This is a genomic window from Kosakonia sp. YIM B13588 (assembly GCF_042788165.1).
Taxonomy (GTDB): domain Bacteria; phylum Pseudomonadota; class Gammaproteobacteria; order Enterobacterales; family Enterobacteriaceae; genus Kosakonia; species Kosakonia sacchari.
The window spans coordinates 688,774-746,444 of the sequence record NZ_JBHZPO010000001.1; the positions used below are offsets into that span (position 1 = coordinate 688,774).

Consider the following 57,671-nt stretch of genomic DNA (forward strand, 5'->3'; position numbering starts at 1 on the left):
GGTGTGAGAGTCAGTGCCGACAAGTGTGTCCGGATAGGCAACCCACTCTTTGTCCTGCAATTCGCTCCAGACCGCTTTGCCGAGATATTCGAGGTTCACCTGGTGGCATATTCCTGTCCCCGGCGGCACCACGCTGAAACGGCTAAACGCTTGCTGCCCCCAGCGCAGGAAAACATAACGCTCATGGTTACGTTCCATTTCAAGGCGGACGTTCTCTTCGAAGGCATCATCGTCCCCGAAGTGGTCAACGGTAACAGAGTGGTCAATCACCAGATCAACCGGGGATAGCGGATTCACTTTGGCGGTATCGCCCCCAAGGCGTTTCACCGCTTCACGCATCGCCGCTAAGTCAACGACGGCAGGAACACCGGTAAAGTCCTGCATCAGGACCCTTGCAGGGCGATAAGCGATTTCGCGATCGGCGTGCGCACTGTCGAGCCAACCGGCCAGGGCACGGATATCTTCTTCAGTGACGGATTCCTCGTCCTGCCAGCGCAGGAGATTTTCCAGTAAAACTTTTAGCGACTTGGGTAGTCGTGAGATATCCCCAAGTTGTTTAGCGGCCAGCGGCAAGCTGTAGTAGTGATAAGTTTTGTTCTCTGCCTGCAACGTGTCCTTACTGGCTTCACGTAGGGTTGACGACATGTGCTCCTCCTTAATTACAGGGATTGCTTACCCTGATGCTCTTCAGGGTCTGTAATTAAAGATAACACAAACATATCGTAACGTTTTGATAACAACCAAAATTGCTACAAAAGGGAAAATCTTTCAGGAGAAGGGGTATAAAAAAAACTCGCAGATGCGAGGTTTTTCAATTCATTATCAAAGGGTAGCCCAGACAACCTGTCCCCAGAAAAGGATGGAAACAGAAAAAGCGGCTAACCACGACCAATATTTCATTCCGCAATCATTACTCATAAATTTATTACCAGAAAATCTATTCATTAAAACTGAGTCATTACTCAATTCATTTATGCTGTGTATTAATTAAAGAGTACAAAAGAGCACATCAATGAATAGCCGGGATAATTTCCCACGTTTATTCTGATGATATATTTATTGTTTTTTGAAGTCGTCTTCAGAGAAGGCGTCAATAAAAGCTTGCTGCTGCGGCGTCAGCTTCCAGGAAGCCGGAATAGAGGTCACAGGTTTCTTTTTCGCTTTAGCTGGTGTGTCATGTAATTGACATACTTGCTTAACCGGTTCGAATCGACCTGCTATAGCCATTTTAACCCCAGAATTTCCAGATCAATAACGCAACGACTGCCCAAAACACGGCAGAGCCAAGAAATACCGCCAGCCAGGCTTTACGCTTAAGCTCAGGGTCCCTTTGCGGCTCTTCACTTCCTGATGGCATTGCTAACCTCGTACAATCGACATCACTTATCATTTTGGGTACCAACAATCGGTGTAATTAATCATGAGATGAGACAAATCCTAAAAGAACTTTAGCCGAAAATCCAGTGAATTTACTCACCAATTCCAAAGAAATATTTAATCTTTTGACCCGAAATAAATTATTGAAGTAATAAATTTGCAGAGCGGCAATTTAGTTTCTATTTTTGTCGCTAAATAGTGACAGTGTCGGCGTTAAAATTGTGAAGGCAATCACCCGCAAAGGTGATTGTATCAAAGATGAAGATAATTTTAATTTGGCTTTAGGAGACATTATGGGTATCTTTTCGGGCGATAAGATACCCTACGGCATTATTTCTGCGGCAACTTAATATCTTTAAACATCGCTTCTATATCTTCATTAGAACGCAACGCCACAGCTGCATCGACAACATCGCGCGTTAAATGTGGCGCGAAGCGCTGAATAAAATCATACATATAGCTGCGTAAGAAGGTGCTGCGACGGAAACCTATTTTGGTGGTGCTGTGGCTGAAGATTTCATGAGCATCCAGTTTAACCAGGTCCGGATCGGAGATCGGATCCACCGCCATGCTGGCAATAACCCCTACTCCCAGCCCCAGTCTGACATACGTTTTGATAACGTCTGCATCTGTGGCGGTGAAAACGATTCGTGGCGTCAACCCTGCACGATTAAACGCCGTGTCGAGCTCCGAGCGGCCGGTGAAGCCGAAGGTGTAAGTCACCAGCGGATATTGCGCCAGCTCATCGATACTGACGGACTGTTTAGATGCCAGCGGGTGATCGGGTGTCACAACGATTGAGCGATTCCAGTGGTAGCACGGTAACATCACCAGATCATCGTATAAATGCAGCGCTTCGGTAGCGATGGCAAAATCAGCATTGCCTTTAGAAACCGCTTCTGCAATCTGTGTTGGCGATCCCTGGTGCATATGCAATGAAACACGCGGATAGCGTTCGATAAACCCTTTGATCACATTAGGCAATGCATACCGCGCTTGTGTATGCGTGGTCGCAACATACAGCGAGCCCTTATCCGGCCAGGTGTGTTCCCCTGCCACCGATTTAATGGCATCAACTTTGGATAATACTTCACGCGCAATGCGGATAATCTCCTGGCCAGCGGGCGTCACCTGAGTGAGATGTTTGCCACTGCGGGCGAAGATTTGTATGCCGAGTTCATCTTCCAGCATGCGGACTTGTTTACTGATGCCAGGCTGAGAGGTATAGAGCCCTTCCGCCGTGGAAGAGACGTTGAGGTTGTGATTCACCACCTCGACGATATAACGAAGCTGCTGTAGTTTCATAACAGACCATCCGAAGTACGCAAACGGGGTTATCGCTTAATACGATTTGATAATAAAAAAGCGGTTAGCTATAACAACTATATCATTTATAGCTTCCGTGTATAGCAGCGAACAAAGAATAATAACGCGCAAATAAAAAGGGCCGGAAAACCGGCCCCTGAAGGTATATGGCTGAAAAAGCTACTTTTTAGCTTCAGTCCATTTATTGTCGATATAAAACGCTGACCACCCGGTCGCTTTCCCGTCTTTTTCCGAAGCAACATATTGCTGCTTGGTCTTACGGCTAAAACGCACAATGGTTTTATTGCCCTGCGGATCTTCCTGCGGTGCGTCTGCAAGATAACGCAATTTTTCCGGCAGACGGTCACGGAAGCGGTACAGTTCTTCTACCAGCGGCGCACGTGTTTCGCGAGATTTCGGGAAGGTATTCGCCGCGAGAAACACCCCGGCTGCGCCATCACGCAGAACAAAATAGGCATCCGATTTTTCACATGGCAGCTCAGGCAACGGCACCGGATCCTCTTTCGGCGGTGCAACTTCGCCGTTACGCAGGATCTTACGCGTGTTTTTACACTCGTCGTTGGTGCAAGCCATGTATTTACCAAAACGCCCCATTTTCAGGTGCATTTCAGAACCGCATTTTTCACACTCAACGATGGGGCCGTCATACCCTTTGATGCGGAATTCGCCCTCTTCGATCTCGTAACCATCGCAGGTCGGGTTATTACCACAGACATGCAGTTTACGCTTCGGATCGATCAGATAGCTGTCCATCGCCGTACCACATTTCTGGCAACGGCGTTTGGCGCGCAGCGCGTTAGTTTCCGCGTCTTCGCCTTCCAGCACGTTGAGCACTTCGTTTTCCGGCACCAGGTTAATGGTGGTTTTGCAGCGCTCTTTCGGCGGTAACGCATAGCCGGAACAGCCGAGGAAGACCCCGGTACTGGCGGTACGAATACCCATTTTACGGCCACACGTCGGGCAATCGATGCTGGTCAGCACCATCTGATTCGGACGCATACCGCCAGCTTCAGGATCCTGTTCAGCTTGTTCCAGTTGGCGAGAAAAATCGCCAAAGAAGCTGTCCAGCACCTTGCGCCATTCCGCTTCATGGTTCGCCACGCGGTCGAGGCTGTCTTCCATCTGTGCGGTAAAATCGTAATTCATCAGCTCGCGGAAATTTTCCTCCAGACGATCGGTAACGATTTCACCCATTTTTTCCGCATAAAAACGGCGGCTTTCAACACGCACATAACCCCTGTCCTGAATGGTCGAGATGATCGACGCATAAGTAGACGGGCGGCCAATACCGCGTTTTTCCAGCTCTTTTACCAGTGAAGCTTCGCTAAAACGCGCAGGTGGCTTGGTAAAGTGCTGTGCCGGTGTTAACTCTATAAGCGAAAGAACATCGCCCTTATTCACCGCCGGCAACGTACGATCTTCATCGCCTTTGCGCAGCGCAGGCATGACTTTTGTCCAGCCATCGAAACGCAGGATGCGACCACGGGCTTTAAGACGGAAATCGCCCGCGCCCACTGTCAGCGTGGTGGAATCATACTGAGCAGGCGTCATCTGACAGGCGACAAACTGGCGCCAGATCAGCTGATAAAGCTTCTGCGCGTCGGATTCCATGTCTTTTAACGATTCAGCTAACACCGCGACATCAGAAGGACGAATGGCTTCGTGCGCTTCCTGAGAATTCTCTTTGCTGGCGTACTGATTAGCGTTTTCCGGCAGGTACTTTTTACCGAAGTTATCAGTAATGTAGCTGCGAACCATCGACACGGCATCCTGGCTCAGGTTCGTCGAGTCGGTACGCATATAGGTGATGTAACCCGCTTCATACAAACGCTGCGCCATCATCATGGTTTTCTTGACGCCAAAACCCAGACGCGTACTGGCGGCCTGTTGCAGCGTAGAGGTAATAAATGGTGCACCCGGTTTGCTGCTGGTCGGCTTATCTTCCCGCTCCAGCACCGTATAGCGCGCTTTTTCCAGCAGGCTGACCGCCGCCATGGTTTGCTCGCGATTAACCGGGCGGAAGGCTTTATCACCTTCATGGGTCACCTGCAACGGCAGCGTATCGCCACCAGGCGTTGCTGTGGCAGCGTCAATTTCCCAGAACTCTTCCGGCACAAACGCTTTAATTTCGCGTTCGCGCTCAACAACCAAACGCACGGCTACGGACTGCACACGGCCAGCGGAGAGACCGCGGGCAATTTTCTTCCACAACAGTGGAGACACCATGTAACCCACAACGCGGTCCATAAAACGGCGCGCCTGTTGAGCGTTCACACGGTCAATATTCAGTTCGCCCGGCGTTTCGAAGGCCTGACGAATCGCATTCTTGGTAATTTCGTTAAACACTACGCGGCTGTAGCGTTTCTCATCGCCGCCGATCACTTCCCGCAGGTGCCACGCAATGGCTTCCCCTTCGCGGTCAAGGTCGGTTGCGAGATAGATGTGGTCGGCTTTTTCCGCCAGCGATTTCAGCTCGGAAACCACCTTCTCTTTACCTGGCAGCACTTCATAGTGTGCATCCCAGTTATGCCATGGGTCGATCCCCATACGATTGACAAGAGCGCCACGTTCATCCTTTTTAGGCTTCTTAGCCGTTTTGGCGGAGGCTGAGTCTGCGCTCTTTTTGGGTGCTGATCCACTGGTCGGCAAATCACGGATATGACCAACGCTGGATTTAACCACATAGTCATTACCCAGATATTTATTGATCGTTTTGGCTTTTGCCGGGGACTCAACGATAACGAGAGCTTTACCCATATTCACCTTTACCTAATTAAATTCTTCCAGAAATTCGTCGCATGTCGCTTCAAACCCACCGGCGACGAGCATTCAATATTGCGGCGGCGTCAATGGATATCAACCCTTTTTTTAACAAAGCGCGTAAAACGGAGCGTTCAGGTGACTGAGTTTACAGGCTTTTTCGCGCCAGGGCGGAGTGGCACAACGATAATACGGTCGAATGTCAAGCAAATCTGTTGCCAGATTGACGAAAGCGTCACACTGTACCTGATAAAATTTGTTACGCAACTTTATTAGCATGCAAAAGCGGATCACGCCAGCACAACGACCGGGCAAAGCCCTTGCAAAAACAGGGAAAATTTGCCCCTGAACCGGGCCAGCGGTAAACTGACGAAATTTTTTAAGGAGTGGAAAAATGCAAGAGACATCTCAGCCAATCGATCGCCAGTCTCTGCTTGAACTGGCTAATAAACTGATCAGTGAGCATGAAGATACACTATCCGGTATCGTCGCAACCGGCGTCAGTCAGCGTAACGGCGTGCTGGTTTTCAGCGGCGAGTATTTTCTTGATGAGCAAGGCTTGCCGACGGCGAAAAGCACTGCGGTATTCAACATGTTCAAATACTTAGCGCATGAACTTTCTGAAAAATATCATCTGATCGACTAAAGAAAACGCGAGGCCCGAGCCTCGCGTTTTTTTACATCATCGGTTTCTGCCCGCGCTGCCACCAGCGCATCAGCAAGTGATCGATGCTCTCCATCGCACTGCCCGTAAATCGTTCCATCAGTTTTTTACGCTGCTGATAGCGCACGCCAATCACTTCGTGATCTTCGATAAGCCCGAGCAGCAGATCATCGCTGGTGCCAATGGCGTCGATCAATCCTTTATCAAGCGCCTGGGAGCCATACCAGTGCTCGCCCGTCGCCACGCTTTCAATGTCCAGTTCGGGTCGCATCTGGTGAACAAAACCTTTAAACAGATCGTGAGTTTCGTTCAGGCTTTCGCGAAATTTCTGCCGCCCTTCTTCCGTGTTTTCACCAAGCAGTGTCAGAGTTCGTTTGAACTGACCCGCTGTGTGCAGCTCAATGTCGATCTCTTTGCCTTTAAGAAAGCGGTTAAAGTTGGGGATCTGCGCCACCACGCCGATAGAACCAATGATCGCGAACGGTGCCGCGACAATTTTATCGGCCACACAAGCCATCATATAGCCGCCGCTGGCAGCCACTTTGTCGACGGCGATAGTCAGTGGGATATGCTTGTCGCGCAAACGTTGTAACTGGGAAGCGGCAAGACCGTAGCCATGTACCACACCTCCCGGGCTTTCCAGGCGCACAACGACTTGATCCTGCGGCGTTGCTACCGCCAACACTGCCGTTATCTCTTCACGCAATGCATTGACTTCCCCCGCGTCCATGCTGCCTTTAAAATCGAGCACATAGGCGCGCGGTGTGCCTTGTTCTTGCTGTTCGCCGGCCTTCGCCTTCGCTTTTGCCGCTTTAGCTTCCAGCTTCAGTTTTTTCTTCTGCGCTTTGTGCCAACGTTTCTGTTGGTGGTCATCCAGCAAGGAGACTGACATCTCTTCTTGCATCTCTTTATATTGCTCACTCAAACGGGTGACTTTCAGTTCTCCCCGCTGGCGTTTGCGCTGTGTCAGATTGACAATCAGCACGGCCACAACGGCAATCGCCACGACGACGGTCGCGATTTTGGCCAGAAACAGGCCATACTCAGACAGTAATTCCATGCATACCACCTCGATTACACCACTCGACAATCGCACCAGTGTACATGAGCGATGCTGACACGTCTCGCGTAAGCCATTGGTACAATGTGCCATGTTGCTGAATTTTTTCGTAAAGGTTGCGCAACCTTCCCGCAGGCTGATTGAAATAGCCCTCTGTTTAAGGCATAAAGCCAACATGTGAAGGCGATAACAGGCCCCGGCCTGAGGAGAGAGAGTGCATTATCAGCCACAACGCGATTTGTTAAACGATCGCATCATTCTGGTGACCGGTGCCAGCGACGGCATCGGCAAAGAAGCGGCGCTGACCTACGCCCGCCATGGCGCGAGCCTCATTCTACTGGGCCGAAACGAAGCGAAACTGCAGCAGGTTGCGCGCGAGGTTGAACAAGAAGGCCAGCAGGCGCAGTGGTTTACCCTTGATATGGCAAACTGCACCCCGGAAATGTGCCAGCAACTGGCCGATGCCATTGCAGCCTCGGTGCCACGCCTGGACGGTGTGTTGCACAATGCCGGTTTACTCGGGGATGTATCGCCAATGAGCGAGCAAGTTCCGGCAGTCTGGAACGAGGTAATGCAGGTCAACGTGAACGCCACCTTTTATCTCACCCAGGCGCTTCTTCCTTTATTACTTAAATCGGATTGCGGCTCTCTGGTTTTCACTTCTTCAAGCGTTGGACGCCAGGGACGTGCGAACTGGGGCGCTTACGCTGTGTCGAAATTTGCCACCGAAGGGATGATGCAGGTGCTGGCCGAAGAGTATCAAAACCGCGTGCGGGTTAACTGTATTAACCCTGGCGGTACGCGCACCAAAATGCGCGCCAGCGCCTTTCCGACAGAAGATCCAGAAAAACTGAAAACCCCCGCCGATATTATGCCGCTTTACCTGTGGCTGATGGGCGATGACAGCCGCCGTAAAACCGGTATGAGTTTTGATGCCCAACCGGGTCGCAAACCAGGAATTTCACAATGAGCGAAGAACGATATCAGCAGCGTCAGCAGCGCGTAAAAGAGCGTGTCGACGCGCGCGTCGCTGCCGCACAGGATGAGCGTGGGATCATTATTGTCTTTACCGGAAACGGTAAAGGGAAAACCACCGCCGCATTCGGTACGGCAACACGCGCAGTCGGGCATGGTAAAAAAGTCGGTGCCATTCAGTTTATCAAAGGGACCTGGCCAAACGGCGAACGCAACCTGCTGGAACCGCTGGGCGTGGAATTCCAGGTGATGGCAACCGGTTTTACCTGGGATACGCAAAACCGTGAAAGCGACACCGCTGCCTGTCTGGCGGTCTGGCAACATGCCGAACGAATGCTGGCAGATCCCGCGCTGGATATGGTGTTGCTGGATGAACTGACCTATATGGTGGCCTATGATTACCTGCCGCTGGAAACGGTACTGGACGCATTACGCAAACGTCCGGCAAGCCAGACGGTGATTATCACCGGACGCGGCTGCCACCGCGATATTCTTGATCTGGCGGATACCGTCAGCGAATTGCGTCCGGTGAAACACGCTTTTGAAGCAGGTGTAAAAGCCCAACAAGGTATCGATTACTGACGCAACGTAAGTGCACCGTCATCGAAGGCAGCGCTTTTTTGCTCTGGGATAAGGGCCTGAAACCTTAACAGGCAGCTCCTGCCAGCGCGTGAGATTTCACACAAGCGATCAGGCTGAACCAAGCCAGATCCACATCCAGGGTTTTCGGTTAGCAACAAAAAAGGGGCTTTCGCCCCTTTTCTCTTATTCTTTATTAAGATCAGTCGTTTTTATTACGCGTACTGCCGGGGCGACGACCACCACCGGACTTGCCAGCCGGCTGGCTGTGACGTTTCACCGCACGGCGGATCTGATTCGCTTTCATGCGACGGCGATCTTTCTCCACGGCCACTTTTGATTGCGTTTCCGCATCCAGCCCCACCAGCTCGCGCAGGTAGTTGGTTTGCGCCAGATCGAGTTCCGTCCAGCCGCCGCGAGGCAAACCTTTTGGCAGCGGAATATCACCGTAACGTACGCGGATCAGGCGGCTGACCTGAACACCAACCGCTTCCCACAGGCGACGCACTTCACGGTTGCGCCCTTCGGTCAGGGTGACGTTGTACCACTGGTTAATGCCTTCACCACCGCTGAACTTGATGGTTTTGAACGCCGCCGGGCCATCTTCCAGCTGCACGCCGCGCGCCAGATCGCGCAATTTCGCGTCATCAACTTCGCCAAAGACACGGACAGCGTATTCGCGCTCAACTTCACGGCTCGGGTGCATCAGGCGGTTCGCCAGTTCACCATCGGTAGTAAACAGCAACAGGCCGCAGGTATTTACGTCGAGACGACCTACCGCGATCCAGCGCGCGCCGCGCAGTTTCGGCAGACGATCAAAAACTGTCGGGCGCCCTTCCGGATCGTTACGCGTACAAAGTTCGCCTTCCGGTTTGTAGTACGCCAGCACGCGGCAGATCTGCTCCACGGACTCTTTCACCGAAATAAGGTGACCGTCGATACGGATTTTCAGAGCAGGCGTCACTTCCACGCGATCGCCCAGTGTGGCGATTTTGCCGTCCACGCTTACGCGGCCAGCCTCAATAATAGATTCGATTTCACGGCGGGAACCGTGGCCAGCTCGCGCCAGCACTTTCTGTAGTTTCTCGCTCATAGAGCTTCCTTCAGGTGTCGCCTTCACAGGCGTCTAATATACTTTCAAAAACAATGAATTAGCACCAATAACAACTTAATTCATTGATATGCAACTATTACATGGTACACAGCATGGCAAACAATATGTCACACAATGATTCGAGGGCGCACATACTACACTAACTCTAGACTAAATGATTCAACAAGTTTTGAACCCTTGAAGTGGAAATGATTGTTGCCTTTTGCCCTTAGATTATTCCCCGCGATGCTCGGCAAGATATGAAATCCGCTTGACCATCTTAGCAAGTGAATCGTGATCGTCTCTTTTGATTCTGTATCGATTATCCGGAAGATGGACATTTGACCTACTGAGTTTCATTAAAGATCTTGGATAAGTTCAGTGAATAACGGGGAAAATTATAACTACCGCACTTGCAGTAGCCGGACGGCCGCGCCGGTTCGGCATGGTCGCGGCGCGCCCTAAACTTTAATTCGGCCAGTAAGCGTTTCGTCCGTCCTCCCTCAGCAGGATCTGCAGGATGCCGCAATCAGGCGGCTCAGCAACGGTGCCTTCTACAACACGGTCACACACAAATTCAACTGGTCGCGCCAAACATCATTCGCCTGCGGGTGAGCATACCCCCTGACACATAAAGCCGGATGTCGCCCTGGAGAGCAGCCCACGTTCAATAAAGTCAACCGAGAGTTGTTTGCCTGCTTTCATCGGTCCAGCGGCGTGCGGGCTGGAAGGACCAACACCGCTCCACGCCAGACAATCCCCCCGAACGTCTGAACGAGCCTGCTGCAAGACTATGTTCTGGAAATCTATCGCTTTTATTCTGCCCGGTTCGCAATCCATTTCGCCGGGCTCACAATAACCGCAAACGAAATGTATATACCATCAGCTTTCTCCATCCTGCCCTGAAAGGGCCTACCCAGGCTAAATTCTCATAGTGTTGTATGATTTTCTTAGCAGCCTGACTGGCTGCATAACATACACAGGAGAATGCCATGAGCACATCGTTGTTCAGCAAAACCCCGACCGTCACGGTCCTCGACAACCGCGGGCTGACCGTACGCACCCTCGCCTACCACCGCCACCCCGACTCCCCGGATGTTACGGATGAGCGTATCACCCGCCATCAGTACAGTCTCCCAGGCAACCTGACGCGAAGCGCCGACCCGCGCCTGCACGACGCCGGGCTGGCAAACTTTACCTTACTGACCGACCTCGCCGGCGCTGTCCTGCGCACCGTAAGCGCCGATGCCGGTACCACCATCAGCCTGAACGATGCCGCCGGACGGCCGTTCACGGTGGTCAGCGATATCAGCACCGACAGCAATGGTACGGAAGACAGAAGCCAGACCGTGACTCGTCGTTGGCAGTATGAAGATGCCTCCTTGCCGGGTCGCCTGCTGGCAGTGACCGATCAGGTGACCGGCGGGGCCGCACGGGTGACGGAGCGCTTCATCTATGCTGGTGGCAGCAGCGCGGAGAAGAACCTGAACCTCGCCGGGCAGTGCATCAGCCACTATGACACTGCCGGTCTGGTACAGACTGACAGTATCGCCGTGACCGGCACGACCCTCTCGGTCACCCGCCACCTGCTGAAGGATGCGGATAATCCCGACACCCCGGCAGACTGGCAGGGTGCGGATGCGTCCGCCTGGAACGACCTGCTGGACGGCGGAACGTATATCACCCTGAGCACGGCAGATGCCACTGGCGCAGTGCTGACCACTACTGATGCCGCCGGTAACATCCGGAGCGTGGCGTACGATGTGGCCGGCCAGCTCTCGGGGCGGTGGCTGGAGCTGAAAGACAGCGGTATCAGGCAAGTTATCCTGAAGTCCGTCACCTGGTCCGCCGCTGGACAGAAGCTGCGCGAGGAGCACGGCAACGGCGTGGTCACCACCTGGACCTACGAGCCGGAGACGCAGCGCCTGATCGGGATGAAAACTGAACGACCGGCCGGACACGCAGCAGGGGCAAAGGTGCTGCAGGACCTGCGGTATGCCTGGGACCCAGTGGGCAATGTGCTGAATGTCACCAACGATGCGGAGGAGACCCGTTTCTGGCGCAACCAGAAAGTGGTGCCCGAAAACACCTATGCCTACGACAGCCTCTACCAGATGGTCAGCGCTACCGGCCGCGAGATGGCAAGCGCTGGTCAGCAGAGCAGCAACGCCCCCTCCCTCGCCGTTCCCCTTCCCGCAGACAGCTCCGCCTATACCGGATATACCCGCACCTACCACTATGACCGCGCCGGCAACCTGACGCAGCTGCGCCACAGCGCCCCGGCCACGAACCACAGTTACACCACGGATATCACGGTCTCCGATAAAAGTAACCGCGGCGTGCTGAGCACGCTGACCGAAAACGCCGCAGACGTGGATGCTCTTTTCACGGCAGGCGGGCAGCAAAAACTGCTGCAGCCCGGGCAGGAACTGGTCTGGACGCCACGTAATGAGTTACTGAAGGTGACGCCGGTGGTGCGTGAAGGCGATACGGCTGACCGGGAAAGCTACCGCTACGATGCCGGCAGTCTGCGTATCCTGAAGGTCAGCGTGCAGAAGAGCGGCAACAGCACGCAGACACAGCGGGTGGTGTATCTGCCGGGGCTGGAGCTGCGCAGCACGGCAAACGGCAGTTCGGAAACGGAAAGCCTTCATATAATTACCGCTGGCAGAGCGGGCCGGGCGCAGGTACGGGTACTGCATTGGGTGAGCGGGAAACCGGATGGTATCGCCGATGACATGCTGCGTTATAGCTACGATGACCTGACCAGAAATAGCTTACTGGAGCTGGACGGTGACGGTAACGTCATCAGCAATGAGGAGTACTACCCGTACGGGGGCACGGCGGTGTGGACGGCGCGCAGCGCCGTGGAGGCGGAGTACAAAACCATCCGCTATTCGGGCAAGGAGCGTGACGCAACCGGGCTGTACTACTATGGATACCGGTACTACCAGCCGTGGGCTGGCCGCTGGCTGAGTGCTGACCCGGCGGGCACGGTGGACGGACTGAACCTGTTCAGGATGGTGCGAAATAATCCGATCACCAATCACGACGTTATGGGGTTATCGCCGATTGAAGGAATACCACTGAGCTCAGTAACTGAAAAACGAATTACGGCGGCTCAGGAAGGCACTCATGCAAACAGGGCAAGAGAAGTAAAAAGGGCTTATGAATATATAGAGAATAAATATCAAAGAGCCGTCCCATCGACTCAAATTATTAAAGGCCAAAAAAGACCTCTTACTTCTTCTGAACATATTATTCCAAACAACCTGCTTATTGCAGGCGCCCCAAGAGAGTTTAAGCGTTATGCCAACATATCGCCTCACTATGATATGGATAAAGGGAGCGGTTTTATTGAAGGTCAGGCGGTGGCATACCAGGAAAATGATATCGCCCATAAAGCTCATTCGGGAACGGGAACAAAAGGTGTAATAAAGAATCCAGATGCAACTAACGATAACGCAACGTATCTTAGCACTGTCAAGAGCTTATTACATAGCGGTGATGTATCTTCTGCGATTCAAATAAATCAACTGGGATATGCTCATAGCCCTGTATTCAGAGACTTAAGAAATATTCGCAGTAAAAGTAGGTTTAACGAATGGGCAGTAAACGTTGTCGCAGACAACTCCTTTTTCCATAGCGTAGGAGCAATAAAATCAATGCCATTTGTTGCTAATGAGCCCTGGGATAGAGAAAGTCGAACGTTCACAGAAGAACCTCAAATTAATTCTATTGAAATAACAGTGCAGGATAAGTTTGAAGGTGCCATATCTCGTATGGCTGCAGTAATGGAGAGGTATCCTACTGTTGCTGAGTTAAAAAAATTCATAAAAAAATACAATTATGAAATTCCAGAGGGTTATTCGTGGCTTAGCTCTGAAATAATCGAATGGGATACAAAAACACCTTATTATATGCTATAGGTTGTTCTATATTATTAATTCTAAACATGTTCCCCGACCTAAAGGCCGGGGATTTTCACAGCATCCATGCCGGAGCCATTTATAAAGGTTATGAGCCGACACGCCGAGTTAACTAAATACTTCAACGATGGAATAACCCCGTTCAGTTACCTGGTGGACAGCCTCCTCCTGCCTGATAACTATACTCACCCTTGATTTACTGGGATTAATTTAAGGTTATTCAGGATAAATAAAACGTGTATCTAACAGTTCCTGAGCAATAAGGTCTTATTGTTTATTGATTGTAATATTGAGTACGGAACCAAACCAAACCAAACCAAACCAAACCAAACCAAACCAAACCAAACCAAACCAAACCAAACCAAACCAAACCAAACCAAACCAAACCAAACCAAACCAAACCAAACCAAACCAAACCAAACCAAACCAAAGAAAATATACAACAGCAGGTAAAGGTGTACATACATATTGAGAGTGAAGATGTGGCTAATGGCTGTCACACAAGGTGTGTAACAGTCATTAACCGAAGTTATTAAATAAATGATTGTAGATGATTTAATATCTTACTTATGCGCCTTCACAGGCGGCGAATAGGGTCATCAGGTCGGCGAAGCCGCTGCTGAAATAGCCGCGTCGTATAGCGGCTTGCCCCACTATAAGAAAGGCTTAACGTCACCAACCCCTTCGCGAATAACCTCGGGTGTCGATTCCGTTAAATCGACTACCGTCGTCGGTTGTTGGCCGAGATAGCCACCGTGGATAATTAAATCCACCACTTTTTCCAGCCGATCTTTAATTTCATCCGGATCGGATTCAGTAAAATCACTGCCCGGCAGCATTAACGAAGTGGACAGCATCGGTTCGTTGAGCGTTTCCAGAAGGGCTAGTGCAATAGGGTTTGACGGAACGCGCAGGCCTATCGTTTTGCGTTTTTCCTGCAATAAACGGCGCGGCACCTCTTTTGTCCCTTTCAGGATAAACGTGTAGTTGCCAGGCGTATTATTTTTAATCAGACGAAAAGCCACGTTATCGACAAATGCATACGTCGACAGCTCCGATAGATCGCGGCACATCAGCGTGAAGTTGTGACCATCCGGCAGATGACGAATGCGGCAAATACGCTCCATCGCCCCTTTGTCTTCAATTTTACAGCCCAACGCATAACCGGAATCGGTGGGATACACGATGACCCCGCCTTTACGCACAATTTCTACCGCCTGGTTAATCAACCGTGGCTGGGGGTTTTCCGGATGAATATAAAAAAATTGACTCATACTTCCCTCTCTCTGTTCTGTTGCGGCTGCTCCCATTTCAGCCATACGCCCTCAACACCGGCCGGAAGCCAGAGTTTGCGCCCCAGTTCAATCCATGGGCAAGGCTGATGGAAATCAGAACCTTGCGACGCCAGTAAACCAAACTGACGGGCATACGCGGCAAGCTGCGTTCGCTCGTTGGGAGCCTGCTGACATTGGGCGACTTCCATCGCCTCACCGCCGCACTGTGCAAAATACGCCAGCAGCCTTTTCAGCCATTTAGCAGAAAGGTTATAACGACCAGGATGGGCCATTACCGCCGTTCCGCCAGAATGATGAATCACATCAATAGCTTGTTCTATTGTACACCACTGGGGAGGAACGTATCCCGTTTTCCCCCGCGCAAGATACTTTTTAAAAACATCGGCAATATTACTCGCTTTGCCCTGTTCCACCAGGAAACGCGCAAAGTGTCCACGTGTTACGTTCGCTCCTTGCGCCAGCCGTTGAGCGCCTTCCCACGCACCGGGAATGTGCGCTTTTTCTAAACGCTCAGCAATCAGCTTCGCCCGCTGAACCCGGCGTTCAGATTGCGCCTGCAAAAAAGTGCGCAGCGCCGGGTGGTCAATATCAATATTCAGACCAACAATATGTATTTCATGGTTTTCCCAGACGGTGGAAATCTCTACGCCACTGATAAGCTGCAAATCCAGCCCGGCACGGACAATTTCCGTACGGGCAGCAGGAATGGCATCGGTGGTATCGTGGTCGGTTATCGCCAGCGTACCGACGCGCATTTCTACCGCGCGATGCACCAGTTGTTCGGGGGAAAGCAGACCGTCAGAGGCCGTCGTATGGCTGTGAAGATCGTAAATAATGGCGTAATTCGTGTCGCTCAAAGCGGCTCCGCTAATTCATCAGGACGTCGGTTTGTCGCCTATCATACAGTCCAGAGAATATTTTCTGAATTCGAGGTTGACTTTCTTTTCCTGAACCAGTTAACTAGTACGCAAGTTCACACAACAAGGTATCGCAAACATGAATGCACATTTCTCTGTTACTCGCTGGTGGCGCACTCCCTGATAAGGGCTGTGAGATCACGTGCGCATTCAGCATACCGATACCAGGCCCGCTCACCCAGCGGGCTTTTTTTTGAACAAAATAAATAATGAGAGCGACTATGCAAACGCAAAAACCAGCACTCGAGCTTCTGACCAGTAACGCCAGCTATCGCAGTAACCCGACGGCGTTGTTCCATCAATTATGCGGTGCCCGCCCGGCAACCCTGCTGCTGGAATCAGCGGATATTGATAGTAAAAGTGACTTAAAAAGCCTGTTGCTGGTTGATAGTGCGTTACGTATCACCGCGCTTGGTGACACTGTCACCATTACCGCATTAACCGAAAATGGCGCAGCACTTCTGGATCTGCTCGATAACGCGCTGCCTGCCGGGGTGGAAAACACCTTGCTGTCCAATGGGCGCGAACTGCGATTCCCGCCGGTCAGCAGCCTGCTGGACGAAGACGCCCGCCTCTGCTCGCTCTCTGTGTTTGATGCTTTTCGCTTATTACAAAATCTGGTCGACGTTCCTTCCGATGAACGCGAAGCCATGTTTTTCGGCGGCTTGTTCGCGTATGACCTGGTAGCCGGTTTTGAAGATTTGCCGCAGCTTACGCACGATCGCCGTTGCCCGGACTACTGCTTTTATCTCGCCGAAACCTTACTGGTGATCGACCACCAGAAACAACAAACGCGTATCCAGGCCAGCCTGTTTACCCCTTCGGCACAGGAAAAAGACCGTCTGCTCCAGCGAATCGACACCCTGCGTCAGCAGTTGGATCGCCCGGCCGGGACGTTGCCGGTCGAAAAAGTTGAGCATATGCGCTGCGACTGCAACCAGAGTGATGAAGAGTACGGCGCAGTGGTTCGCGAAATGCAAAAAGCGATTCGCGCGGGCGAGATTTTTCAGGTAGTACCGTCTCGTCGTTTCACCCTGCCTTGCCCTTCACCGCTGGCAGCTTACGAAGTGCTGAAGAAGAGCAACCCCAGTCCGTACATGTTCTTTATGCAGGATAATGATTTCACCCTGTTCGGCGCCTCACCGGAAAGCTCGCTGAAATACGACGCCAGCAACCGCCAGATTGAGATCTACCCTATCGCCGGCACACGTCCGCGCGGACGCCGCCCGGATGGTTCACTGGATCGCGATCTCGATAGCCGCATTGAACTGGAGATGCGTACCGACCACAAAGAGCTGTCAGAACACTTAATGCTGGTGGATCTGGCGCGTAATGATCTGGCGCGCATCTGCACACCCGGCAGCCGCTATGTCGCCGATTTAACCAAAGTCGATCGCTACTCCTACGTGATGCACCTGGTTTCACGCGTGGTGGGCGAGCTGCGTCAGGATCTCGATGTTCTGCACGCCTACCGCGCCTGCATGAACATGGGGACGTTGAGCGGTGCGCCAAAAGTGCGCGCAATGCAATTAATCGCCAAAGCGGAAGGCACACGACGCGGTAGCTACGGCGGCGCGGTGGGTTATTTCACCGCACATGGCGATCTGGATACCTGCATCGTGATTCGTTCTGCGTGGGTGGAGGACGGTGTGGCAACGGTACAGGCCGGCGCGGGTGTCGTGCTGGATTCCGTTGCGCAATCTGAAGCCGATGAAACCCGTAATAAAGCCCGCGCGGTTCTGCGCGCTATCGCCACCGCACACCACGCTCAGGAGACTTTCTGATGGCTGACATTCTGCTGCTTGATAACATCGATTCCTTTACTTACAACCTGGCGGATCAGCTGCGTGCGAGCGGACATAACGTAGTGATTTACCGTAACCATGTTCCGGCGCAAACCTTGATTGACCGCCTTCAGACAATGCAAAACCCGGTGCTGATGCTCTCGCCAGGCCCTGGCGCCCCCTCTGAAGCGGGCTGCATGCCGGAGCTGCTGACGCGGATGCGCGGCAAGTTACCAATTATCGGCATCTGCCTCGGCCACCAGGCGATTGTTGAAGCCTATGGCGGCTACGTCGGCCAGGCAGGTGAAATCCTGCACGGCAAAGCCTCAAGCATTGAGCACGATGGCCAGGCCATGTTCGCGGGCTTAAGCAATCCGCTTCCCGTTGCGCGTTACCACTCGCTGGTGGGCAGCAACATCCCGGCGGGATTAACCATCAATGCCCATTTTAACGGCATGGTGATGGCAGTACGCCACGACGCCGATCGCGTTTGTGGTTTCCAGTTCCACCCGGAATCGATTTTGACCACGCAAGGTGCTCGTCTGCTTGAGCAAACGCTGGCCTGGGCGCTGCAAAAACTGGAGCAGACGAATACGCTGCAACCGATTCTGGAAAAACTCTATCAGGCGCAAACACTCAGCCAGCAGGAGAGCCACCAGCTTTTCTCTGCGGTGGTGCGCGGTGAGCTGAAGCCGGAACAACTGGCGGCCGCGCTGGTGAGTATGAAAATTCGCGGTGAGCATCCCAACGAGATTGCCGGAGCCGCCACCGCACTGCTGGAGAATGCCGCGCCATTCCCGCGTCCGGACTATGCTTTTGCCGATATCGTTGGCACCGGCGGCGACGGCAGCAACAGCATCAATATTTCCACCGCCAGTGCATTTGTCGCTGCTGCTTGCGGCCTGAAAGTCGCCAAACACGGCAATCGCAGCGTTTCGAGCCGTTCCGGCTCATCGGATTTGCTGGCGGCATTTGGTATCAATCTGGATATGAATGCAGATAAATCGCGTACCGCGCTGGATGAGCTGGGCGTCTGTTTCCTGTTTGCGCCGAAGTATCACACCGGTTTTCGCCACGCAATGCCGGTACGCCAGCAGTTGAAAACCCGTACTCTGTTCAACGTGCTCGGCCCGTTGATCAACCCGGCGCATCCGCCGCTGGCGCTGATCGGCGTCTACAGTCCGGAGCTGGTGCTGCCGATTGCCGAAACCCTGCGCGTACTCGGTTATCAGCGTGCAGCGGTTGTTCATAGCGGCGGCATGGACGAAGTGTCACTGCATGCCCCTACACTGGTTGCCGAGCTGAACGATGGCGAAATTAAAAGTTACCAACTGACCGCTGCAGACTTTGGCCTGACGCCATACCATCAGGAGGCGCTGGCTGGCGGGACACCGGAAGAAAACCGTGACATTCTGACACGCTTACTCCAGGGTAAAGGTGAGGCCGCGCATGAAGCCGCCGTCGCCGCCAATGTCGCCATGCTGATGCGTCTGCACGGCGAAGAAGATTTACAAGCCAACGCGCAAAAAGTTCTGGATGTGCTGCACAGCGGAGCAGCCTACGACAAAGTCACCGCACTTGCGGCAAGAGGGTAAAAAATGCAGACCGTTTTAGCGAAAATCGTCGCCGATAAAGCCGTATGGGTAGCGGCGCGCAAGGAGCAACAACCGCTGGCCAGCTTTCAGAATGAAGTCCAGCCAAGCACGCGTCGCTTCTACGATGCCCTGCAAGGTACGCGAACAGCGTTTATCCTGGAGTGCAAAAAAGCCTCGCCCTCAAAGGGCGTGATCCGCAATGATTTTGACCCGGCGCGCATTGCGGCTATCTACAAACATCATGCGTCAGCGATTTCCGTGCTGACGGATGAAAAATATTTCCAGGGCAGTTTTGATTTTCTGCCGATTGTCAGCGCCATCGCGCCGCAGCCAATCCTGTGCAAAGATTTTATTATCGACGCTTATCAGATTTACCTGGCGCGTCACTACCAGGCAGATGCGTGCCTGCTGATGCTCTCGGTACTCGACGATGAGCAGTACCGCCAGCTTGCCGCCGTCGCGCACAGCCTGAATATGGGCGTGCTAACAGAAGTCAGTAATGAAGAAGAGCTGCAACGCGCTATCGCACTGGAAGCGAAAGTCGTCGGCATCAACAACCGCGACCTGCGCGATCTTTCCATCGATTTGAACCGCACCCGTGAGCTCGCACCGCGCCTTGGCACAGGTGTGACGGTCATCAGCGAATCTGGCATCAATACCTATGCTCAAGTGCGTGAGCTCAGCCATTTTGCCAATGGTTTCCTGATTGGCTCCGCGCTGATGTCCCATGACGATCTCGATGCAGCGGTGAAACGCGTTTTGCTGGGTGAAAACAAAGTGTGCGGGCTGACACGTCCAGAGGACGCGCAGGCGGCACATCAGGCCGGTGCAATTTATGGCGGCTTGATCTTCGTTGCCAGTTCCCCGCGCGCCGTAACGGAAGCGCAAGCACAAACGGTGATGCAGGCCGCGCCGCTGCAATATGTCGGTGTGTTCCGTAATGCCGCGCCCGAAGAGGTGGTGGCGAAAGTTAACGCACTGAATCTGGTTGCCGTCCAACTGCATGGCGATGAAGACCAGGCCTATATCGATTCACTGCGCGAGCGTCTGCCGGCGAAGACGCAAATCTGGAAAGCGCTCAGCGTTGGCGACAGCCTGCCCGCTCGGCGCTTTCAGCAGGTTGATAAATATGTGTTTGATAACGGCCATGGCGGCAGCGGTAAAAGTTTCGACTGGTCGTTACTGGCAGGCGAACCGCTGGATAATGTGATTCTTGCTGGTGGCCTGAGCGCAGACAATTGCGTGCAGGCGGCCAAAACCGGCTGTGCCGGACTCGATTTTAATTCAGGCGTGGAGTCGGAACCGGGTATCAAAGATGCCAGCAAACTGGCCTCGGTTTTCCGTACACTGCGCGCTTATTAAGGAAAGAAGATAATGACGACACTACTGAATCCCTATTTTGGCGAGTTTGGCGGAATGTTCGTTCCGCAAATACTGATGCCGGCACTGCGCCAGCTTGAAGAAGCCTTTGTCAGCGCGCAGAGCGATGCCGAGTTTCAGCAACAATTTAACGACCTGCTGAAAAACTACGCCGGACGTCCGACCGCACTGACCAGATGCCAGAATATTACCGCCGGTACGCGCACCACGCTTTACCTCAAGCGTGAAGATTTGCTGCATGGCGGCGCGCACAAAACCAACCAGGTGCTGGGTCAGGCGTTGCTGGCGAAACGCATGGGTAAAACCGAAATTATCGCCGAAACGGGGGCCGGTCAGCATGGCGTGGCCTCAGCGCTGGCGAGCGCCCTGCTGGGCCTGAAATGTCGCATCTATATGGGCGCAAAAGACGTGGAACGCCAGTCGCCAAACGTGTTCCGCATGCGCTTAATGGGCGCGGAAGTGATCCCGGTACATAGCGGTTCCGCCACGCTGAAAGATGCCTGTAACGAGGCGCTGCGCGACTGGTCTGGTAGCTATGAAACCGCGCACTATATGCTGGGCACTGCGGCGGGTCCGCACCCGTTCCCGACCATTGTGCGCGAATTCCAGCGCATGATCGGCGAAGAGACCAAAGCGCAGATCCTCGAAAAAGAGGGGCGTCTGCCGGATGCAGTTATCGCCTGTGTGGGCGGAGGTTCGAATGCGATCGGTATGTTTGCCGACTTTATCGACGAAACTTCTGTCGGCCTGATAGGTGTCGAACCGGCGGGTCACGGGATTGAAACCGGCGAGCATGGCGCGCCGCTGAAACATGGGCGCGTAGGCATCTATTTTGGTATGAAATCGCCAATGATGCAGACAGATGAAGGCCAGATTGAAGAGTCTTACTCTATCTCTGCGGGTCTCGATTTCCCGTCTGTCGGGCCGCAACATGCGTACCTCAACAGTACGGGGCGTGCCGACTATGTTTCCATCACCGATGATGAAGCGCTGGACGCGTTCAAAACTCTGTGCCGCCATGAAGGCATCATTCCGGCGCTGGAATCCTCGCACGCCCTCGCCCATGCGTTAAAAATGATGCGCGAGAACCCGGACAAAGAGCAGTTGCTGGTGGTTAACCTTTCCGGGCGCGGTGACAAAGACATTTTTACCGTACATGACATCCTGAAAGCGCGAGGGGAAATCTGATGGAACGCTATGACAATGTATTTATACAGCTGAGCGCGCGCAAAGAAGGTGCATTCGTTCCCTTCGTCACGCTGGGCGATCCGTCCCCGGAACAGTCGCTAAAAATCATCGATACGCTGATTGAGGCGGGTGCGGATGCACTTGAGCTGGGGATCCCGTTTTCCGACCCGCTGGCAGACGGTCCGACCATTCAAAACGCCACGCTGCGCGCCTTTGCCGCAGGCGTGACACCGTCACAATGTTTCGAAATGCTGGCGGCCATTCGTCAGAAGCACCCAACGATCCCCATTGGCTTGCTGATGTACGCTAACCTGGTGTTCAGCCGGGGAATTGACGAATTCTATGCCCAGTGTGCAAAAGTCGGCGTCGATTCCGTGCTGGTCGCGGATGTGCCGATTGAAGAGTCCGCGCCGTTCCGCCAGGCGGCCTTGCGCCATAATATCGCGCCCATCTTTATCTGCCCGCCAAACGCGGACGACGATCTGCTGCGCCAGATTGCCTCTTATGGCCGGGGTTACACCTATCTGCTTTCGCGCGCCGGGGTAACTGGCGCGGAAAACCGTGCGGCGTTGCCACTGCACCATCTGGTGGAAAAACTTACCGAGTATCACGCTGCGCCTGCGCTGCAGGGTTTCGGTATTTCCGCACCGGATCAGGTTAGCGCTGCCGTAGAAGCAGGTGCCGCCGGGGCGATTTCCGGTTCCGCGATCGTGAAAATCATTGAGAAAAACCTCGCCAACCCAACGGCTATGCTGGCTGAACTGAAAGCCTTTGTGCAGAGCCTGAAAGGCGCTACTTTACCGCGTTAACCTCCCGCACCGCCTGTTGATTCAGGCGGTGTACTTCCCTGTTTATCCGCATATTTTTCCTGACGCATTGTTAAAAGGTTCATATTTTCTGTGGAATAATAATCCTAAAAATTATGAGACCGATAAATACACCATGCGTGAGTTCCCTGATTCCTGCTGGCAACGTCGCTGGCTGGCCCTGCTGCTGACCGGGCTACTTTCCGGTGCGGCTGGCATGTTGATTGCCCTTCTTCTGCATGCCATCCAGCACCTCGCTTTTGGTTATAGCCAGCAATCGCTGATTGGCGGCGCACCGTTCCTGCAGGGCGTAACGGATGCCAGCGCCCTGCGCCGTTTTGCTTCACTTGCTGCTGCGGGTATAGTGGCTGGCTGGGGCTGGTGGCTCCTGGCACGCTATGCAAAAAAACGCGTCAGTGTTGGCGCTGCGCTAAAAGATGCTCAGCGCCCGATGCCTGCTTTCGCCACCATAACTCATACGCTCTTGCAAGTTGTCACCGTGGCAATGGGCTCGCCGCTCGGGCGTGAAAGCGCACCGCGTGAAGTCGGTGCCCTGTTTGGCGGTGGGATCGCACGGCATATCGGGTTAAATGCACAAGAAACCCGGCTGGTGATCGCCTGCGGCGCAGGTGCCGGGCTGGCGGCGGTGTATAACGTTCCGCTGGCGGGCGCGATTTTTACCCTTGAGGTACTGCTGGTCACAATCAGTTGGGATGCGGTTATTGCCGCCATTGTCACCTCCGCCCTCGCCGCGTTCGTGGCATCGCTGGTGCTGGGCAACGAACGGCAGTATCTCTTTACCGCTCCCACAGCGCCCCTCTCTTTGATTATCTGGGCAACCTTGTCCGGCCCGTTGTTCGGCTATGCTGCCAGTCTGTTCCGGCGGATGACCAAAAATGCACGGGCGCAGGTGAAAACCAACTGGCAAATGCCGGTCTTCTGCTTTATCGCTTTTGCCTGTCTCGGCTTGCTCGCAATCTGGTTTCCGCAATTACCAGGCAACGGGCGCGGTCCGGTACAGCTCAGTTTTGGCGGAGGCGTTACGCTGCCGCTGACGGCAATGTTGATTGGCTTGAAAGTGCTGAGTATCTGGATGGTGCTGCGCAGCGGAGCCGAAGGAGGTCTGCTCACGCCAGGGCTGGCGATCGGTGCCCTGCTGGGTGCACTGATGTTCCTGCTGGTTGGGCAATTTTTTCCCGAGGGCAATATGGCGGAATTCGCACTGACCGGCGGCGCGGCTTTTCTCGCCTCGTCGATGCAAATGCCGCTCACTGCCATTGTGCTGCTGATGGAATTCACCGGCATGGATTTCAGCTTTTTTGTGCCGCTAACGCTCTGCGTCGCGGGTGCGTATATGACCTGCCGCTATTGCGAGTAGCGCGTTTCGGGGCGTTCGTTTATGGCGCTGAATGTGTCCGCGGGCTTGTTGTGAATGCGCCAATAGCTACGTGAAAGAAAGTCAGATGTTGGCATTCGTAATACGTCATTTCGCCTTCGGTTGCGCAACATCGTGTCTGAACAAATGAGAGTTGAACCGCTGCTTACGGTGTCTCTGTGTCTGATGTGCGCAGCGCGATGGTGTTTTATAAGCTGAAAGATGCCCGCATGGTGATGTGGTGCAGAAATGCGTGGAAACTGGTTATCGCGAAACCAGTTTCCACAATGCGCTTAAAAACGATAACCGGCAGAGAACATAAACACCCACGGATCCAGGCGAGTATGTACGCTTTGTTGCTGACCATTCGCTTTAAAACGCACATCCGTATCGATATCCATCCACCAGACGGACATGTTAATCAGCCAGTTGCGGTCGATTAAGTAATCCAGACCAGCTTGCCCCGCCACGCCCCAGGAGTCTTTCAGGCTCAAATCCGACAGCCCGGCCTCTTTCCCGGTATCGTTAAATTTCTCATCAAAGAAAGTGGTGTAGTTTACGCCTGCCCCAAGGTATGGGCGCAATTTGCTCTGTGAATCACCGAAATACCACTGCGCCATTAATGTCGGCGGCAGGTGGTGCACAGTGGCGATGTCGCCGGTTGGACCGGTGCCAACGCGGTGGCGAAATGGCGTCGCGGCCAGTAATTCAACGCCGATATTGTCGGTCGCCATCCAGCTCATCGTCACACCCAGTTGGGTGTTGTTGCTGACATTAAAACTGCCCAGAGCGCCTAAAACGTTATCTGAACCTTCCGTCGGACGTACCGTCGCGGAACCGGCTCGAATGAAAAACTCGCCAGCTTCATGCGCGTATACACCTGTAGAAAGACTACTCAGGATCAATGCTGCCACGGCTAACTTCTTCATATCCACTCCATGTTTAAGGTTTTTATCGCGCCGTGAATATACCTATAACTGAGTACAAAGTGATCCAACACAGATCACACTTGACCCCGTAATTTAACATTCATTGATCTGGGTTAATTTTCACTACTCGTTACACTCATTAACTTTTGTATTTAAATCAATTTTCGCTTTGTGAGGTGGTTAAAAAATACCTGTTCGCCCATCTTGTGCGCGTTCTGCGGCAGCGATAATTTATTGGCCTGACAATTTATGTTGATGCGTCGTTAAATGCAGGTGCGCTATGAGTGATATCAATCCGTGCATGTCGTGCGGAGCCTGTTGTGCGTATTTTCGAGTCTCTTTCTACTGGGCAGAAGCGGATGACGCTGGCGGCCCTGTCCCGGCTCAACTCACCGAGCCGCTAACCCCCTTTCTGCGCTGCATGAGCGGAACCAATCAAAAGCAGAGCCGTTGCACGGCGCTGCAAGGCACGCCCGGCGAGTCGGCTAGTTGCAGTATTTATGCGAACAGACCGTCGCCCTGCCGGGAATTTGCTATGTCCGGCGAAGAGGGAAAGGTCAATGAAGCCTGCGATCGGGCGCGAGCGCGCTACGGTTTAGCGCCTCTTTACAAAGATATGCTTTTCCATACAAGCAGCGATGCTGCCACTGAGAGTGTATTCGGGGTACAATTGCCCGCAATTTAACACCGCTATACTCAAGGAGAGTGCATGTCTATCACGGCGAAGTCCGTTTACCGTGACACGGGGAATTTTTTTCGTAATCAGTTCGTTACCATTTTACTGATCGCGTTGCTTTGTGCATTTATCACGTTCTTGCTGGGGAGCGCCTTTAAGCCCAGTGATGAGCAACTCTCCATTTTAAGTGAAGGGGATAATCTCGCAGGCAGCGTCGGGTTGTTTGAACTGGTGCAGAATATGACGCCGGAGCAGCAACAAGTGCTGCTGCGCGCCTCTGCGGCGTCGACATTTTCCGGACTTGTGGGCAACGCCATTCTCGTCGGTGGTGTGCTGCTGATGATCCAGATGATTTCGGCGGGTCAGCGCATCAGCGCCTTGCGGGCGATTGGTGCCAGTGCGCCACTGTTGCCGAAGCTATTTTTACTGATCCTGCTGACCACGTTTATCGTGCAAATTGGCATCATGTTTGTGATTGTCCCAGGCGTCATTCTGGCGATCCTGCTCGCGTTCGCCCCGGTGATAGTGGTGCAGGATAAAACAGGGATTTTCGCTGCCATGCGTAACAGCATGCGCCTTGCCTGGGCGAATATGCGTCTTGTCGCTCCGGCGGTAATAGGATGGTTGCTGGCGAAAACACTCCTGCTGCTGTTCGCACATAACTTTGCGGTGTTCACTGTAGAAGGCGGCGAAGTGATTGCCAATACGCTGAGCAACCTGATTTCAGCGGCGCTGCTGGTTTATCTGTTCCGCCTCTATATGTTGATGCGTTCGTGATTTTTCCGGTTGCCTGCGTCTGCGGGCAACCCCTTATGATGGAATCGTAGAATGAAGCAGTTTCTTGATTTTCTGCCGTTGGTGGTCTTTTTCGCCTTTTACAAACTGTACGATATCTATGCGGCGACCACAGCGCTGATTATCGCGACCGCTATCGTGCTGATTTACAGCTGGGTGCGCTATCGCAAAGTGGAAAAGATGGCGCTGATTACTTTTGTGCTGGTCGCGGTATTCGGCGGCCTGACCCTTTTCTTCCATAACGATGAATTTATCAAATGGAAGGTGACGGTGATTTATGCCCTGTTCGCTGCAGCGCTGCTCTTCAGTCAGTGGGTAATGAAAAAGCCGCTGATCCAGCGCATGCTCGGCAAAGAGATCGCGCTGCCGGAGGCCGTTTGGGGCAAGCTGAACATCGCCTGGGCGCTGTTTTTTATTCTGTGTGGTCTGGCAAATATCTACATTGCCTTCTGGCTGCCGCAGAATATCTGGGTGAATTTCAAAGTGTTTGGCTTAACCGCTCTGACGCTTCTCTTCACCGTGCTAAGCGGCGTTTACATCTACCGCCACATGCCCGCGCAGGACGACAAATCCTGAGACGGAAAGCCAGGCCACCGCGCCTGGCTTTTTTCTTTCCGAACGCCCCGTATTCGTAGTAGCATCCCGCCATAAATCCCTCATAGCAGAAGAGATAACAATGGCAACCCTTCAGGACACTCCCCAGGGAGATCTTGTTTTACGCACATTAGCAATGCCAGCAGACACCAATGCCAACGGCGATATCTTCGGCGGCTGGTTAATGTCACAAATGGATATTGGCGGAGCAATACAAGCCAAGGAAATTGCGCATGGTCGCGTGGTGACGGTGCGCGTTGACGGCATGACGTTTCTTCGCCCGGTCGCAGTGGGCGACGTGGTGTGCTGCTACGCACGCTGCGTTAAACGGGGCAACACGTCAGTGACGATTAATATTGAAGTGTGGGTGAAGAAGGTCTCGTCCGAGCCAATTGGTCAGCGTTATAAAGCGACGGAAGCGCTGTTTATTTACGTCGCAGTGGATAATGAAGGTAAACCACGCCCGCTACCGCAGGCCTGAAGAAAAAAGCCTCCTTACGGAGGCTTTTTTTATTCCATTGAGGCACCGCCGTTCAGGCGGAACACAATATTCACAATTAATCCCGAACCCGGTTTTCCGGCCTCATAACGCCACTTGCGCATTGCCGCTTTTACTTCACGTTCAAACATATTCGCCGGTTGCGCTGACAGCACTTCGACATTCTCAACACGGCCATCTGAAGTGACGTCAAACTTCACTTTTACCCGACCTTCAATACGCAGCGCTTGCGCGCGGGCCGGATACTGCGGCTGATTGCGGCTCAACGCGCGCGGGCCAGCAGGAACAGCCGGCGCTGGCTGGGTTGCCGCCGACGGTGTCGGATTCGCGACCGGGCGCGCGGGCGCGTTATTCTGGAACGGCGAGGCCGGTTGCGGCGTTACCGGTTTCGTTTCGCGCTTCGGCTGCTCGACCTTTTTCTCCGGTTTCGGCTTTGGTTTCGGTTTGGGCTGCGGTTTGGGCTTTTCAATCACCACTGGCGCTTCTTTCGGTGGCTCAGGAACCGGTTCTGGCTCGGGTTCCGGCTCGACCACCGGTTCTGGCGGTTGAGCAACCTGAGGCGGTTCCAGATCGGCAGGCGCCACCATAGTGACCGTAATGGGCTGCGCAGGTGCGGGCAGTTCAACAACCTGATGTACCGATGTATAGAGCAGACCCGCCACGACGGCGCCGTGAATACCAACAGACAACAGCGTCGGCCAGGGAAAGCGGCGAGGTAAATCGAGGGTCATTGAAGTCATAATCGTGTCAGTTAAAAATCCAGAGCTAGATTTTAAATGCAAATAGCAATCATATTCAACAAGCCATCGCATGCGCGGGCAATTTAGTCAGGTAAATGGGCAAAAAAGCCGCATACTTTGCGAGGATGTTACCGCCATTACCATCTTTACATTGCAGTCGTTCCACCTTTCACATACGGTATGGCTTTCTTATCTGTGAGGAGTTCTGCCCGTGCTGTACGTTATTTTTGCTGAAGATATTGCTGACTCGCTCGAAAAACGTTTGTCCGTGCGCCCTGCCCATCTGGCGAGACTGCAACTGCTGCACGATGAAGGACGCCTGCTGACAGCGGGCCCAATGCCGGCCGTCGACAGCAACGATCCGGGAGCGGCGGGTTTCACTGGCTCGACGGTGATTGCTGAGTTTGAATCGCTGGAAGCGGCGAAGTCCTGGGCAGAAGCCGATCCCTACGTTGCTGCCGGGGTTTATCAGAACGTGACGGTGAAACCGTTCAAAAAAGTATTCTAAAAAGAAAAGACCCGCCACGGCGGGTCTTTTACTTTAAAGGCTTCTTCAGAACCTGGCGGCACTTCACATCCGGCTGGTGAGTTCAGCGCCTGCGCAAATCGCGGCGTATTCACGAACTCGCCCGACACCGATATATATGCTCGCCTGTTGCAGAAGAGATTTTTTAACAGGCAGATCGCTGAAGTCTGGCGGTTTATTATTTAATGCCCAACGCTTTTGGAAAAAAGATTAATAATCACCACCCCGGCGATAATTAACCCCATCCCCATAATTGCCGGCATATCCAGTTTTTGCCCGTGTACAAGCCAGCCAGCAAGACCTATCAGCACAATACCGGCACCTGACCAGATGGCATAAATCACCCCGGTCGGAAGAGTGCGCATAGTAATTGTCAGGCACCAGAATGCAATGCAATACCCGGCGATACTGATAAAGCCGGGTAACAAACGGGTAAAGCTGTCGGAAGATTTCAGCGCCGTGGTGGCAATCACTTCCATCACAATAGCAATACCGAGAAAGATAAAGGCTTCTTTATTCATATGGGTTACCGGACAATATTAACGTTTACTGAGCGCCAGACGGGTGGCAAACAGCAAAAAGACCATCCCAGTGCAGCGATCCATCCAGCGTATGACTTTTTCTTTACGCAGGAATGACGCCAGTGGGCGCGTGGCAGAAATCAGCAGCGTCGACCAGCAGGTGCCCAGTAAAAGATGAATAAAAACCAGGCCAAAAGTCCACGCGATCAACGGTTGCCCCTGCGGGATAAACTGTGGCAAAAATGAGACATAAAAAATGCCCACTTTGGGGTTGAGCACATTGCCGAACATCCCTTTGATAAACCAGTTTTGCGATTTCGTTTCGCTTGCGTCCACCGCAGCAAACGATCTGCGTGGGCGCAGCAGCATATTCAGACCCAACCAGCATAAATAGGCAGCGCCGCAATATTTCAGGATATTGTACGCCAGCTCAGATACCGCAATCAGCGCGCCCAGGCCAAACGCCACCATTGCGCCCCAGATAAGACAACCGGTGTTGATCCCCATCTGCGCTTTAAAAGCCTCTTTGCGCCCCTCAACGGTCGCGGTGCGTAGTATCAGCGCCGTATCCAGCCCCGGTGTTAATGTCAAAAGCGTGGCGGCGAAGGTAAAAGCCAACAGACTATCCATTACCGACATACGGCAACTTCCTCTTTAGCATTAAGCCCAGAAACGATCGCGGGCACCTGTTCGGTGCCCGGATATTAAAGATCGTAAATAGCGAATAACAGCACATTACGATGACGGTTTACGCCACATTTCCTGATGGCGTGGATGCGCATATTGCGACGTGACTGCGCTTCCAGCCAGCGCGCTTTACGGCGGCTCATCTGCCGCAGCATACGCCAGCGCCCCACTTCCGTTCGACTACGCTTCATTTTTACAACTCAAAACTTAACAGAAACGCCATTATAGTCCGTCAACTTCGCCAGGCCAGCGCTTTTCGGCGTTTTTATTTGCCAGATGAATGCGGATGCGTACACTCATGAAATACGGTTTTTTAAAAGGATTTTTATCTATGTCCGCTTTTTACACGGTAATGAGTTGGCTGATTGTCTTAGGTTACTGGCTACTGATTGCTGGTGTAACACTGCGCATATTGATGAAACGCCGCGCGGTCACTTCCGCGATGGCGTGGTTATTGATTATTTATATCCTGCCGCTGGTTGGGATCATCGCCTATCTTTCCCTTGGCGAACTGCACCTCGGAAAACGTCGCGCCGAGCGCGCTCGCGCTATGTGGCCTTCTACCGCCAAGTGGCTGAATGATCTAAAAAATTTCAAGCACATTTTTGCGACCGAAAACAGCGGCGTGGCGTCATCTCTTTTCAAGCTTTGCGAGCGACGCCAGGGGATCGCCGGGGTTAAGGGCAACCAGTTGCAGTTACTCACCTCGACTGATGATGTTATGCAGGCATTGATCCGTGATATTCAGCTCGCCCGGCACAATATCGAGATGGTGTTTTACATCTGGCAACCCGGTGGAATGGCGGATCAGGTGGCCGAATCGTTAATGGCAGCAGCGCGCCGTGGCGTGCACTGTCGCTTGTTGCTGGATTCCGCGGGCAGCGTGGCGTTTTTTCGCAGCCCGTGGGTAACCATGATGCGAAACGCCGGCATTGAAGTGGTCGAGGCGCTGAAGGTGAATTTAATGCGTGTTTTTCTACGCCGCATGGATTTACGCCAGCATCGAAAAATCGTGTTGATAGACAATTACATCGCCTACACCGGCAGCATGAATCTGGTCGATCCGCGCTTCTTTAAGCAAGATGCTGGCGTCGGTCAATGGGTCGATTTGATGGCGCGTATGGAAGGTCCGATCGCTACGGCAATGGGGATTGTTTACTCTTGCGACTGGGAAATTGAAACCGGAAAACGCATTCTTCCCCCGCCGCCTGACGCCAATATCATGCCTTTTGAGGAAGCCAGCGGGCACACCATTCACACCATTGCCTCCGGACCTGGGTTTCCGGAAGATCTGATCCACCAGGCGTTGCTGACTGCCGTCTACGCATCACGCGAATATTTAATTATGACCACGCCCTATTTCGTGCCCAGCGACGACCTGCTGCATGCGATTTGTACGGCGGCGCAGCGCGGCGTGGACGTGAGTATCATTTTGCCGCGTAAAAATGACTCGCTGCTGGTTGGCTGGGCCAGTCGGGCATTTTTTGGCGAGTTGCTGGCCGCAGGCGTAAAGATTTATCAGTTCGAAGGCGGTTTGCTGCACACCAAAAGCGTGTTAGTGGATGGCGAACTGAGCCTCATTGGTACCGTAAATCTGGATATGCGTAGCCTGTGGCTCAATTTCGAAATCACGCTGGTGATTGACGATGCCGGTTTCGGTGGCGATCTGGCGGCCGTCCAGGATGATTACATCTCCCGCTCCCGCTTACTTGACGCGCGTTTGTGGGTAAAACGGCCGTTCTGGCACCGCATTGCTGAACGACTGTTTTACTTCTTCAGTCCGTTGCTGTAAAACGTGCCCAACAGACGTGAAGAGGTAATCATGGAAATGGATCTGAATAATCGCCTGACCGAAGACGAAACCCTTGAGCAGGCTTACGACATCTTCCTCGAACTGGCAGCGGATAATCTCGACCCGGCGGACATCATTCTTTTCAACTTACAGTTTGAAGAGCGTGGCGGTGCTGAGTTGTTTGATCCGGGCGAAGACTGGCAGGAACATGTGGATTACGATTTAAACCCGGACTTCTTCGCCGAGGTGGTCATTGGCCTTGCGGATACCGATGGTGGCGAACTCAATGATATCTTTGCGCGCGTATTACTGTGCCGCGAAAAAGATCACAAACTTTGCCATATTCTCTGGCGCGAATAAGCGCGGAAAAAGAGAAAAGAAAAAGGGCTGACAACTGTCAGCCCTTTTTTATGCGTGGATTATAGCGGGTCGACTTTCAGGCAGGAGACGGCATGACGGAAGCTGCCCTCCAGCACTGGACGTGTCTGCGCGCACTCAGGCCCGGCAATCGGGCAGCGAGTACGGAACACGCAGCCCGACGGCGGGTTGATTGGTGACGGCAAATCCCCTTCCAGCAACTGTATTGTCTTGTTCTTTTCCCGATCCGGATCCGGAACCGGCACCGCCGACATCAGCGCTTTGGTATACGGGTGCAGCGGGTTCTGATACACCTCGTCATAAGTGCCAAGCTCGACAGCATGACCGAGGTACATCACCAGCACACGGTCGGAGATATGCTTCACTACCGCCAGGTCGTGAGCGATAAAGATCAGCGACAGCCCCATTTCACGTTGCAGTTTTTGCAGCAGGTTAACGACCTGCGCCTGGATTGATACATCCAGCGCGGAAACCGGTTCATCACAAATGATCAGTTTCGGTTCGAGGATCAGCGCGCGGGCAATGCCGATACGCTGACACTGACCACCGGAGAACTCGTGCGGATAGCGGTTAATCAGGTTCGGCAGCAGCCCCACTTTCATCATCATCGTTTTAACGCGATCGCGCACTTCCTGACGCGACATTTTCGGATGATAGGTGCGCAGCGGTTCGGCGATGATTTCACCGATGGTCATACGTGGGTTCAGTGATGCCAGCGGATCCTGAAAAATCATCTGGATATCGCTGCGTACATCGCGCCACTCTTCCTGCTTCATGCCCAGCAGATCTTTACCCAACCAGGCCACTTTTCCGTCGGTGGCTTTCACCAGGCCAATGATGGCGCGGGCAAAAGTCGACTTACCGCAACCGGATTCACCCACCACGCCGAGAGTTTCCCCTTCGTACAGACGCAGCGTGACGCCATCAACTGCTTTCAGGGTTTTCGGCGGTTGCCAGAACCACTGTTTGCCATCTTTAATGTCGAAATGCACCTTTAAATCGGCGATTTCCAGCAGCACTTTTCTCTCATCAATCGCGGTATTCATACCAGTTCCTCCACCGATTTAAAGCAGGCGCGCAAACGGCCCGGGGCAAACTCCTCCAGCGGTGGAGCACTGTTACAAATTTCCATCGCGTGCGGGCAGCGCGGCTGGAACGGGCAGCCTTTTGGCAGGCGCAGCAGGTTCGGCGGGTTGCCCGGAATGGTCAACAACGCTTCGCCTTCAGTATCGAGGCGTGGTACCGCATTCAGCAGGCCGATAGAGTACGGATGCGATGGCTGGTAGAACACATCGCGCGCTTTGCCATACTCCATGGTACGACCAGCGTACATGACCAGCACTTTGTCACAGATGCCGGCGACAACGCCGAGGTCATGGGTGATCATAATGATTGCGGTGTTGAATTCGCGTTTCAGCTCGTTCAACAGGGTCATGATCTGCGCCTGTACGGTCACGTCCAGCGCGGTGGTCGGTTCATCGGCAATCAGCAGTTTTGGCCGGCACATTAACGCCATTGCAATCATGACACGCTGGCGCATACCACCGGAAAACTCGTGCGGATACATGCGCATGCGTTTGCGCGCTTCCGGCATTTTTACTGCATCCAGCATTTTAACGGATTCTTCAAATGCTTCCGCTTTGTTCATGCCTTTGTGCAACATCAGGACTTCCATCAATTGCTCACCCACGCGCATATATGGGTTAAGCGAGGTCATTGGATCCTGGAATATCATCGAAATCTGCTCGGCGCGCAGTTTGTTCAGTGCCTGCTCCGGCAGATTAAGGATCTCTTTGCCGTTGAACGTCGCCGAGCCGCCAATGCGTCCGTTCGCCGCCAGCAAACCCATCAGCGCAAATGCAGTCTGGGATTTACCGGAACCCGATTCACCTACGATACCCAGCGTTTCACCGGCACGCAGCGAGAAGTTCAGGTCATTCACCGCTGTGACATCGCCATCCGGGGTCTGGAAGGTTACACGCAGATCTTTCACGTCCAGCAGGAGATTGGATTGCTGCTGCGTCGCCGACGCGAATGAGGTTTCAGTTATGCTCATAACAGCACTCCTTAACGGTCTTTCGGATCGAGGGCATCACGCAGGCCATCGCCGATAAAGTTAAAACAGAACAAAGTGATAACCAGGAAACCTGCCGGGAACAGCAGCAACCACGGTGACACTTCCATCGAGTTCGCACCATCGCTTAACAGCGCGCCCCAGCTACTCAGCGGCTCCTGGGTACCCAGGCCAAGGAAGCTCAGGAAGGATTCGAACAGGATCATGCTTGGCACCAGCAGTGAGGCATACACCACCACCACGCCCAGTACGTTTGGCACAATGTGGCGCACAACGATATTAGCGGTAGAAACCCCGCCCACTTGCGCCGCTTCGATAAACTCTTTACGTTTCAGGCTCAGGGTCTGGCCACGTACAATACGCGCCATATCGAGCCAGGAAACCATACCGATAGCAACAAAGATGAGCAGAATGTTTTGCCCAAAGAACGTTACCAGCAGAATCACGAAGAACATGAACGGGAAGGAGTTGAGGATCTCCAGCAAACGCATCATCACTGAGTCCGTTTTACCGCCCAGGTAACCGGAGAGTGAACCGTACAGCGTTCCCAGGATAACGGCCACCAGCGCGGCGGCAATACCGACCATCAGCGAGATACGCCCACCGATCGCCACACGCACCAGCAGGTCGCGACCGGAAGAGTCTGTACCAAAATAGTGACCGGACTCCATATCCGGCTGGCTCGACATCATGCCCCAGTCGGTATCGAAATAACTAAACGGCGACAGCATCGGTGCCAGTGTCACAAACAGAGCTATCAGTAGTAATACGACCAGGCTTGCCACCGCAGCACGGTTATGCATAAAGCGACGGCGTGCGTCCTGCCACAGGCTTCGTCCTTCGACTTCAAGTTTCTCACTGAAGTTTTCCAGCGCCTCGCTGTTTTTCTTACTTAACATCATGGCGAACTCCAGTATTAATAACGAATCTTCGGATCGATAACGGCATACAGCACATCAACAATCGCGTTAAACATAATAGTCAGCGTGCCGACCAGAATAGTAAGGCTTAATACCAGAGAATAGTCGCGGTTCAGCGCGCCGTTAACGAACAGCTGGCCGATACCCGGCAGACCATAAATGGTCTCGATAACCATGGAACCGGTAATGATGCCGACGAACGCAGGCCCCATATAGGAGAGCACCGGCAAAAGCGCAGGCTTGAGCGCATGGCGGAAAATGATTCGGCGCATCGGCAACCCTTTCGCACGCGCTGTGCGGATAAAGTTGGAGTGCAGAATTTCAATCATCGAACCACGGGTGATACGTGCAATGCTGGCGATATAGGCCAGAGACAACGCCACCATCGGCAGGATCATGAACTTCAACGCCCCGCCGTTCCAGCCACCCGCAGGCAGCCACTTCAGTATGATGGCAAAGATCATCACCAATAACGGTGCGACAACAAAACTCGGGATAACAACCCCGGTCATTGCCAGCCCCATCACCGTATAATCCCATTTAGTATTTTGGTTAAGCGCGGCGATAACACCGGCCGTAACGCCAAAGACAATGGCCAGAATAAAGGCCGCCGCACCTAATTTTGCGGAAACCGGGAAGCTTGCCGCTACCAGGTCATTCACCGTGTAGTCTTTGTATTTGAATGACGGCCCGAAATCGAAATGCGCCAGCTGCTTCAGATAACTGAAATATTGCGTGGTGATCGGGTCGTTTAAATGATATTTCGCTTCAATATTCGCCATGACCTCTGGCGCCAGCGCACGTTCACCGGTAAATGGACTTCCCGGTGCGAGACGCATCATAAAGAACGAGATGGTAATAAGAATGAAAAGTGTTGGGATCGCTTCAAGACAGCGACGTAGGATAAATTTCAACATTGCCCGTACCTTCTGGCCTGTGCCTTTTACACATTCTCTTTCAGGCGGTTAAGCCTGCGACCGATGTGTGTTCTGGTGCGATAAAATAAGACACTGTGGGGCAGATAATCCTGCCCCACTCATTGCCATTAATGCTTGATAATATACAAGTTTTTAACGTAGATATTATCCATCGGGTCTTTACCGGTGTAGCCACCAACCCAGGTTTTCACCAGACGGGCGTTCACGTAGTAGTAAACCGGAACGATCGCCGAGTCTTTATCCAGTTGCTGTTCAGCTTTGGAATAAAGCTCACTGCGCTGTGCTTCGTCAGTGACTTTCAGCGTGTCGCCGATCAGCTTGTCAAACGCCGGGCTCTTATAGTGCGCGGTGTTGTTGGAGCTGTCAGAAAGCATGGTGTTCAGGAAGGAGGTCGGCTCGTTGTAGTCCGCACACCAGCCCGCACGTGCGACATCAAAGGTGCCCTGATGACGCGTGTCGAGGAAGGTTTTCCACTCCTGGTTTTCCAGCTTAACGTCTACGCCGAGGTTTTTCTTCCAGATGGAAGCCACAGCGATTGCCAGTTTTTTATGCAGATCGGAGGTGTTATACAGCAGGCTGAACGACAGCGGTTTGTCTGCGGTGTAGCCAGCTTCGGCCAGCAGTTTTTTCGCTTCAGCGTTACGCTGTTCCTGGGTCATTTTGAACCAGGCCGGTTCAGTCAATTTTGCACCATCGGTGTATGGCGGTGTGTAGCTGTATGCCGGCAGATCACCCTGGTTTTTCACTTTGTTGACGATGATGTCGCGATCCAGCGCCAGTTTCAGCGCGGTACGAACGCGAACGTCTGTGAACGGGGCTTTCTGGTTGTTGATTTCGTAGTAGTAAGTACACAGGTACGGGTCAACGTGTACTTCTTTAGGGATCTCTTTTTTCAACTTCTGGAACAGTTCGATCGGCATGTTGTTATAAGTCATGTCGATTTCGCCGCTGCGGTAGCGGTTAACGTCTGTTACTTCAGAAGAGATTGGCAGGTAAGTTACCTGGTTAATAACGGTTTTTGCGTTATCCCAGTAATTGGTGTTGCGCTCAAGAACGATACGTTCGTTGACCACCCAATCTTTCAGTTTGTAAGCACCGTTGGTCACGATGTTAGCTGGCTGCGTCCATTTTTCGCCGAATTTTTCAATGGTGGCTTTAGGCACAGCGGAAACAGATGGGTGAACCAGCAGTTTATAGAAATAAGGAACCGGCTCGCTCAGGGTGACTTCAAAGGTGTAATCATCAATTGCTTTTACGCCAAGATCGCTGGTCGGTTTTTTGCCAGCGATAACATCGTCGATATTGGCGATGTGGCCGTACTGCAGATAGCTCGCATACGGAGAAGCGGTTTTCGGATCCGCCAGGCGCTGCCAGCTATAAACAAAATCATGCGCCGTTACAGGCGTACCGTCGGACCATTTCGCATTTTTACGCAGATGGAAGGTCCAAACTTTAAAATCTTTATTATCCCACGTCTCTGCAACACCAGCCGTCGGGTGACCCTGAACATCGGAGATCAGCAGACCTTCAAACAGGTCGCGGTTGATATTGGATTCAGGAACACCTTCGATTTTATGCGGGTCGAGAGATTGAACTTCAGAACCGTTGTTACGAACCAGCGTTTGCTTCTCCGCCAGTTGAACGCCTGCCGGTACATCGGCAGCCATTGCCGCGTTACCGGTTATCAGTGCAGTCAAAATCCCCGCAGCTACCAGACTTTTCTTTGTGATGATGGACATTGTGTTGTTACTCCACTCATTATAATTACTGACGTTCACGCCAGCGTGTTTCATCCCCTGTTGGGGGCCTGTATAGCGCAGGAGCTTTTTGGCGCTATCAGACGTCTTTTTTTACTGCTGCTATCACCGACTTTTTTATTACGGACTGCTCAAACGGCAATCTTGCGTCGATTCTGTTACGCGCCTCCCCTGTCGAGGCGCGCTGTATTCACTATGACAACCGTTTTATATGAAAACGATTCTCATCTGAGCTGTTTATTCTGCAAATTATAAGGTCGAGAAACATAATGGGCGGAAAATAACAAATGCCCTCTTCTGTCGCCAATACATTTTGCAAATTTGTTAACCATTTCTCTTTTACGACACAGCATCAACCGACAGGCGATAGCTTTTCAGCCTCCCTGTTACTTTTTTATCTATTATTATCAATGAGATAAATGAACATCACCACCATGTGATGTTTTTCGACTGATGCTGTGCTTTTTTGCACAAAAAAGCAACAATTGACTACTTTTTAGCACATTCATCTGCGAGAAGATTGAAAGTACTAATATCATTTCAATTATGTCACGGCAAGCCCAATAGTATTATGTGACAGAAATAACAGGTGCGATTGCGCGAATTCCGCACAGCAAAGATTCGTTATACTTATAATTCACTGATAGAAAACAGATTTTCTGATTAGTGTAATTTATTATACTTCCCGGCGTTTTGCGGATACGTCATATGTTTTGCTGATTTTGCGCGTTCCTTTACAGCCATATTTGCAATATAAAACGGTTATCGCTATATAGATGAAAGCATAACGATAACCTTTTATTTCCTTATTAAAGGAAGAAGTGAATCAGTTCAGCAAACCAGGAAATAGCGATCTCGCCCCCGCGACAATAAACTCAATACCCAGCGCCATAAGTAATAACCCCATAATACGTGTAATTACGTTGATACCCGTTTGCCCAAGCAAACGCACCAGCCAGGGTGCGATACGAAATAGCCCCCAGGAGCTGAGCGCAAACAGCGCGATCGCCACGGTGAAACCGATCAAATGCTCAACGGTGTGATAGCGTGTTCCCCAAACGATGGTAGAACTGATTGCCCCCGGCCCCGCCATCAAAGGCAAAGCGAGTGGTACCACGCCGATACTTTCGCGGATGGCCGTTTCTGACTTTTCTTGTTTATTCTGCTTATCTTCACCCAGTTTCCCGCTGATCATCGACATGGCGATAGTTACCACCAGAATGCCCCCGGCAATACGGAACGAATCGATCGAAATACCAAACAGCTGCAATATGGCATCACCAAGAAACAACGACGTCCAGAGAATAATGGCCACGGACAGATTGGCGGTGAGATTCGTTTTATTCCGCGCGGCGGTCATCTGGTAGCTGGTCATGCTGATAAAGACCGGAATAATGCCGACCGGGTTGACCAACGCAAACAGGCCAATAAAAAATTTAAAATAGAGGGGAAGATCGAACACGATGTGCTCCACAGTAGGGTTTCGTAACGTTGTCAGATAAATAACCTATCGGCGCGACAGGAAAATCCATGCAGAAGATACGCGTTTTCGCCGCGTAGTTCATCATGATTTCCGTGGAAATTCGCAGCAATACAGCATGTTATTCAGTTGTGGGAATTGTGATAATCTTAGAGCGTGCCTGGCCATATGCCATTAACATTTGCTACAAACGCCCAAAAATGGGCTGCTGAAAGGTGTCAGCTTCGCTGAAATTTGATGTAGATCACGCATTACTTACTCAGAAGTGGGTAATCTTGATGGCACGAAAAGAGCTCAAAAGTGTCAGTAAGTGCGTTGTATCCTCGAGGCTCTTTCAGTAAATCAGTGGTGGATGGTTTAGCGTTAACTCTTTGTTTTTATGAAATTTACGCAACCTGCAGCCGGTCTGTCTATACTTTCCAATTAGGCAGCTGGTTTACTAAAAGAGTTTAAACATTATCAGGAGAGCATTATGGCTGTTACTAATGTCGCTGAACTTAACGCACTCGTTGAACGCGTGAAGAAAGCCCAGCGTGAATATGCCAACTTTACTCAAGAGCAAGTAGATAAAATCTTCCGTGCTGCCGCTCTGGCTGCCGCAGATGCTCGTATTCCGCTGGCAAAAATGGCGGTTGCCGAATCTGGCATGGGTATCGTTGAAGACAAAGTGATTAAAAACCACTTCGCTTCCGAATATATTTATAACGCGTATAAAGATGAGAAAACCTGCGGCGTGCTGTCAGAAGATGACACCTTCGGCACGATTACCATCGCAGAACCAATCGGCATTATCTGTGGTATCGTTCCGACCACTAACCCAACCTCCACCGCTATCTTTAAATCGCTGATTAGCCTGAAAACCCGTAACGCGATCATCTTCTCTCCACATCCTCGCGCTAAAGATGCGACCAACAAAGCTGCCGATATCGTACTGCAAGCAGCCATTGCCGCTGGTGCCCCGAAAGACCTCATCGGCTGGATTGATCAACCGTCTGTAGAACTGTCTAACGCACTGATGCATCACCCGGATATCAACCTGATCCTCGCTACTGGCGGTCCGGGCATGGTGAAAGCAGCGTACAGTTCCGGTAAACCGGCTATCGGTGTAGGTGCGGGTAACACCCCGGTTGTGATTGATGAAACTGCCGATATCAAACGTGCAGTGGCATCTGTACTGATGTCTAAAACCTTCGATAACGGCGTAATCTGTGCTTCTGAACAGTCCGTTGTCGTAGTTGATTCTGTTTATGACGCGGTCCGTGAGCGTTTCGCCAGCCACGGCGGTTACCTGCTTCAGGGTAAAGAGTTGAAAGCAGTTCAGGACATTATCCTGAAAAATGGCGCGCTCAACGCCGCTATTGTTGGTCAACCTGCTTACAAAATCGCTGAACTGGCCGGTTTCACCGTTCCAACGACTACTAAAATCCTGATTGGTGAAGTGAAAGTTGTCGATGAGAGCGAGCCGTTCGCACACGAAAAACTTTCCCCGACGCTTGCAATGTACCGCGCGAAAGATTTCGAAGACGCGGTCGAAAAAGCAGAGAAACTTGTCGCTATGGGCGGTATCGGTCATACCTCTTGCCTGTATACCGACCAGGATAACCAGCCAGATCGCGTTGCGCACTTCGGTCAGATGATGAAAACCGCGCGTATCCTGATTAACACCCCGGCTTCTCAGGGTGGTATCGGTGACCTGTATAACTTTAAACTCGCGCCTTCCCTGACTCTGGGTTGTGGTTCCTGGGGTGGTAACTCCATCTCTGAAAACGTTGGTCCGAAACACCTGATCAACAAGAAAACCGTTGCTAAGCGAGCTGAAAACATGTTGTGGCACAAGCTTCCGAAATCTATCTACTTCCGCCGTGGCTCTCTGCCAATCGCGCTGGATGAAGTGATTACTGATGGTCACAAACGCGCGCTTATCGTGACTGACCGTTTCCTGTTCAACAACGGTTATGCAGACCAGATCACTTCTGTGCTGAAAGCGGCTGGCGTTGAAACCGAAGTGTTCTTCGAAGTTGAAGCAGACCCAACACTGACCATCGTGCGTAAAGGCGCTGAATTGGCGAACTCGTTTAAACCGGACGTAATTATCGCTCTGGGTGGCGGTTCCCCGATGGACGCCGCGAAAATTATGTGGGTAATGTACGAACATCCGGAAACCCATTTCGAAGAGCTGGCGCTGCGCTTTATGGATATTCGTAAACGTATCTATAAGTTCCCGAAAATGGGCGTGAAAGCGAAAATGATCGCTATCACCACTACTTCCGGTACCGGTTCTGAAGTTACGCCGTTTGCGGTAGTTACCGATGATGCAACAGGTCAGAAATATCCACTGGCAGACTATGCTCTGACGCCGGATATGGCGATTGTCGATGCCAACCTGGTGATGGATATGCCGAAATCCCTGTGTGCCTTCGGTGGCCTGGATGCGGTAACTCACGCACTGGAAGCTTACGTTTCCGTACTGGCTTCTGAGTTCTCTGACGGCCAGGCACTGCAAGCGCTGAAATTGCTGAAAGAGAACCTGCCAGCCTCTTACAACGAAGGCTCAAAAAACCCGGTTGCTCGTGAACGTGTGCATAGCGCCGCTACCATCGCCGGTATCGCCTTTGCCAACGCCTTCCTTGGTGTGTGCCACTCCATGGCGCACAAACTAGGTTCGCAGTTCCACATTCCGCACGGTCTGGCTAACGCCCTGCTTATCTGTAACGTTATTCGCTATAACGCGAACGACAACCCGACTAAACAGACTGCGTTCAGCCAGTATGACCGCCCGCAGGCGCGCCGCCGTTATGCAGAAATCGCCGACCATTTAGGTCTGACTTCTGCCGGTGATCGTACTGCAGCGAAAATCGAAAAACTGCTGGCATGGCTGGAAAGCATCAAAGCTGAACTGGGTATTCCGAAATCTATCCGTGAAGCTGGCGTACAGGAAGCTGACTTCCTGGCAAACGTGGATAAGCTGTCTGAAGATGCGTTTGATGACCAGTGTACCGGTGCGAACCCGCGCTACCCACTGATCTCCGAACTGAAACAGATCCTGCTGGATACTTTCTACGGTCGCGAGTACAAAGAAGGTGAAGTGGCGGTAGTGAAAGCTGAAGCTGCTCCCGTTAAAGCAGACAAAAAAGCGAAGAAACCCGCTTAATTGTTAATGCTAATAAAAAACCCGCTTCGGCGGGTTTTTTATTGCTAAAGAGAAGAAGCGAAAAGCTAACCTCTGACGCGTTGCTGAATCGCCGTTAGAGATCCCTCTTGCAAGGCTTCTTTGTAGTGTTTGCGGCACACGGAAATATAGCGTTCATTGCCGCCAATAACCACCTGTTCGCCTTCGTTATAAGGACGCCCCTCTTGATCAAGTCGCAGCACCATACTGGCTTTACGCCCACAGAAGCAGACAGTTTTCAGTTCAACCAGTTTATCTGACCAGGCCAGCAAATATTGGCTACCCACAAATAACTCACCGCGAAAATCCGTGCGCAAACCGTAACAGAGCACCGGAATATCCAGTTGATCGACAACTTCAGATAACGCGTACACCTGCTCGCGCGTTAAAAACTGGCATTCGTCGACCAGCACACAATGCACAGCTTGTTGTTGATGCTCAGCGTTGATTTCGTCAAACAGCGATGAGTTGTGATTAAACAAACGCGCTGGTGAAGATAAGCCGATACGAGAGCTAACCTTGCCTGCTCCGAAGCGATCGTCAATTTCGGCGGTGTAAACCACCGTGCGCATCCCTCTTTCCTGATAATTGTAAGAGGATTGTAATAACGCCGTTGATTTCCCCGCATTCATTGCTGAATAGTAGAAATAAAGCTGTGCCATTGCGTGCAAAACCCCAATCAAAGTGTGATATTCCCGGCGCGGAGTGTACCATATTTTATCTGGTCATCCTGTCGTTGCTCCGCGATAGAAGTAAATCAATCCCCGATGGCAGACTCATAGATATTCCAATAGTTAATCATCTGAGTTGTTACTGCCAAAGAAACAGCAATAAGAAATTCATGATCTTACAAATTTTTTTAATCGGAACATTCTCACCCGAGTATACGGAAATTATTAATAATTTAAGGAAGAAGCACATTCAACGCTGGAATACTCAAGGTCGATATTTATCCATAATGGCTATAAACACGGATCAGATTAATCAGAAGTTTATGCATAAACACGCCGTCAAAGGCGCTGCCAGTACATCGGTATAAGATGTTTTTTGTGCGTTTCTTCAAGAAAAATTTAAGTTAGCGATATTTATAAATCGACTTAATAAAGCGGCATTTTGAATTCCTTACATTCACAGCTATTGCACTGGCGAAATTAACGCTCTATTATTAGCCCGACAAACCACCCCAATATAAGTTTGAGATTACTACAATGAGCGAAGCACTTAAAATTCTGAACAACATCCGTACTCTTCGTGCGCAAGCAAGAGAATGCACTCTGGAAACGCTCGAAGAGATGCTGGAGAAATTAGAAGTTGTGGTTAATGAGCGCCGCGAGGAAGAAAGCGCTGCCGCAGCTGAAGTTGAAGAGCGTACGCGTAAATTACAGCAATATCGTGAAATGCTGATCGCTGACGGTATTGATCCGAACGAATTGCTGAACAGCATGGTTACCGCTAAAACCGGTACTAAAGCAAAACGTGCAGCACGCCCGGCTAAATATAGCTATGTTGATGAAAATGGCGAGACCAAAACCTGGACGGGTCAGGGTCGTACTCCGGCAGTAATCAAAAAAGCAATGGACGAACAAGGCAAACAACTTGACGATTTCCTGATCGAAGAGTAATCAAGCCAGATTTCAAAAGGATCCCGCCAACTGGCGGGATTTTTTTTGACAAAGCACACATTCTCTTCACAAATATAGTGTATGGCATTTGGAATATACGTTTCTCGAATGCATATTGCTCAAATCCTGGTCAATTTATTTATTGTTTTGTGCGATATCTTCTGCGCAGCTTTGCCGTAACCTTTTCATTCGGAACATTCACAAATAAAAAAGGCCGGAGATAAGCAGTGCAATGCACTATTATCTCCGGCCTTATTTAGACTAAAGAAAGCGTATTATGCTTTCCCGGCGCCGACGGTTTCTTCGAGCCAGGCTTTAAATTCCTCGCCCAGCGAATTGTGACGAATACCGTACTCTACGAATGCGCGCATATAGCCAAGTTTATTACCGCAGTCATGGCTTTTGCCTTTCATATGATAGGCTTCTACGGTTTCTTTTTCGATTAGCATATCGATAGCATCGGTAAGCTGGATTTCATCACCCGCTCCCGGAGGTGTTTTCGCCAGCAGCGGCCAAATTTCTGCGCTCAGCACATAGCGACCTACAACGGCAAGATTAGAAGGTGCTACGTTAGCTTTCGGTTTTTCAACCACACCCACCATTGGAACGCTATCACCCGGATTCAGCGTTGCGCCTTTGCAATCCACCACGCCATAAGCGGTCACATCATCCACAGGTTCAACCATGATCTGGCTGGCACCGGTTTCGTCAAAACGTTTAATCATCTCAGCCAGGTTATCCTGGGAGAGATCGGATTCAAATTCATCCAAAATAACGTCGGGCAGAATAACCGCTACGGGTTCGTTACCTACTACCGGGTGCGCGCACAATACGGCATGACCCAGCCCTTTCGCCAGCCCCTGACGCACCTGCATAATAGTCACGTGCGGCGGGCAAATAGACTGCACTTCTTCCAGCAACTGACGTTTTACGCGTTTTTCCAGCATTGCTTCGAGTTCAAAGCTGGTATCGAAGTGGTTTTCGATAGAGTTTTTAGATGAATGTGTTACCAGAACGATTTCAGTAATGCCGGCAGCGATACACTCATTTACGACATACTGAATTAATGGCTTATCAACCAGCGGTAACATTTCTTTAGGAATTGCCTTAGTCGCTGGTAACATCCTGGTTCCCAATCCCGCAACCGGGATTACTGCTTTAGTCACTTTCGAATTTATTGCAGCCATTGAAAATCTCCTGGACTGTCCATGCTTGAACATGTTCATGAATTAACTCGCGTCTGAGTATATCAGTACCAACCCATCGACCAGGTCTGAAAAGGACGCGCTTACATCTAATTAGGACTAATACGCATAAACTGCGGCGATAGTACCACCCGTTTTTATGCGGTGGGTAAATCTATCTGCAATGTATGATTCGATCGCTCATTCCGCGCTCAACATTAAACGCAGACGCCCGCCGGCGCCCCACACCTGACATTGCCAGGAGTCGCAACGCTGGCTCAACTGATTTAAATACGTATTGCCAAGCGTACCGAGAGGCACCCCATTGCTGATTTGAATTTGATGATCGCCGGTATTTAACGTTGCGTTAAGACCAGCCGAAACGAGTATCAGGTTTTTCAATTCACTGTGGTAATAACCCACAAGTAGCGGAAACTGGCCGGGTAAATTAGCCTGGTGTAATAATTGATTTACCTGCTTGAGCAGCGCGCCCATCTCAGGTAAACGCTGGCGCTGGTGAGAAAGTTGTTCTTGCAGTAACCCATTAAATAAGGCGCGCAACAGCAGGGCCGCCAGCACGCCGTTATTTTCTGCACGCGTGACGTCCAGGCAATAAAACGCGAGATCCTGGCCTGATATCGGCGCGATATCCAGCACCAGACCGGGGCTTTCAACAGAAACCAGTTGGCGATAATTAACCCGACAACCGGAAATAACTTGTTGTACCGGTGGCTGGAGTTCCTGCAACAAATTCGCCGCGGCCTGTGGATTATCGACCAGCGCGTCCCAATCCTGGAACAAGCGCTCCTCTTCCTCAACGCGTGAATTAAACATATTAGGATAAAGACAGGCGAAGAGCGTTTCTTTTAATCGATTAAGATCTTTAACGGGTTTAAGAACGACATCCTGAACGCCAAGACGCAATGCTTTGGCGATATCCGCCATGTTTTCTGTCGCCGATATCACGAGCACCGGCGTTTGCATTCCACGATTGCGTAACGTCTCAATGAGAACAAGGCCATTCATGCGCGGCATTGCAAGATCGCAAATCATAAGATCGGGCTTATTTGCTGCCAACAATTCGAGCGCGACGACCCCATCTTCCGCCAGCAGCGTTATCGCGCCTAAAGATTGCAACCACGAATCCAGCAGAGAGCGGAAAACGGGCTCGTCTTCAACGATCAGTATCTGTTTTCCGGTCAACGGCTGCGTCATCTTATCTCCCCTGCCTGACGATAGATCAATAGTGGCATGCTTCGCCGATAATCGCCTGTCAGAATTTGCTGAAGTCTATAAAAACTCTACTTACGAAAGGGTCCGCACTAACGGAAGCAACTCATCCATTTTCTTTTCTGTCGCCAGTTGCCCCGCTGCAATAGCAGCATCTGCCCGATGAAAATCGAGTGTTGAAATTTGTGGGCAAAGAGGTTGCAACAGAATATCTGGCGGATCGCCAGCCATACGATTACGTTTGAGCCGGTTTTCAAGCACCTGAATCGAGGTGCTCATGATTTCCATTGCTGTGGGCGCGATTGGCCGTTTGGGCGTTATCCGCCCCAGCCGCTCACGCAGGCGTTGATGCCAGCGCTGTGTGGCAACCGTGTCGCTGTCTTTATCATTATTAGATAGATTCACCGACAGCAGATCTTGCTGCATCAGATGGGCGTCATGCTGCAAATCCACCGCAATCACCACATCCGCGCCTAACGCGCGGGTAAGGGAAACCGGTACGGGATTCACCACCGCGCCATCCACCAGCCAGTAACCATTATGCGGAACCGGTGACATTAATCCGGGCATACTACAGGAGGCGCGAACAGCATGATGTAAATCCCCTTCAGTGAACCATAGCTCGCGCCCGGTGCTAAGGTTGGTTGCCACAGCGCCGAAGCGTTTCTGGCAATGGCTAAAATCCGCGAACGGCAACAACTGGCGATACTGATTGAACACGCGTTCACCACGCAACAGACCACCGCGCTGCCAGGAGAGATCCATCAGCCGCAGCACATCCCAGTAACGAAAAGAGCGTACCCATTTTTCCAGCGACGGCAGACGTCCACACGCGTAAGCAGCACCAACCAGTGAACCAATGGAACACCCCGCCACAATATCAATTTCGATACCCGCGCGTTGTAATGCGTTAATCACGCCGATATGCGACCAACCTCTGGCCGCGCCGGAACCGAGCGCCAGACCAATTTTTACCTTTCTCATTACGCGTATTTTACTTCCCCCGGCTTACTGTAGCCACAGCGCTACGGCTCAGTTAACATATCGCTACCCTGGCGCCAACGCGCCGTTATTTTTATTCCTGGAATGCTATTTTGTCACAGTCTTGCCCTTGCGGTAGCGCTCTGGAGTATAGCCTATGTTGCCAGCCTTATCTGTCTGGTACGCAGGTTGCGCCGGATCCGTCACGCCTGATGCGATCGCGCTATACAGCTTTTGTGTTACATCAGTCAGAGTACCTGGTAAAAACCTGGCACCCATCTTGTGGCGCTGAGACGTTCCGCCAGCAAATTGAAGCGGGCTTCGCGGCGACCACATGGCGCGGTCTGACGGTATTTGAGCATGCTTACGGCGAAAATGATAATGAAGGCTTCGTCAGCTTTGTGGCGCGGTTTAATGAGTACGGTAAAGACGGCGCAATTATCGAACGTTCCCGATTCTTAAAGGAGAACGGCCAGTGGTACTATATCGACGGAACGCGGCCGCAATTTGGCCGTAACGATCCCTGCCCTTGCGGGTCAGGTAAAAAATTCAAAAAGTGCTGCGGACAATAAGCCTGCCAGCACCTTAAAGCAAACACCATCAACAGGATTTACCCGGCAATGCATTCAACACAACGTAAAATTTTGCGCACCATTTGCCCAGACCAGAAAGGCCTCATCGCGCGAATCACCAATATTTGTTACAAGCACGAACTGAACATTGTGCAGAATAATGAATTTGTCGATCACCGCACCGGGCGTTTCTTTATGCGTACCGAGCTCGAAGGTATTTTTAACGATGCCACGCTGCTTGCGGATCTCGATAGTGCGCTCCCGGAAGGTTCTGTACGCGAGCTGAATCCAGCCGGTCGTCGCCGCGTTGTCATTCTGGTCACCAAAGAGGCGCACTGCCTTGGCGATTTGCTGATGAAAGCAAATTATGGCGGACTGGATGTCGATATTGCCGCCGTGATTGGCAACCATGAAACGCTGCGTTCGCTGGTTGAGCGTTTTGATATTCCGTTTGAACTGGTTAGCCATGAAGGCCTGACGCGTGAAGCCCATGACCAGCAAATGGCTCAGGCCATTGAAGCGCACCAGCCAGATTACGTAGTACTGGCGAAATATATGCGTGTATTAACGCCAGAGTTTGTCTCTCGCTTCCCGAATAAGATCATCAATATTCACCACTCGTTCCTTCCCGCTTTCATTGGCGCCCGCCCTTATCATCAGGCCTACGAGCGCGGCGTGAAGATCATCGGTGCCACTGCGCATTATGTGAATGACAATCTGGATGAAGGCCCAATCATTATGCAGGACGTGATTCATGTGGATCACACCTATACCGCCGAGGATATGATGCGCGCGGGTCGGGATGTCGAGAAGAACGTGTTGAGCCGCGCACTGTATCAGGTGTTAGCACAACGCGTGTTCGTTTACGGCAATCGCACGATTATTCTTTAACCATTAATTTAATGCGTTGTTCGGCTTTGCATCGTTACGGGCAAAAAGCAGACAACTGATTCATTTTTCTCGTTTCAACGCTTTACAGCGGCGCGTCATTTGATATGATGCGCCGCGCTTCCCGAGATGGAAGCAGGCCAGTAACAAATAGCTTTACCCCGTGGTGGGGTGCCCGAGCGATCATAAGGTAGCTGACTGCAAATCTGCCGTCATCGACTTCGAAGGTTCGACTCGAGTGCCAGCGAGAGAACGTTGCCAGAGGCAACGGCCCGAAGGGAGAGGAGCGTTAGCTCCGAATAATCCTTCCCTTTCGCAACATCACAACAATGTAGTAATCCCGTGGTGGGGTTCCCGAGCGGCCAAAGGGAGCAGACTGTAAATCTGCCGTCATCGACTTCGAAGGTTCGAATCCTTCCCCCACCACCATCTACATCCTGCATCGATAATTTGATTTCCCCCTGGTGGGGTTCCCGAGCGGCCAAAGGGAGCAGACTGTAAATCTGCCGTCATCGACTTCGAAGGTTCGAATCCTTCCCCCACCACCATCTTTAAATAAATCCTCAGTCTTAATAATTGCGCCAATCCTTCATAGTCTCCGTTTGGGGAAGGACGAGAACCTTCGACCAAGGTTCGACTCGAGCGCATGCGAGAGAACGTTGCCGCAGGCAACGGCCCGAAGGGCGAGGAACGAAGTGACGAGTAATCCTTCCCCCACCACCATCTTTAAATAAATCCTCAGTCTTAATAATTGCGCCAATCCTTCATATTCTCCGTTTGGGGAAGGACGAGAATCATCGACCAGGATTCCACCCGAGCGAGGCGAGCAAACCTTGCCACAACGGCAAAAGATGGCGCTGCGCACGGCTGGCAGATGAGCCTTACAGCGGCGGTAACCGTCTTTTTACGGGGCTGCTCTTCACTATCGACGTATTGCACTGCGCGTATTCGGCGATGCCATCCAGCAACGTATCCAGTTGCTCAATCGAGCGCACCACCAGCCGCATAACAAAACAGTCTTCTCCCGTCACTTTGTCACACTCAATGCATTCTGGCAGTGCCTGGAGCATTTTATCCACCTTCTGCAACATACCCGGCATCGGACGGACGCGCACCAGCGCCTGCAAGCGGTAATCCAGCGCGGTCAGGTTTACGCGCGCGCCATAGCCTTCAATCACGCCGCGCTCTTCCAGCCGTTTAACACGTTCTGCCGTACTGGGCGACGTCAGCCCCACTCTCGCACTTAACACCTTCAGTGACTGGCGGGCATCCTCTGCCAGACAGGCCAGAATCGCTCTGTCGATATCGTCAATAAGGTAATCCATCATCTTCACCTAATTTTTAAAGGAATTAATCGTCATACACCTTACAACAACCATATAAAGCTGGTCGCCGTTTTTTCACAATATGCCAACAACCTTCAGGAGATGAAAAATGAAAACTATCCCTAATGGCACCTGGCAGATGAGCCTGGCAATGCTGATTTCCGGGTCGATTGGCGCATTTGTGCTGCTTAGCGGTCTGCCGGTGATTGATGTTGTGTTCTGGCGCTGCCTGATAGGCGCCGGCGCGCTATTTCTTTTTATCCGCTTTGGCAGACAACCCTTCACGCGACTTGCGTTCCCGGTGTTATTTCTGACAATAGCGGGCGGTATCGCGCTGGTGATTAACTGGCTACTGCTGTTCGCTGCTTACAGCCGCATTTCAATAGGGCTGGCCACGGTGGTTTACAACACCCAGCCTTTTATGTTGGTGCTGATGAGCATGTTGCTCGGCGAGCGCGTTACGCTTACGAAGTGGGGATGGCTGCTGGCGGCATTTTCCGGTGTTGTGCTTCTGCTGCTCAGTGAATTGCATCACCCGAACACGCAATGGCTTATCGGTATTGCCATGGCGCTGGGCGCTGCTTTTTTCTATGCCGTCACCGCGTTAATCACCCGCCACCTTAAGCAACTTCCGCCGCAGCACATTGCCCTGATACAGGTATTAACCGGTACGGTGATGTTATTGCCGCTGGTTCATCTGCCTACGTCCGGCGGGACATTGCCGTGGGGTATTCTGCTAACGCTCGGCATTGTACATACCGGCGTGATGTATCAGCTGTTGTACAGCGCGATCCAAAAGCTCCCCACACCGCTAATTGGCTCGCTGTCGTTTATTTATCCGCTGGTGGCGATTGTGGTGGATAACGCGCTGTTCGGGCATACATTAAGCGCGGTACAAATGGCGGGTGGCGTATTAATTCTGCTGGCTGCCGCAGGCAATAACCTTGGCTGGGGCGAGCGAAAAAGCGCGCCAGCGATAGTGCCAACGCGACAGTAAAAAAACCCCGCAGTGCGGGGTTTTTTCTGATGACTGATGATTAGCGACGGGCGCGAACAATCTGGTATTTGCGTGTCAGGTACTCCACCGGCGCGCTCCAGATATGTACCAGGCGGGAGAACGGGAACAACACAAACAGCGTCATGCCCAGCACCAGATGCACGCGGTAAATAAAGGCTACGCCCTCAAGGTGCGCGGAAGCGCCAACATGGAACGTCACAACCGACTGTGCCCAGCCAACCAGTTTCATCATTTCGCTGCCGTCCATATGCTGCGCAGAGAACGGAATGGTCAACAGACCCAGCGCACACTGCACCATCAGCAGCGACATGATCAGGATATCCGCCGCGGTTGAAGTCGCGCGAATACGCGGGTTGAACAAGCGGCGTTTCAGCAGCAACAAACCGCCAACCAGACACAGCACACCGCTGGCACCGCCGCCAATCATTGCCATCTTCTGTTTCACTTCAATCGGCAGGAAGGATTCATACATCCAGTGCGGCGTTAACATACCAAGGAAGTGACCGGCAAAAATCCCGAGAATACCGATATGGAACAGGTTCGAAGCCAGCGTCATCCCTTTACGATCCAGCATCTGGCTGGAGCCCGCCCGCCAGCTGTACTGACCATAGTCGTAGCGCAGCCAACTGCCGAGCAGGAAAACTGCCCCGGCAATATACGGATAGATGTCAAAGAAGAACATATTAAGGAAGTGCATTAGCGCTCTCCTCCTGTTGTGATATTCAGATATTGCGGCGCAACGGCACCCGCAAAACGACGCTGATGCGCGGTGATATCAGAATCACCGCAGCCCTGTTCGGCGAAGAATTTCACCTGCTCCTCTTCCCACACGGCATCCAGCGCCTGCGGCGTATCATCGCGGGCTTCACCGGCAATTTTTTCCGCGACCTGCGCGTTATCCACCTGTGTATTCGCCAGCGACAACAACGCATCGAACAGCGTTGCATAGTGGCTTTCGCGCTGCGCTAAACGCGCTTTTAACAGCGCGAGGATCGGCGCGATATCCTGCAAACCACCGATAGCTTCAACCAGGGGCAACTGCGCCAGATATTCCAGATAGAGCGGCAGATGATCCGGCAACTCACGGCTATCCAGTTGCAAGCCGTGGCGCTCATATTGCGCCAGCAGATCGACCATCGCCTGCCCGCGATCGCGGGACTCACCGTGGACGTGTTCGAACAGCAGCAGTGAGGTTGCGCGACCACGATCGAACAATTCGCTGTAGTTCGCTTGCGCGTCCAGCAGATCCTGAGACGTCAGATCACGCAGGAAGACGCCAACCTGCTGAGCGTCGGCTTTGGTCAGGTTTTCACCCGACGCCAGCGCATCGAAAACTTCCTGCTGGTGCTGCCATAAGGCAGCATCCGGGTACTCAAGCAAACGGGAAATAACCACCAGTTCAATCATGGGTGCGGCTCCGTTTTCACTGTCACATCCACCGCGTCAATACGACGGCTGTTGAACAGGTTGAATTTGGTGTCCGAACCGTGGCAACCATCGCCGAAGCTAAAGCCACAACCGTTTTTCTCCGGGAAGGCTTCACGCGCCAGCTCACGGTGGCTCGACGGCACCACAAAACGATCTTCGTAGTTAGCAATCGCAAGGTAACGGTACATCTCCTGCGCCTGGGCGGTTGTCAGGCCAACTTCTTCCAGCGCGCGGGTATCTTCAACGCCATCAACCGTTTCCGCACGTTTGAAGTGGCGCATTGCCAGCATACGTTTCAGCGCCAGCAGAACCGGACCGGTATCGCCTGCGGTCAGCAGGTTCGCCAGGTACTGCACCGGAATACGCAGACTTTCCACATCCGGCAGAATGCCGTTGCTGCCCAGCTCGCCCGCATCAGCGGCTGACTGGATCGGTGACAGAGGTGGCACGTACCAGACCATCGGCAATGTGCGGTATTCCGGATGCAGCGGCAGCGCCAGTTTCCAGTCCATCGCCATTTTGTAGACCGGCGATTTCTGCGCCGCGTCAATCACGCTCTGCGGCACGCCATCTTCCAGCGCCTGGGCGATCACCGCCGGGTCGTTTGGATCGAGGAACACATCCAGTTGACGCTGGTAGAGATCTTTTTCGCTCTCAGTGCTGGCTGCATTTTCAATCGCGTCTGCGTCGTACAACAGAACGCCGAGGTAACGAATACGACCGACACAGGTTTCCGCGCAGACTGTCGGCATGCCCGCTTCAATACGCGGGTAGCAGAAGATGCACTTCTCAGATTTGCCGCTCTTCCAGTTGAAGTAGATTTTTTTGTACGGGCAGCCGGTCACGCACATGCGCCAGCCGCGGCATTTATCCTGATCGATCAGCACAATGCCGTCTTCTTCACGCTTGTAGATAGCACCGCTCGGGCAGGTCGCGACACAGGCCGGGTTCAGGCAGTGTTCGCACAGGCGCGGCAGATACATCATGAAGGTGTTTTCAAACTGGCCGTACATCGCCTTCTGCATATTCTCGAAGTTCTGATCGCGGCTCAGCTTGTCGAACTCGCCACCCAAATCATCTTCCCAGTTCGGGCCAGCGGTGATTTTGTCCATCCGCTGACCGGTTATTACTGAACGCGGGCGGGCAATCGGCTGATGTTTACCTTCCGGCGCGTTATGCAGGCGCTGGTAGTCAAAATCAAACGGCTCGTAGTAATCATCAATTTCCGGCATGTGCGGGTTAGAGAAAATTTTACCCAGCAACATCGGACGGTTACCCATCCGCGGTTGCAGTTTGCCGTTAATTTTGCGGATCCAACCGCCCTTCCATTTTTCCTGGTTTTCCCAGTCGGTCGGGAAGCCGGTGCCCGGTTTGGTTTCCACGTTATTGAACCATGCGTACTCCATACCTTCACGGCTGGTCCAGACGTTTTTACAAGTCACTGAACAGGTATGACAGCCGATGCACTTATCGAGATTCAGCACCATGCCGACTTGTGAACGAATTTTCATTTTGCGCTCTCCTGTACCTGGTCATTGCCTTCGCCATCCAACCAGTTAATGTTCTTCATCTTACGCACCACCACGAACTCATCGCGGTTGGAACCGACCGTGCCGTAGTAGTTAAAGCCATAAGCCAGCTGGGCGTAGCCGCCGATCATATGGGTCGGTTTCGGGGTAATACGGGTAACGGAGTTGTGGATCCCGCCGCGCTGCCCGGTAATTTCTGAACCTGGCAGGTTCACAATACGTTCCTGCGCGTGGTACATCATGGTCATACCGGCTGGCACACGCTGGCTGACAACCGCACGAGCCGTCAACGCACCGTTGGCGTTAAAGACTTCAATCCAGTCGTTATCCTCAATACCGATCTCTTTGGCATCTTTATCACTCATCCACACCACCGGACCACCGCGCCCCAGCGTCAGCATCAGCAGGTTGTCGCTGTAGGTAGAGTGGATGCCCCATTTCTGGTGTGGCGTCAGGAAGTTCAACGCTTTTTCCGGGTTACCGTTGGATTTCGCACCCATCACTTCTTTCACCGAATGGGTGTCAATCGGCGGACGGTAAACCAGCAGGCTTTCGCCGAAGTCACGCATCCACTGATGATCCTGATACAACTGTTGACGACCAGAGAGCGTGCGCCACGGGATCAGCTCATGCACGTTGGTGTAACCGGCGTTGTAGGAAACGTGCTCATCTTCAAGGCCTGACCAGGTCGGGCTGGAGATGATTTTGCGCGGCTGAGCCTGAATATCGCGGAAGCGGATCTTCTCTTCCTCTTTATTCGTGGCCAGATGCGTATGATCGCGGCCGGTAAATTCACTCAGCGCAGCCCAGGCTTTAACTGCCACATGGCCGTTGGTTTCCGGTGCCAGCGTGAGGATCATTTCCGCCGCATCGATGGCGGTATTGAGCATCGGCTGTCCTTTCGCCGGGCCGTCCGCTTTGGTGTAGTTCAGCTTACGCAGCAGATCCATTTCGCTCTGGGTATTCCAGGCGATGCCTTTACCACCGTTGCCGATTTTTTCCATCAGCGGGCCGATAGAGGTAAAGCGCTCGTAGGTTGCCGGGTAGTCGCGTTCCACCGGAATAATATGCGGCGCGGTTTTGCCCGGGATCAGATCACATTCGCCTTTCTTCCAGTCTTTCACACCCAGCGGCTGCGCCAGTTCAGCGGCGGAATCATGCTGAATCGGCAGCGTCACGACATCGGTCTCTTTGCCTAAATGTCCTACACACAGCGCTGAGAAGGATTTGGCGATGCCTTTGTAGATTTCCCAGTCGCTTTTGGATTCCCATGCCGGGTCAACAGCGGCAGAAAGCGGATGAATAAACGGATGCATATCCGAGGTATTCATGTCGTCTTTTTCGTACCAGGTTGCGGTTGGCAGCACAATATCCGAGTAGAGACAGGTGCTGGACAGACGGAAATCGAGGGTAACCACCAGATCCAGTTTCCCGTCGAGGCCGTTGTCATGCCATTCCACTTCTTCCGGTTTCACGCCGCCCTGTTTGCCCAGATCTTTGCCCTGAATACCGTGTTCGGTGCCCAGCAGGTACTTGAGCATAAACTCGTGGCCCTTACCGGAAGAACCCAACAGGTTGGAGCGCCAGATAAACAGGTTACGCGGGTGGTTTTTGCCGTTTTCCGGCTGTTCTGCCGCGAAACGCAGTGAACCGTCTTTCAGCGATTTAACGGTGTAATCGACCGCGCTCATGCCCGCTTTTTCTGCTTCAGCGGCGATACGCAGCGGGTTGGTGCCCAGTTGCGGCGCAGACGGTAGCCATCCCATACGCTCAGCGCGCACGTTAAAGTCAATCAGATGGCCGGTGTAGCGGGATTTATCCGCTAACGGCGACAGGAATTCCTGCGCGGTTACCGTCTCATAACGCCACTGGCTGGAGTGGTTATAGAAGTAGGAGGTGCTGTTCATGTGACGCGCCGGACGCTGCCAGTCGAGGGCAAATGCCAGCGGCTGCCAGCCGGTTTGCGGACGCAGTTTTTCCTGGCCAACGTAGTGTGCCCAGCCGCCGCCGCTCTGTCCCACGCAACCGCAGAAGACCAGCATATTGATGATCCCACGGTAGTTCATATCAAGGTGATACCAGTGGTTCATCCCGGCGCCGATGATAACCATCGAACGGCCATGTGTTTTATCGGCGTTATCGGCGAATTCACGGGCGATGCGAATAATTTGCGACTGCGAAACCCCGGTAACTTTCTCAGCCCATGCCGGTGTGTAGGCTTTTATTTCGTCGTAACGGGTTGCGCAGTTTTCATCACCCAGACCGCGATCCAGGCCGTAGTTCGCCATGGTCAGGTCGTAAACCGTGGTCACCAGCGCAGTGGTGCCATCGGCCAGTTGCAGGCGTTTAACCGGCAGTTTGTGCATCAGGACGTTATCGAGTTCAACGCCGGCAAAATGCTCAGTATTGTCACCACCGAAATACGGGAAGCCGACCTGCGCGATATCGTCCTGTTTACCCAGCAGGCTGAGGTTCAGTTCAACATCAGCACCATTGCTGCCGTCACGCTGCTCAAGGTTCCATTTGCCTTTTTCACCCCAGCGGAAACCGATGGAGCCGTTCGGCGCGGTCAGGTTGCCTTCGCTATCAAGCGCAACGGTTTTCCACTCCGGATTATTTTCCTGACCCAGCGCATCCACCAGATCGGCGGCGCGCAGCATGCGGCCTGCCGCATAGTAACCGTCGCGCTCTTCGAGCATGACCAGCATCGGCATGTCGGTATAACGGCGAACGTAATCGGTGAAGTACTGGCTCGGTTTATCGAGGTGGAATTCACGCAGCATGACGTGGCCCATCGCCAGCGCCATTGCCGCATCGGTGCCCTGCTTCGGTGCCAGCCACAAGTCACACAGTTTGGCGATTTCGGCGTAGTCCGGCGTTACCGCAACCGTTTTGGTGCCTTTGTAGCGCACTTCGGTAAAGAAGTGGGCGTCCGGCGTACGGGTCTGCGGAACGTTGGAACCCCAGGCGATAATGTAGCTGGAGTTGTACCAGTCGGCAGATTCCGGCACGTCGGTCTGTTCGCCCCAGGTTTGCGGAGAAGCTGGCGGCAAATCGCAGTACCAGTCGTAGAAACTCAGGCAGGTGCCGCCCAGCAGCGAGAGATAACGCGCGCCAGAAGCGTAAGAAACCATCGACATTGCCGGGATTGGCGAGAAGCCCGCGACACGGTCCGGGCCGTACGTTTTCACGGTGTAAACGTTCGAAGCAGCAATCAGCTCATTCACTTCCTGCCAGGAGGAACGCACGAAACCACCGCGACCACGTGCCTGTTTAAAGCTCTTCGCTTTTTCCGCATCTTCGATGATGGAAGCCC

Annotated in this window: 52 protein-coding genes, 2 tRNA genes, 2 other RNA genes and 1 other annotated feature (2 of these 57 only partly in view); of the genes, 26 read left to right on the top strand and 30 right to left on the bottom strand. The window is 52.4% G+C overall.

From position 1 onward, the window contains the following. From acnA to topA, 6 genes are all read right to left on the bottom strand, one after another. A protein-coding gene (acnA, locus tag ACFX4U_RS03240; RefSeq protein WP_313510580.1) for an aconitate hydratase AcnA crosses the window boundary here: on the bottom strand, positions 1-645 show its 5' portion. The gene continues 2,031 nt to the left of window position 1, outside the view; the window shows 645 of its 2,676 coding nt (coding positions 1-645); its start codon is at positions 643-645; the stop codon falls past the left edge of the window. A gap of 177 nt (positions 646-822) precedes the next feature. After that, positions 823-918: a small membrane protein YmiC gene (gene ymiC / locus ACFX4U_RS03245; protein WP_313510583.1), complete on the bottom strand. Its 96-nt coding sequence runs from the start codon at positions 916-918 to the stop codon at positions 823-825. Positions 919-1,056: 138 nt separating this feature from the next. Further along, the gene (locus ACFX4U_RS03250; RefSeq protein WP_249881735.1) at positions 1,057-1,227 is read right to left on the bottom strand and encodes a hypothetical protein; all 171 of its coding nucleotides are present in this window, start codon (positions 1,225-1,227) and stop codon (positions 1,057-1,059) included. A 1-nt stretch (position 1,228) separates the two neighbouring features. After that, the gene (locus tag ACFX4U_RS03255; RefSeq protein WP_082071763.1) at positions 1,229-1,390 is read right to left on the bottom strand and encodes a YmiA family putative membrane protein; all 162 of its coding nucleotides are present in this window, start codon (positions 1,388-1,390) and stop codon (positions 1,229-1,231) included. Positions 1,391-1,707: 317 nt separating this feature from the next. Next, positions 1,708-2,682 carry an HTH-type transcriptional regulator CysB gene (cysB, locus tag ACFX4U_RS03260; RefSeq protein ID WP_016495871.1) on the bottom strand — a complete coding sequence of 325 codons (975 nt, stop codon included), beginning with the start codon at positions 2,680-2,682 and terminating at the stop codon, positions 1,708-1,710. A gap of 180 nt (positions 2,683-2,862) precedes the next feature. Beyond that, positions 2,863-5,460: a type I DNA topoisomerase gene (topA, locus tag ACFX4U_RS03265; protein WP_289891751.1), complete on the bottom strand. Its 2,598-nt coding sequence runs from the start codon at positions 5,458-5,460 to the stop codon at positions 2,863-2,865. 397 nt (positions 5,461-5,857) lie between these two features. Here topA and ACFX4U_RS03270 point away from each other — a divergent pair, with 397 nt between their 5' ends. Then, entirely contained in the window at positions 5,858-6,109 is a 252-nt protein-coding gene (locus ACFX4U_RS03270; protein ID WP_131413342.1) for a YciN family protein, read from the top strand. 31 nt (positions 6,110-6,140) lie between these two features. Here the strand turns inward: ACFX4U_RS03270 and sohB are convergent, their stop codons facing one another. Continuing rightward, positions 6,141-7,187, bottom strand: coding sequence for a protease SohB (gene sohB, locus ACFX4U_RS03275; RefSeq protein WP_313510573.1), 1,047 nt, complete (start codon positions 7,185-7,187; stop codon positions 6,141-6,143). 214 nt (positions 7,188-7,401) lie between these two features. Between sohB and ACFX4U_RS03280 the strand changes: the two genes are divergently transcribed. Together ACFX4U_RS03280 and cobO are read left to right on the top strand one after the other, a co-directional pair. Beyond that, a complete protein-coding gene (locus tag ACFX4U_RS03280) occupies positions 7,402-8,157 on the top strand; it encodes a YciK family oxidoreductase (RefSeq protein ID WP_305735933.1) in 756 nt (251 codons plus the stop codon). Further along, positions 8,154-8,744, top strand: coding sequence for a cob(I)yrinic acid a,c-diamide adenosyltransferase (gene cobO / locus ACFX4U_RS03285; RefSeq protein ID WP_305735932.1), 591 nt, complete (start codon positions 8,154-8,156; stop codon positions 8,742-8,744). Before ACFX4U_RS03280 ends, cobO begins: the two co-directional genes overlap by 4 nt. Before the next feature lie 199 nt (positions 8,745-8,943). On the opposite strand, the gene rluB is transcribed toward cobO, so the two are convergent. Continuing rightward, the gene (rluB, locus tag ACFX4U_RS03290) at positions 8,944-9,834 is read right to left on the bottom strand and encodes a 23S rRNA pseudouridine(2605) synthase RluB (protein WP_017457185.1); all 891 of its coding nucleotides are present in this window, start codon (positions 9,832-9,834) and stop codon (positions 8,944-8,946) included. Between the two features lie 992 nt (positions 9,835-10,826). On the opposite strand from rluB, the gene ACFX4U_RS03295 reads away from it, so the two are divergent. Next, entirely contained in the window at positions 10,827-13,763 is a 2,937-nt protein-coding gene (locus ACFX4U_RS03295; protein ID WP_313510570.1) for an RHS repeat-associated core domain-containing protein, read from the top strand. Between the two features lie 653 nt (positions 13,764-14,416). On the opposite strand, the gene ACFX4U_RS03300 is transcribed toward ACFX4U_RS03295, so the two are convergent. After that, entirely contained in the window at positions 14,417-15,037 is a 621-nt protein-coding gene (locus tag ACFX4U_RS03300; RefSeq protein WP_016495863.1) for an L-threonylcarbamoyladenylate synthase, read from the bottom strand. Continuing rightward, entirely contained in the window at positions 15,034-15,915 is an 882-nt protein-coding gene (gene rnm, locus ACFX4U_RS03305) for an RNase AM (RefSeq protein WP_305735927.1), read from the bottom strand. The genes ACFX4U_RS03300 and rnm overlap by 4 nt, the downstream gene beginning before the upstream one ends. 160 nt (positions 15,916-16,075) lie before the next feature. After that, positions 16,076-16,170, top strand: a sequence feature (Trp leader region). 26 nt (positions 16,171-16,196) lie between these two features. Here rnm and ACFX4U_RS03310 point away from each other — a divergent pair. From ACFX4U_RS03310 to ACFX4U_RS03335, 6 genes are all read left to right on the top strand, one after another. Beyond that, positions 16,197-17,759, top strand: a complete 1,563-nt coding sequence (locus tag ACFX4U_RS03310; protein WP_313507578.1) for an anthranilate synthase component 1 — start codon at positions 16,197-16,199, stop codon at positions 17,757-17,759. Continuing rightward, positions 17,759-19,354 (top strand): bifunctional anthranilate synthase glutamate amidotransferase component TrpG/anthranilate phosphoribosyltransferase TrpD, encoded by a 1,596-nt coding sequence (gene trpD / locus ACFX4U_RS03315; protein ID WP_313507577.1) that lies wholly within the window; start codon positions 17,759-17,761, stop codon positions 19,352-19,354. The genes ACFX4U_RS03310 and trpD overlap by 1 nt, the downstream gene beginning before the upstream one ends. Positions 19,355-19,357: 3 nt before the next feature. Beyond that, positions 19,358-20,716: a bifunctional indole-3-glycerol-phosphate synthase TrpC/phosphoribosylanthranilate isomerase TrpF gene (trpCF, locus tag ACFX4U_RS03320; protein ID WP_313507576.1), complete on the top strand. Its 1,359-nt coding sequence runs from the start codon at positions 19,358-19,360 to the stop codon at positions 20,714-20,716. Between the two features lie 12 nt (positions 20,717-20,728). After that, on the top strand, positions 20,729-21,922 hold the full coding sequence (gene trpB, locus ACFX4U_RS03325; protein ID WP_313507575.1) for a tryptophan synthase subunit beta: 1,194 nt from the start codon (positions 20,729-20,731) through the stop codon (positions 21,920-21,922). After that, a complete protein-coding gene (gene trpA / locus ACFX4U_RS03330; RefSeq protein WP_380218716.1) occupies positions 21,922-22,731 on the top strand; it encodes a tryptophan synthase subunit alpha in 810 nt (269 codons plus the stop codon). The genes trpB and trpA overlap by 1 nt, the downstream gene beginning before the upstream one ends. A 133-nt stretch (positions 22,732-22,864) precedes the next feature. Next, entirely contained in the window at positions 22,865-24,106 is a 1,242-nt protein-coding gene (locus tag ACFX4U_RS03335) for a chloride channel protein (protein ID WP_313507573.1), read from the top strand. Between the two features lie 290 nt (positions 24,107-24,396). On the opposite strand, the gene ompW is transcribed toward ACFX4U_RS03335, so the two are convergent. After that, on the bottom strand, positions 24,397-25,032 hold the full coding sequence (gene ompW, locus ACFX4U_RS03340; protein ID WP_313507571.1) for an outer membrane protein OmpW: 636 nt from the start codon (positions 25,030-25,032) through the stop codon (positions 24,397-24,399). A gap of 280 nt (positions 25,033-25,312) precedes the next feature. Between ompW and ACFX4U_RS03345 the strand changes: the two genes are divergently transcribed. From ACFX4U_RS03345 to yciA, 4 genes are all read left to right on the top strand, one after another. Continuing rightward, positions 25,313-25,717: a YkgJ family cysteine cluster protein gene (locus tag ACFX4U_RS03345; RefSeq protein ID WP_200550830.1), complete on the top strand. Its 405-nt coding sequence runs from the start codon at positions 25,313-25,315 to the stop codon at positions 25,715-25,717. A gap of 24 nt (positions 25,718-25,741) precedes the next feature. Next, positions 25,742-26,485, top strand: a complete 744-nt coding sequence (locus ACFX4U_RS03350) for a YciC family protein (protein ID WP_305735919.1) — start codon at positions 25,742-25,744, stop codon at positions 26,483-26,485. A 51-nt stretch (positions 26,486-26,536) separates the two neighbouring features. Continuing rightward, a complete protein-coding gene (locus tag ACFX4U_RS03355; protein WP_016495852.1) occupies positions 26,537-27,079 on the top strand; it encodes a septation protein A in 543 nt (180 codons plus the stop codon). A 100-nt stretch (positions 27,080-27,179) separates the two neighbouring features. Next, entirely contained in the window at positions 27,180-27,578 is a 399-nt protein-coding gene (gene yciA, locus ACFX4U_RS03360) for an acyl-CoA thioester hydrolase YciA (protein WP_305735918.1), read from the top strand. 29 nt (positions 27,579-27,607) lie between these two features. Here the strand turns inward: yciA and tonB are convergent, their stop codons facing one another. Then, on the bottom strand, positions 27,608-28,327 hold the full coding sequence (gene tonB, locus ACFX4U_RS03365; protein ID WP_200551071.1) for a TonB system transport protein TonB: 720 nt from the start codon (positions 28,325-28,327) through the stop codon (positions 27,608-27,610). 220 nt (positions 28,328-28,547) lie between these two features. On the opposite strand from tonB, the gene ACFX4U_RS03370 reads away from it, so the two are divergent. Then, a complete protein-coding gene (locus ACFX4U_RS03370; protein ID WP_016495849.1) occupies positions 28,548-28,844 on the top strand; it encodes a YciI family protein in 297 nt (98 codons plus the stop codon). 200 nt (positions 28,845-29,044) lie between these two features. Here the strand turns inward: ACFX4U_RS03370 and ACFX4U_RS03375 are convergent, their stop codons facing one another. The 3 genes from ACFX4U_RS03375 to ACFX4U_RS03385 form a co-directional block, all read right to left on the bottom strand. Beyond that, positions 29,045-29,383: an SMR family transporter gene (locus ACFX4U_RS03375; protein ID WP_017457172.1), complete on the bottom strand. Its 339-nt coding sequence runs from the start codon at positions 29,381-29,383 to the stop codon at positions 29,045-29,047. Positions 29,384-29,401: 18 nt separating this feature from the next. Beyond that, the gene (locus ACFX4U_RS03380; RefSeq protein WP_305735917.1) at positions 29,402-30,022 is read right to left on the bottom strand and encodes a LysE family translocator; all 621 of its coding nucleotides are present in this window, start codon (positions 30,020-30,022) and stop codon (positions 29,402-29,404) included. Positions 30,023-30,087: 65 nt separating this feature from the next. Then, positions 30,088-30,261: a YciY family protein gene (locus tag ACFX4U_RS03385; protein WP_017457170.1), complete on the bottom strand. Its 174-nt coding sequence runs from the start codon at positions 30,259-30,261 to the stop codon at positions 30,088-30,090. 140 nt (positions 30,262-30,401) lie between these two features. Here ACFX4U_RS03385 and cls point away from each other — a divergent pair, with 140 nt between their 5' ends. Together cls and ACFX4U_RS03395 are read left to right on the top strand one after the other, a co-directional pair. Next, on the top strand, positions 30,402-31,862 hold the full coding sequence (gene cls / locus ACFX4U_RS03390; protein WP_313507570.1) for a cardiolipin synthase: 1,461 nt from the start codon (positions 30,402-30,404) through the stop codon (positions 31,860-31,862). A gap of 30 nt (positions 31,863-31,892) precedes the next feature. Further along, positions 31,893-32,222 carry an HI1450 family dsDNA-mimic protein gene (locus tag ACFX4U_RS03395; RefSeq protein WP_305735915.1) on the top strand — a complete coding sequence of 110 codons (330 nt, stop codon included), beginning with the start codon at positions 31,893-31,895 and terminating at the stop codon, positions 32,220-32,222. Positions 32,223-32,281: 59 nt separating this feature from the next. On the opposite strand, the gene oppF is transcribed toward ACFX4U_RS03395, so the two are convergent. From oppF to ACFX4U_RS03425, 6 genes are all read right to left on the bottom strand, one after another. After that, positions 32,282-33,286, bottom strand: coding sequence for a murein tripeptide/oligopeptide ABC transporter ATP binding protein OppF (gene oppF, locus ACFX4U_RS03400; protein WP_313507569.1), 1,005 nt, complete (start codon positions 33,284-33,286; stop codon positions 32,282-32,284). Continuing rightward, positions 33,283-34,296 (bottom strand): ABC transporter ATP-binding protein, encoded by a 1,014-nt coding sequence (locus tag ACFX4U_RS03405; protein WP_017457168.1) that lies wholly within the window; start codon positions 34,294-34,296, stop codon positions 33,283-33,285. Before ACFX4U_RS03405 ends, oppF begins: the two co-directional genes overlap by 4 nt. Positions 34,297-34,307: 11 nt before the next feature. Further along, positions 34,308-35,216 (bottom strand): oligopeptide ABC transporter permease OppC, encoded by a 909-nt coding sequence (gene oppC, locus ACFX4U_RS03410; protein WP_305735913.1) that lies wholly within the window; start codon positions 35,214-35,216, stop codon positions 34,308-34,310. A gap of 14 nt (positions 35,217-35,230) precedes the next feature. Then, entirely contained in the window at positions 35,231-36,151 is a 921-nt protein-coding gene (gene oppB, locus ACFX4U_RS03415) for an oligopeptide ABC transporter permease OppB (protein ID WP_305735912.1), read from the bottom strand. Between the two features lie 128 nt (positions 36,152-36,279). Continuing rightward, positions 36,280-37,911, bottom strand: a complete 1,632-nt coding sequence (gene oppA / locus ACFX4U_RS03420) for an oligopeptide ABC transporter substrate-binding protein OppA (RefSeq protein ID WP_025263594.1) — start codon at positions 37,909-37,911, stop codon at positions 36,280-36,282. Between the two features lie 844 nt (positions 37,912-38,755). Next, positions 38,756-39,394: a YchE family NAAT transporter gene (locus ACFX4U_RS03425; RefSeq protein ID WP_370447798.1), complete on the bottom strand. Its 639-nt coding sequence runs from the start codon at positions 39,392-39,394 to the stop codon at positions 38,756-38,758. Positions 39,395-39,881: 487 nt separating this feature from the next. On the opposite strand from ACFX4U_RS03425, the gene adhE reads away from it, so the two are divergent. Continuing rightward, entirely contained in the window at positions 39,882-42,560 is a 2,679-nt protein-coding gene (gene adhE / locus ACFX4U_RS03430; RefSeq protein WP_305735911.1) for a bifunctional acetaldehyde-CoA/alcohol dehydrogenase, read from the top strand. A 65-nt stretch (positions 42,561-42,625) separates the two neighbouring features. On the opposite strand, the gene tdk is transcribed toward adhE, so the two are convergent. Continuing rightward, entirely contained in the window at positions 42,626-43,240 is a 615-nt protein-coding gene (tdk, locus tag ACFX4U_RS03435; protein ID WP_200550818.1) for a thymidine kinase, read from the bottom strand. Positions 43,241-43,786: 546 nt separating this feature from the next. Between tdk and hns the strand changes: the two genes are divergently transcribed. Next, positions 43,787-44,200, top strand: a complete 414-nt coding sequence (gene hns, locus ACFX4U_RS03440; RefSeq protein ID WP_017457162.1) for a histone-like nucleoid-structuring protein H-NS — start codon at positions 43,787-43,789, stop codon at positions 44,198-44,200. Positions 44,201-44,475: 275 nt separating this feature from the next. Here the strand turns inward: hns and galU are convergent, their stop codons facing one another. The 3 genes from galU to rssA form a co-directional block, all read right to left on the bottom strand. Beyond that, positions 44,476-45,387 carry a UTP--glucose-1-phosphate uridylyltransferase GalU gene (gene galU, locus ACFX4U_RS03445; RefSeq protein WP_200550817.1) on the bottom strand — a complete coding sequence of 304 codons (912 nt, stop codon included), beginning with the start codon at positions 45,385-45,387 and terminating at the stop codon, positions 44,476-44,478. A 198-nt stretch (positions 45,388-45,585) separates the two neighbouring features. Beyond that, entirely contained in the window at positions 45,586-46,599 is a 1,014-nt protein-coding gene (gene rssB / locus ACFX4U_RS03450) for a two-component system response regulator RssB (protein ID WP_017457160.1), read from the bottom strand. Between the two features lie 90 nt (positions 46,600-46,689). Then, on the bottom strand, positions 46,690-47,598 hold the full coding sequence (rssA, locus tag ACFX4U_RS03455) for a patatin-like phospholipase RssA (protein ID WP_249881719.1): 909 nt from the start codon (positions 47,596-47,598) through the stop codon (positions 46,690-46,692). Between the two features lie 110 nt (positions 47,599-47,708). On the opposite strand from rssA, the gene ACFX4U_RS03460 reads away from it, so the two are divergent. The 6 genes from ACFX4U_RS03460 (at position 47,709) to ACFX4U_RS03485 (ending at position 49,778) form a co-directional block, all read left to right on the top strand. Beyond that, a complete protein-coding gene (locus tag ACFX4U_RS03460) occupies positions 47,709-48,167 on the top strand; it encodes a YchJ family protein (protein WP_305735910.1) in 459 nt (152 codons plus the stop codon). A gap of 48 nt (positions 48,168-48,215) precedes the next feature. Continuing rightward, a complete protein-coding gene (purU, locus tag ACFX4U_RS03465) occupies positions 48,216-49,058 on the top strand; it encodes a formyltetrahydrofolate deformylase (RefSeq protein ID WP_016495830.1) in 843 nt (280 codons plus the stop codon). A gap of 173 nt (positions 49,059-49,231) precedes the next feature. After that, positions 49,232-49,373, top strand: a non-coding RNA gene (locus ACFX4U_RS03470) — RtT sRNA. 26 nt (positions 49,374-49,399) lie between these two features. Then, a tRNA-Tyr gene (locus ACFX4U_RS03475) sits at positions 49,400-49,484 on the top strand. 34 nt (positions 49,485-49,518) lie between these two features. Continuing rightward, positions 49,519-49,603: transfer RNA gene (locus tag ACFX4U_RS03480), tRNA-Tyr, on the top strand. Positions 49,604-49,646: 43 nt separating this feature from the next. Next, a non-coding RNA gene (locus ACFX4U_RS03485) (RtT sRNA) lies at positions 49,647-49,778 on the top strand. Positions 49,779-49,936: 158 nt separating this feature from the next. On the opposite strand, the gene ACFX4U_RS03490 is transcribed toward ACFX4U_RS03485, so the two are convergent. After that, positions 49,937-50,380, bottom strand: a complete 444-nt coding sequence (locus ACFX4U_RS03490) for an Lrp/AsnC family transcriptional regulator (protein WP_175272985.1) — start codon at positions 50,378-50,380, stop codon at positions 49,937-49,939. 109 nt (positions 50,381-50,489) lie between these two features. Between ACFX4U_RS03490 and ACFX4U_RS03495 the strand changes: the two genes are divergently transcribed. Next, the gene (locus tag ACFX4U_RS03495) at positions 50,490-51,377 is read left to right on the top strand and encodes a DMT family transporter (RefSeq protein ID WP_313507568.1); all 888 of its coding nucleotides are present in this window, start codon (positions 50,490-50,492) and stop codon (positions 51,375-51,377) included. Between the two features lie 40 nt (positions 51,378-51,417). Here ACFX4U_RS03495 and narI read toward each other — a convergent pair whose 3' ends face one another. The 4 genes in view from narI to ACFX4U_RS03515 are tightly spaced (each overlapping or abutting the next) and all read right to left on the bottom strand, a layout consistent with a single transcriptional unit that may run on beyond the window. Then, positions 51,418-52,095, bottom strand: a complete 678-nt coding sequence (gene narI / locus ACFX4U_RS03500) for a respiratory nitrate reductase subunit gamma (protein WP_017457155.1) — start codon at positions 52,093-52,095, stop codon at positions 51,418-51,420. Further along, on the bottom strand, positions 52,095-52,805 hold the full coding sequence (narJ, locus tag ACFX4U_RS03505) for a nitrate reductase molybdenum cofactor assembly chaperone (protein WP_313507567.1): 711 nt from the start codon (positions 52,803-52,805) through the stop codon (positions 52,095-52,097). Before narJ ends, narI begins: the two co-directional genes overlap by 1 nt. Next, complete coding sequence (gene narH, locus ACFX4U_RS03510; RefSeq protein WP_313507565.1) at positions 52,802-54,337, bottom strand: nitrate reductase subunit beta; 1,536 nt, start codon at positions 54,335-54,337, stop codon at positions 52,802-52,804. The genes narJ and narH overlap by 4 nt, the downstream gene beginning before the upstream one ends. After that, positions 54,334-57,671, bottom strand: partial view of a nitrate reductase subunit alpha gene (locus ACFX4U_RS03515; RefSeq protein ID WP_305735907.1) — the 3' portion only. Its footprint extends 406 nt past the window's final position; only the last 3,338 of its 3,744 coding nucleotides appear in the window; the start codon falls outside the window, past its right edge — the gene reads right to left on this strand; its stop codon occupies positions 54,334-54,336. Before ACFX4U_RS03515 ends, narH begins: the two co-directional genes overlap by 4 nt.

Excerpts from the sequence above, each read along its gene's own strand:
- ymiC (WP_313510583.1), bottom strand. The coding sequence starts at position 918 with ATGAGTAATGATTGCGGAATGAAATATTGGTCGTGGTTAGCCGCTTTT.
- ACFX4U_RS03250 (WP_249881735.1), bottom strand. The coding sequence starts at position 1,227 with ATGGCTATAGCAGGTCGATTCGAACCGGTTAAGCAAGTATGTCAATTA.
- ACFX4U_RS03255 (WP_082071763.1), bottom strand. The coding sequence starts at position 1,390 with ATGATAAGTGATGTCGATTGTACGAGGTTAGCAATGCCATCAGGAAGT.
- cysB (WP_016495871.1), bottom strand. The coding sequence starts at position 2,682 with ATGAAACTACAGCAGCTTCGTTATATCGTCGAGGTGGTGAATCACAAC.
- topA (WP_289891751.1), bottom strand. The coding sequence starts at position 5,460 with ATGGGTAAAGCTCTCGTTATCGTTGAGTCCCCGGCAAAAGCCAAAACG.
- ACFX4U_RS03270 (WP_131413342.1), top strand. The coding sequence starts at position 5,858 with ATGCAAGAGACATCTCAGCCAATCGATCGCCAGTCTCTGCTTGAACTG.
- sohB (WP_313510573.1), bottom strand. The coding sequence starts at position 7,187 with ATGGAATTACTGTCTGAGTATGGCCTGTTTCTGGCCAAAATCGCGACC.
- cobO (WP_305735932.1), top strand. The coding sequence starts at position 8,154 with ATGAGCGAAGAACGATATCAGCAGCGTCAGCAGCGCGTAAAAGAGCGT.
- rluB (WP_017457185.1), bottom strand. The coding sequence starts at position 9,834 with ATGAGCGAGAAACTACAGAAAGTGCTGGCGCGAGCTGGCCACGGTTCC.
- ACFX4U_RS03295 (WP_313510570.1), top strand. The coding sequence starts at position 10,827 with ATGAGCACATCGTTGTTCAGCAAAACCCCGACCGTCACGGTCCTCGAC.
- ACFX4U_RS03300 (WP_016495863.1), bottom strand. The coding sequence starts at position 15,037 with ATGAGTCAATTTTTTTATATTCATCCGGAAAACCCCCAGCCACGGTTG.
- ACFX4U_RS03310 (WP_313507578.1), top strand. The coding sequence starts at position 16,197 with ATGCAAACGCAAAAACCAGCACTCGAGCTTCTGACCAGTAACGCCAGC.
- trpD (WP_313507577.1), top strand. The coding sequence starts at position 17,759 with ATGGCTGACATTCTGCTGCTTGATAACATCGATTCCTTTACTTACAAC.
- trpCF (WP_313507576.1), top strand. The coding sequence starts at position 19,358 with ATGCAGACCGTTTTAGCGAAAATCGTCGCCGATAAAGCCGTATGGGTA.
- trpB (WP_313507575.1), top strand. The coding sequence starts at position 20,729 with ATGACGACACTACTGAATCCCTATTTTGGCGAGTTTGGCGGAATGTTC.
- trpA (WP_380218716.1), top strand. The coding sequence starts at position 21,922 with ATGGAACGCTATGACAATGTATTTATACAGCTGAGCGCGCGCAAAGAA.
- ACFX4U_RS03335 (WP_313507573.1), top strand. The coding sequence starts at position 22,865 with ATGCGTGAGTTCCCTGATTCCTGCTGGCAACGTCGCTGGCTGGCCCTG.
- ompW (WP_313507571.1), bottom strand. The coding sequence starts at position 25,032 with ATGAAGAAGTTAGCCGTGGCAGCATTGATCCTGAGTAGTCTTTCTACA.
- ACFX4U_RS03345 (WP_200550830.1), top strand. The coding sequence starts at position 25,313 with ATGAGTGATATCAATCCGTGCATGTCGTGCGGAGCCTGTTGTGCGTAT.
- ACFX4U_RS03350 (WP_305735919.1), top strand. The coding sequence starts at position 25,742 with ATGTCTATCACGGCGAAGTCCGTTTACCGTGACACGGGGAATTTTTTT.
- ACFX4U_RS03355 (WP_016495852.1), top strand. The coding sequence starts at position 26,537 with ATGAAGCAGTTTCTTGATTTTCTGCCGTTGGTGGTCTTTTTCGCCTTT.
- yciA (WP_305735918.1), top strand. The coding sequence starts at position 27,180 with ATGGCAACCCTTCAGGACACTCCCCAGGGAGATCTTGTTTTACGCACA.
- tonB (WP_200551071.1), bottom strand. The coding sequence starts at position 28,327 with ATGACCCTCGATTTACCTCGCCGCTTTCCCTGGCCGACGCTGTTGTCT.
- ACFX4U_RS03375 (WP_017457172.1), bottom strand. The coding sequence starts at position 29,383 with ATGAATAAAGAAGCCTTTATCTTTCTCGGTATTGCTATTGTGATGGAA.
- ACFX4U_RS03380 (WP_305735917.1), bottom strand. The coding sequence starts at position 30,022 with ATGTCGGTAATGGATAGTCTGTTGGCTTTTACCTTCGCCGCCACGCTT.
- ACFX4U_RS03385 (WP_017457170.1), bottom strand. The coding sequence starts at position 30,261 with ATGAAGCGTAGTCGAACGGAAGTGGGGCGCTGGCGTATGCTGCGGCAG.
- cls (WP_313507570.1), top strand. The coding sequence starts at position 30,402 with ATGTCCGCTTTTTACACGGTAATGAGTTGGCTGATTGTCTTAGGTTAC.
- ACFX4U_RS03395 (WP_305735915.1), top strand. The coding sequence starts at position 31,893 with ATGGAAATGGATCTGAATAATCGCCTGACCGAAGACGAAACCCTTGAG.
- oppF (WP_313507569.1), bottom strand. The coding sequence starts at position 33,286 with ATGAATACCGCGATTGATGAGAGAAAAGTGCTGCTGGAAATCGCCGAT.
- ACFX4U_RS03405 (WP_017457168.1), bottom strand. The coding sequence starts at position 34,296 with ATGAGCATAACTGAAACCTCATTCGCGTCGGCGACGCAGCAGCAATCC.
- oppC (WP_305735913.1), bottom strand. The coding sequence starts at position 35,216 with ATGATGTTAAGTAAGAAAAACAGCGAGGCGCTGGAAAACTTCAGTGAG.
- oppB (WP_305735912.1), bottom strand. The coding sequence starts at position 36,151 with ATGTTGAAATTTATCCTACGTCGCTGTCTTGAAGCGATCCCAACACTT.
- oppA (WP_025263594.1), bottom strand. The coding sequence starts at position 37,911 with ATGTCCATCATCACAAAGAAAAGTCTGGTAGCTGCGGGGATTTTGACT.
- adhE (WP_305735911.1), top strand. The coding sequence starts at position 39,882 with ATGGCTGTTACTAATGTCGCTGAACTTAACGCACTCGTTGAACGCGTG.
- tdk (WP_200550818.1), bottom strand. The coding sequence starts at position 43,240 with ATGGCACAGCTTTATTTCTACTATTCAGCAATGAATGCGGGGAAATCA.
- hns (WP_017457162.1), top strand. The coding sequence starts at position 43,787 with ATGAGCGAAGCACTTAAAATTCTGAACAACATCCGTACTCTTCGTGCG.
- galU (WP_200550817.1), bottom strand. The coding sequence starts at position 45,387 with ATGGCTGCAATAAATTCGAAAGTGACTAAAGCAGTAATCCCGGTTGCG.
- rssB (WP_017457160.1), bottom strand. The coding sequence starts at position 46,599 with ATGACGCAGCCGTTGACCGGAAAACAGATACTGATCGTTGAAGACGAG.
- rssA (WP_249881719.1), bottom strand. The coding sequence starts at position 47,598 with ATGAGAAAGGTAAAAATTGGTCTGGCGCTCGGTTCCGGCGCGGCCAGA.
- purU (WP_016495830.1), top strand. The coding sequence starts at position 48,216 with ATGCATTCAACACAACGTAAAATTTTGCGCACCATTTGCCCAGACCAG.
- ACFX4U_RS03490 (WP_175272985.1), bottom strand. The coding sequence starts at position 50,380 with ATGGATTACCTTATTGACGATATCGACAGAGCGATTCTGGCCTGTCTG.
- ACFX4U_RS03495 (WP_313507568.1), top strand. The coding sequence starts at position 50,490 with ATGAAAACTATCCCTAATGGCACCTGGCAGATGAGCCTGGCAATGCTG.
- narI (WP_017457155.1), bottom strand. The coding sequence starts at position 52,095 with ATGCACTTCCTTAATATGTTCTTCTTTGACATCTATCCGTATATTGCC.
- narJ (WP_313507567.1), bottom strand. The coding sequence starts at position 52,805 with ATGATTGAACTGGTGGTTATTTCCCGTTTGCTTGAGTACCCGGATGCT.
- narH (WP_313507565.1), bottom strand. The coding sequence starts at position 54,337 with ATGAAAATTCGTTCACAAGTCGGCATGGTGCTGAATCTCGATAAGTGC.